Raw genomic sequence first — 43,565 nt, 5'->3', positions numbered from 1 at the left:
ATGAATACGGTTTAAGCGATGACTTAAATCGTTTTTTTGTTCAATCTAGTACAATTACAAAGGAATATTACCATGCTTACGGTTAGGTTTTACAACCGCTTTATTCTCCAACATAGTAAATGCTTTTATGAGTTTACGTCTCGTATTATGAGGTAAAATCACTTCGTCAATAAAACCACGCTCCGCAGCACTATAAGGATTAGCGAAAAGTTCAGCGTATTCAGCTTCTTTTTCCTTCCATTTCGCTTCTTTATCGTCTGCTGATGAAATTTCGCGTTTAAAAATAATTTCTGCAGCTCCTTTGGCTCCCATTACTGCAATTTCGGCATTTGGCCATGCAAAATTCATGTCTGCTCCAATGTGTTTAGAGTTCATAACATCGTAAGCACCTCCATAGGCTTTACGTGTAATCACCGTGACTCTTGGTACAGTCGCTTCACTAAAGGCATAAAGTAATTTTGCTCCATTGGTAATAATCGCATTCCATTCTTGGTCAGTTCCTGGTAAAAATCCTGGAACATCTTCTAAGACTAGCAATGGAATATTAAAACAATCACAAAAACGTACAAAACGAGCTGCTTTTGTAGAACTGTCAACGTCTAAAACACCAGCTAAAAACATAGGTTGGTTGGCAACAATACCAACAGATTTCCCACCTAAACGTGCAAAACCAACGATGATATTCTCAGCAAAGTCCTTATGGATCTCATAAAATGAGTCCTCATCTATAATCCCTTCAATCACCTGATGCATATCGTACGGTTTATTAGGGTTTTCAGGTACAATGGTATCTAAAACGTCTCTAATTTCTTCTTTAATTTCAAAAGGAATGTCTAATGCCTTTTCTTTATTGCTCTGTGGTAAATAACTTAATAGTTGTTTTACATCTTCTAAGCACTCTATATCATTAGATGAGGTTTTGTGTGCAACTCCTGACTTTGTGGAGTGAACACTAGCACCTCCAAGCTCTTCACTGGTGACTTCTTCATTGGTAACTGTTTTAACGACATTAGGTCCGGTTACAAACATGTAACTGGTATCTTGTACCATTAATGTAAAATCTGTCATAGCAGGAGAATACACAGCACCACCAGCACAAGGGCCCATAATCGCTGAAATTTGAGGAATCACACCAGAAGCTTGTACATTTCTATAAAAGATGTCGGCATAACCACCTAAAGAGCGCACGCCTTCCTGTATACGTGCTCCACCAGAATCGTTTAAACCAATCACAGGTGCACCAACATTAACCGCCATATCCATAATTTTACAGATTTTTTCAGCATGTGTTTCTGAGAGTGAACCACCAAAAACCGTGAAGTCTTGTGCGAAGATATAGATGAGCCTTCCATTTACAGTACCATAACCAGTAACTACACCATCTCCATAGAATTGTTGATCTGCCATCCCAAAATCTTTAGTTCTGTGCGTTACTAAAGCACCAATTTCTTCAAAAGACCCTTCATCTAAAAGATACATCACACGTTCTCTCGCTGTTAGCTTTTTCTTTTGGTGTTGTTTATCTATTCGGGCTTGTCCTCCTCCTAATTTGGCTAAGGCTAGTTTATCGTTAAGTGTTTTTATTTTGTTGTCCATACTTTTTTCTTTTCTCGCAAAGGCACAAAGGCGCAAAGCTGTATGTCTTATATTGTTTTCATTGGGTATTCTAACGGCTAAAACCTAATAGTTAACCTCTAGTTTGGTACTCGTAATAATTTTTGATCTTCTAAATAACGCTTCAAGGCAATCTTTGCTGCAATCTCAGCTTCTTTTTTATGTTGCGCTTCTAAAAGGCTAGGGGAGTAGTACTTCTTTACAAAATGTGTATCAAAATTACCACTTCTAAACGCTTCGTGTTCACAAACAAATCGTCCAAAGGCTAAAGTAGTTTGCACACCTTTTATATGATAGTTATCAATCGCTTTTATCATCATTTCAATAGCTTCCTCTCGAGTGTCTCCATAAGTAATGAGCTTTGATAGCATTGGGTCATAATAAATAGGAATATCCATGCCTTCTTCAAAACCATTATCTACTCTAATATTTTCTCCTTCGGGTAATTGATACACTTCAAGATTACCAACACTTGGTAAGAAGTCGTTCATTGGATCTTCGGCATACACACGAAGTTCTAAAGCATGACCGTTAATTTTTAAATCCTCTTGCTTAATTTTTAGTTCTTCACCTCGAGCCACTTTAATTTGCAATTCCACCAAATCCACACCAGTAATCCATTCAGATACGGGATGTTCAACTTGCAATCTTGTATTCATTTCTAGGAAATAAAAATTCAGATTTTCATCTAAAAGAAACTCTACTGTTCCTGCTCCAATGTAATCACACGAGCGTGCGACATTGATGGCAGCTTGTCCCATTTGTTCTCTTAATTCTGGAGTTAAAACTGCAGATGGTGCTTCTTCAACAACTTTTTGATGACGACGTTGCACAGAACATTCGCGCTCAAAAAAATGTAAATAATTGTTATGCATATCTGCCATGACCTGAATTTCGATATGACGTGGTGAAGCCACATATTTTTCTATAAAAACCGAACCATCACCAAAAGCATTTGTGGCTTCACTAATAGCTCTATCCATTTGAGATTCAAACTCTTCAGCATTTTCTACAATACGCATCCCTTTTCCGCCACCACCTGCTGATGCTTTGATTAGAATTGGAAACCCAATCTCATTCGCAATTTTTTTAGCTTCAGGAATATCAGTAATCGCTTCCTCAGTTCCTGGTACCATAGGAATGTCATAGGCTTTAACCGTTTCCTTCGCAGCTAATTTGCTTCCCATGACTTTTATAGCCTTAGAACGTGGTCCAATAAATATGATGTCATTCGCTTCACACAACTCTGCAAAGTCAGCATTCTCACTAAGAAATCCATAACCAGGATGGATACCATCTACGTTAAGTGATTTGGCAACCTCTATAATTTTATCTCCTCTTAAATAGGATTGATTTGATGGTGCAGGACCAATGCAAACAGCTTCATCTGCAAATTTTACGTGTGGCGAATTTCGATCTGCCTCAGAAAACACAGCAACCGTCTTAATTCCCATTTTCTTTGCGGTTCGCATCACACGGATGGCGATTTCTCCTCTATTGGCAACAAGTATTTTTTTCATGAAAAATTTTTAATTTTTCGTTCCCATGAAAATGGGAACCTCATTTTTATATTTTTTATGGTCACTTCGAGTGAAATTCCTTTTTTTAGAATTTTGTATCGAGAAGCAATTATTGTACAAGTGGTTCTCGATACATTTTGCTCATTCTTCACAAAACACTCGAACTGACGTAGTTTTTTTATTCAAACGTTATTAAAAGTGAATTCTTATCTACGGTTTCGCCTTGTTTAACGCTTATAGACTTAATAATGCCTTCTCTTGGTGAATTAATAACATTCTCCATTTTCATGGCTTCTAATATCAAAAGCGCATCGTTTTCTTTAACTTCATTACCTTCAGCAACATTAATTTCTAATATTAATCCTGGCATTGGTGCTTTAATCTCATTCACTTTTTTAGAAGATCCAATTTCAAAACCTAAGGCCTCAATCTGTTGGTCTAAGGCGTTGTTGATATCAATTTGGTAGGTGTTACTATTTACCTTTATGGTATATTGTTTTTTGTTGAAATCTGATTGTAAAATAGACGCTTTTATAGAGCTATTATTATGTAAAACGTGGTAGCTGTTAGGTGTTGTTTCTACAGCATCTAGAGTTTTAATATCTGTTTCTGAGACCTCAAAAACATGTGACGTATCCACTTTTATTTTGTACATATTCGCTTAAATATTAGAAGATTATCAAATAATCGTTATTATAAGTGCAAAATATGAAATTTTAAGCTTTTAATTTACGGTTTTCACAAAGTTTTAAAGTTTGAATTCTCTTGATGTTTTTTAATGGCTTTTCGAGATAAATAGATCGCTAAGGCAAGTGAGATAAACGCTCCGATTGAAATACCAGGAATAAAGTTAATAAACAAGAAAAAGTCATAAGCTCCATGAAAGAGTACAGCTAAGAATAAGCCTGCCATATTGAGTTTTAATCTATTTTCTGAAAATTTTGCTTTACCCATATAATAGCCCATTAAAATCCCAAAAGTCGCATGAGCAGGAACAGCAGTAAAAGCTCTGAGGATGGCAGTTGTATAACCACCTTCTAAGACATACATTATGTTTTCTGTACAAGCAAATCCCATGGACACCATTACAGCGTAGATGATACCATCATAAGGTTCGTTAAAGGCCTTTTTTGGCTGATTAAAATACTTTACAATGACGTATTTACTAAACTCTTCAGATAAGGCTACCACAACAAAGGCCTGTATAAATTGTTGCCAAACACTAAATTCATCCGTTATGGGTATAAATCTACCAGTAAACATATACAGTATGGTAACAATGACTATGCTCACTATACTACCAAGCAGAAAACTTCCTAAAAGTAAGCCAATGGGCTCTTTTTCATACTTATCTTGAAAATAGATGTAGATAATAATGACCATTATAGGTGCTACTGCCAAGAGTAATAAATTCATAGGTCTAACTTGTTTTTAATGGCACTTAAAACAAAGATATAGTAAGATGCATTAGAGGGAATAAAATGTTGATTGGTTTTACTTTCATTTAATAAGGCTTCAAATTGCATAAAAGAAACTAGTTTAAGAGCTTCAACTTCATCTTCTTGAGGTGTAAGTTTATTTAGGTATGTATTTAATTCTGCTATAAAGACATGATGAAACTCATTGTCTTGTATAGTTCCGTAATTGGTTTGGTGCGGAAATATGCCAATCTTTTCAAGGTCTTTTGCTTTTAATTGAAAACCAATTTCTTCGTTTGTTTCTCTTAGCGCTGCCTCTATAAAGGTTTCGCCAGCATCTATATGGCCCGCGGCAGAAACGTCCCAAAGCAAAGGATGTATACTTTTTTTATGAGAACGTTGCTGTAGTAAAATTTCTCCGTCTTTTGTGTACAACCATACGTGAATAGTGTTATGGTACCAACCGTTTTTATGCGCATCGGACTTTAAAGCTGTTTTACCAGTGGGTTTTCCATTAGAGGTTACGATGTCTATATATTCGTCCATGTATAAAAAAGTAGACTGTCTGAAAAAGTCAATTAAACAACAGTCTGTCTGGTTGAGCCAATGGTTGAAAACACAGTATACTTTAATTGTAAGCACACTGCGAAGCAGTCGAAATGCTTTAATAAGCAAGATTTAGATATCTCAACTACGCTCAAAATGACAGAAAAATTTCTTTTCAGACGGTCAATTATTATTTAAAGTAACTAAAAGTTTCTCCGTCTTCAATTTTTAAGAGCGTTTCATAAATTAGTTTAATCACATTCTCTACATCGTCTTTATGTACCATTTCTACGGTGGTGTGCATATAGCGCAATGGTAAAGAAATTAATGCAGAAGCTACACCACCATTGCTGTATGCAAAGGCATCTGTATCTGTACCTGTTGCTCTAGATAAAGCGGCACGCTGAAAAGGAATTTTCTTTTCTTCTGCAGTGTCTGTTATTAAATCTCTAAGTTTTTGTTGTACCGCTGGTGCGTAAGCAACAACAGGGCCATCGCCAATTTTTGCTAAACCTTGTTTTTTAGGGTCTATCATTGGTGTTGTGGTGTCGTGAGTTACATCGGTTACAATGGCCACATTTGGCTGTATGGTTTCGGTAATCATTTGCGCACCACGTAGTCCTATTTCTTCTTGTACAGAATTTGTTATGTATAGGCCAAAAGGTAGTTTCTTTTTGTTTTCGTGAAGTAAGCGCGCTACTTCGGCAATCATGAAACCTCCCATTCTGTTATCTAAGGCGCGGCAAACAAATTTATCTTTATTAAGAATATGAAACTCATCTGGGTAAGTGATGACACAACCTACATGAACTCCCATTTTTTCGACCTCTTTTTTATCTTTTGCACCGATATCAATACAGATATTATCTGGTTTTGGCGGTTCTTCTTTAGAGCGGTTTCTTGTATGTATGGCTGGCCAGCCAAAAACACCTTTAACAATACCGTTTTTAGTATGAATATTTACCACCTTACTTGGAGCAATCTGGTGATCGCTACCACCATTTCTTATGACATAAAGCAAACCTTTATCTGAAATATAATTAACATACCATGAGATTTCATCAGCATGGCCTTCAATAACTACTTTATATTTTGCTTTAGGATTAATGACAGCTACGGCTGTACCATAAGTGTCTGTTATAAATTCATCTACGTACGGCTTAAGGTAATTCATCCAAATTTTTTGACCTTCCCATTCGTAACCAGTAGGTGAGGCGTTGTTTAAATATTTTTCTAAAAAGTCCATTGACTTTTTTGTAAGTAATTGCTTTTTTGCCATTGGTAAAATTTTCTTTAAAAATAATAATATTAATAGTATTTTAAGGGTAATGCCTATATTAATTCTTAATTTTGAACACGCTAATAATTCTTTTTTTGGTACGATTTTGGAGTTACACTACATATGAAATATTTTACATACATAGCATTATTATTTTCGGTGATTGTTTTTGCCCAAGAAAGGCCTAAAGAACAAGAAGAATCTAAAGAAGTTCAGTACATGATTATTGAAGGAGATTCTACCTTAATTACTGAAATTGAGTTAGACGAAGTTTTAATGTTACCTAACCTTAAATTTAATGATAGGGATGCTAGAATACGTTACATCATTTTAAGACGAAAAACACTTAAAGTTTATCCTTATGCAAAACTAGCCTCGGAACGTTTAGAAGCTTTAAAAAAACGTCTATCAACATTAAAAAGAAAGCGTGACAGAAAGCGCTACGCCAGAGTGATAAATAAATATATTGAAGATGAATTCTCTGCGGAATTAAAAAAACTGACTAAAACCGAAGGGCAGATACTAATTAAATTGATTCATCGGCAAACTGGCAAAACCGCTTTTGATCTCATTAAAGAATTACGTAGTGGTTGGAAGGCTTTTTGGTATAATAATACGGCAAGCTTATTTGATATTTCCTTAAAAAAAGAGTTTACACCTATTGCTGAAGAGGAAGATTATTTAATTGAGGATATTCTACAGCGTGCTTTTCAGAATCAACTATTGGAGCGTCAGAAACCTGCTTTTGATATAGACTTTTATGCGGCTGTTGCAAAATGGTCCAAAACAAAAAATAAATAATCTAAGTTTTTTTAATGAGAGTTCAAACCAAACTCGAAGAGCAATTAAATACATGGTCGCATGGTATTGGTGCTATATTAGGTGTCGTTGCTCTTATTTTACTCATAATGGTTTCGGTTACCACTACGAAACTTTATAGTCTTTTTAGTGTCCTTGTTTATGGTACATCTATTATTACGTTGTTTTTAGCTTCAACGCTTTATCATGCCGTAAAAGAGCAGCGGAGAAAACACTATTTTAGAATTGCAGATCACATTAGTATTTACCTTTTAATTGCAGGAACGTACACACCTGTATTATTAATATCATTGCGCGATAGCCTAGGATGGCCATTGTTTTTTATTGTTTGGAGTATAGCTGCTTTTGGTGTAGTATTGAAACTGTTTTTTACAGGAAAATACGAGATATTTTCAACCTTACTCTATTTAGTTATGGGTTGGTTAATTGTGTTTGATTATAGCAATGTAGCCAGAGTCCTAGGCGCAGATGGCGTGTTTTGGCTCTTTGCAGGTGGTCTGTTTTATACGGTAGGCATCATCTTTTATATTATTGAAAGAATACCATACAACCATGTGATATGGCACTTATTTGTACTAGCAGGTGCCATTTGCCATTTCTTTATGATTTTTTGGTATGTTATTTAGGGTAATGTAGTGCTTTTAATAGCTGTTTTACTCCATGGTATGGTAAACGTTTTGCACATCATCATCCTCTTCTAATTTTTCAATTAGTTTTTCTACATCTTGAACTTGATCCTCATTTAATTTTTTAGTGACTTGTGGAATACGCTCAAAACCAGAAGATATAATTTCGATGTTGTTTTCTTCTAAATACGATTGAATATTTCCGAAACTCTCAAATGGTGCATAGATCATAACACTTGTCTGTTCGTTGCCATCAGCGTCTTCGTCCGTGTCTTCAAAAATTTCTTCGACACCAAAGTCAATCAATTCCAGTTCTAACTCTTCTAAATCTAAGTCGGCACCATCAATTTTAAAATTACAAGTATGATCAAACATAAAAACAACAGAGCCTTGAGTGCCTAAACTGCCATCGCACTTATTAAAATATGAGCGTACGTTAGCCACTGTACGTGTGTTATTGTCTGTAGCTGTTTCTATGAGTACGGCAATACCATGCTGCGCATACCCTTCGAATATAACTTCTTTATAATCTCCTTGGTTTTTATCTGAGGCACGCTTTATAGCACGTTCTATATTGTCTTTTGGCATATTCACCGACTTGGCATTTTGTATCACTGCTCTAAGTCGCGAATTACTATCTGGGTCTGGGCCACCTTCCTTAACAGCCATTACAATATCTTTACCAATACGCGTAAAGGCCTTGCTCATAGCTGACCAACGTTTCATTTTTCTTGCTTTTCTAAATTCAAAAGCTCTTCCCATTAAAAATTATATTTTTATTTCCGTGCAAACGGAAACTTTGTTAAACTAATTGTATCGTTAATTTCAAAGATAATTCTTTTAAAAAATTTTACAAGAAGAATTATTCCTCAACCTCTACTATGGCTTCAATCGCTTCTGCAAGCTTAAAGTCTTTATTGGTAACATCTCCAGCATCGTGCGTTGACAATGTTATTTTTAGAACGTTATATACATTACTCCAGTCTGGATGATGATTTTGAGCCTCGCACTCAAAAGCAATACGGCTCATAGCACTAAAGCAATCTTTAAAATTATCAAATTCAAACTCTGCATGTATTGCATTGTCATAATAGTCCCAATCTGGGAAATGAAGTAGTTTCTTTTCTATTGTTGCTTGATCTAATGTCATACGTTTTATTTGTAAGTTTTTTAAAATTAATAAAAATCATTGATGCGTACAAGGCTAACATCATCTGGTTTAAGCTTAGCTTTATTGTATTGATTTAAAATGAATATTAACACTAAATACGGATCTTTTGTAAACTACTTAGCGAGCTCTTCTAAAACCTTATCACTCGTTATTTGAAGATGTTTAGGCAGTTTGTTAAACTTAGGTAATACGGCTAAATACCGATCTTCATTTGTAGTGTAAACATGTTTTAGTAGTACTTTTTTATCTGTGATTGTTGTTAAAATTTCCTTTACAAATTCGTCATGATGAATTAAATCTGTACTTCCGAGATGAAAAATACCGTGTTTGTTTCTGTTGATAATGTAATGTATTTGTTGTGTTACTTTTTTATCTAAAGTAACATTCATTATTAGATTTGGAAAGATTTCAACTTTTTCGTTCTCTGTGATTAGAGATTTCATTTCTTGTATTCTAGGGCAATTATGACCAAAAACCATTGGCAACCTTATAATAGCAACTTGCTTTTTTGGTAAGCGCAAAAACATATTCTCTATTTTAATCTTAAAATGGCCATAAATACTATGACTTAAGGTCTTGTCTAACTCGTAACTTGGGTATTTGCTGTAGGCATCAAATGCATTGGCAGAGGATAAGAAAATAATTTTAATACCGTTTGCTAAAGCATATTCAGCTATGTGTTGATGGGCTATAGTTTGGGCATGAAAATCACCTCGCAGCGCAGAGATAATAATGGTTGGCTTGGTAACTTCCAAAATTTCGTAAACATCATCCTCTTCAATATTATACTGAAAGAATTGTTTGTTAGTTTCAAAGTCTCGTTTTGGAGTTCGGTATGTACCGTATGTTCTATAGTAAGGGCCTATTTCTTTATAAATACCATTACCTAGATAACCGCTTGCTCCTAATATCAGTACACGATGTTTGTTTACATTCTCCTTCATTAATCAATCTGAAGCATTATGTTATGCTTTGTAAAAAGGCAATTTAACGACGGTTGCGGGAATTGCCTTTTTGCGCACCTGTATATTAATTTTACTATCTACCTTAGCAAAAATTTTAGGAACATACCCTAAGCCAATACCATAACCCAAACTTGGACTCATAGTACCAGACGTAACATTGCCAATAGTAGTGCCATTGCCGTCTACAATATCATAACCATGACGAGGAATACCACGTTCTTCCATTTTAAACGCTACTAATTTGTGCTCTGGAGTCCTCTCTTTTTCAGCCTTTAGTGCCTCACTATTGGTAAAGTCTTTGTTGAATTTACAAACCCAGCCTAAACCAGCTTCAATAGGAGAGGTGGTGTCATCAATATCGTTGCCGTATAAGCAGTAGCCCATTTCTAATCTTAAAGTGTCTCTTGCCGCTAAGCCAATAGGTTTAATACCAAAATCCGCACCAGCTTGTAATACCTTGTCCCAGATTTGTTTTACTTCTGAGTTTTTACAATAAATTTCAAATCCACCACTACCAGTATAACCTGTTGCAGAAATAATAACGTTTGCTACGCCTGCAAAGTCTCCAACTTCAAAGTTGTAAAATTTAATAGCAGATAAATCATGGCTTGTTAAGGATTGCATAGCTTCTACAGCCTTTGGCCCTTGTATAGCTAGTAGAGAATAATCTTCGCTCAAATCTCGCATATTAGCACCTACATCGTTTTTAGACGCTATCCAGTTCCAGTCTTTTTCTATATTACTAGCATTAACGACCAATAAGTAACTTTCATCTTTAATTTTATAAATAATTAAATCATCTACAATACCACCATCATCATTTGGTAAGCAACTGTATTGTGCTTTGCCAATTTGGAGTTTAGAAGCGTCGTTACTCGATACTTGTTGAATCAATTCTAAAGCCTTAGGCCCCTCAATTAAAAACTCACCCATATGAGACACATCAAAAACACCTACAGCACTACGAACGGTCTCGTGCTCTATGGTAACACCTTCGTATTGCACAGGCATATTATAACCAGCAAATGGTACCATTTTGGCGCCTAATGCTTCGTGAGTAGTTGTTAATGCTGTATTTTTCATTGACTATGTTTTTTAATTAAGTTGCGCAAAATTAAGCAATTTTAGGCTGTAAATTTCAATATACAGGCATAAAAAAAGCTGTCTAAAAAACTCAAATACATAGGTCTGAATTTGTTTTCAGAACATCTAAACTGTCGCGTTTTACACAGCTTCTGATTATAAGGTCTATTTTGGTTTAGAATTGGTATCTAACTCCTAAAGCTATATCAAAACCTAAATCATCATTAAAATCTCCAAAACCTAGTTCTGGCCTAAAATCTAAAGATAGTAATAGTGGGATATCAAAATTATATTCAATACCAATATCGCCAGCAATAAAGGCAAACGTGTCGTTATCAGCATTATCAATATTAAATGATCCCAATCCACCACCAGCACCAGCGTACCAATTAAAATCACCATCTAATTGCCAAACCCATTGGTATAGTCCTGTGAGCTTAAACCCATCAAAGTTATTGCCACTTCGCCAGCCTAAGTCAACTTCTAATCTATTGTTACTGCCCAGAGCACGTTGGTAAGATATTTCAGCACCAAAGGCATCACTATCTCCTAAGCGTAAACCAATGGCGTTTTCAGCTATCTCTTGTGCGTTAGATGTTAATGTAAAAGCTATAAATAAGACACCTATAAAAGCTATTTTTTTCATAAAATTAAAGTTTAAATTCAGATTGTTGTATTAGATTCAAGCGTAAAATTATATTAAATTTGACAGTGAAATTGATCCTTAAAGATAATTTTAAAACTCTTTTATTATCATTTTATTTTAATACTTCTAAATGAAAAAACTTTTAAGTGCGTTAAAATTAAAGCTTCATGGTGAGCTGTGTTTTGACGATTTAATGTTAAAGCTCTATGCAACGGATGCCTCGGTTTATAGAATGATGCCCTTGGCAGTAGCGCTACCAAAGACCGTTGATGACATTAAAGAACTTATTCGTTTTGCAAACACAAATAACACATCCTTAATACCTAGAACAGCAGGAACTTCTTTAGCAGGCCAAGTTGTAGGTAACGGTATTGTAGTTGATGTGTCTAAATATTTTACCAAGATTTTAAATGTAAATGAAAATGCACGTACTGTAACTGTACAACCAGGAGTGGTAAGGGATGAGCTAAATAATTATTTGAAGCCTTTTGGGTTGTTTTTTGGGCCAAATACTTCAACATCTAACCGATGTATGATTGGTGGCATGGTAGGTAATAATTCTTCTGGCACTACATCCATACGGTTTGGTGTTACAAGGGATAAGGTGTTAAGCATGAAGGTTTTGTTGAGCGATGGTTCTCTGGTTGAATTTTCAAATTTATCCTCTAGCCAATTTAAAGATAAGCTAAAGTTAAACACACAAGAAGGTCACATTTATAAAACAATCTATGAGGCCTTAGAGCCAGACGCTGTTAAAAAAGAAATAGAAGCGCAATTCCCAAAACCTGAAATTCATAGAAGAAATACAGGTTACGCTATAGATGAGTTAATTAAGTCTAAGGTTTTTACACAATCATTAGCTTTAGAAGGTGAAAGTATTACTAATGCATTTAATATGTGTAAGTTATTAACAGGTAGCGAGGGTACTTTGGCTTTTACTACAGAAATAACCTTACAGTTAGATGAATTACCGCCAGAACAAAGTGCTATGGTGGCCTTACACTTTAGTAGTATTGGTAACTGCATGAAGGCGGTAAAACCACTTATGCAGCATAATTTATACACCTGTGAGATGATGGATGATACCATTCTTAATCTTACAAAACACAATAAAAGACAACAAACAAACAGATCTTTTATAGAAGGTGAACCGGTAGCCATTTTAATGTGCGAATTAAAAGCAGATACCCAAAAAGCACTCCAACAGCAAATAGATGAATTGCTGGTAACAATTAATACGCTTAATTTAAGTTATGCGTCGCCTGTATTAAAAGGTAATGCCATTATTAAGGCTTTTGAATTGCGCAAAGCAGGTTTAGGCTTGCTAGGTAATATCATTGGCGATAAAAAAACAGTAGCTTGTATTGAAGATACTGCCGTAGCATTAGATGATCTTAACGATTATATTTCTGACTTTACCGCGTTAATGAAATCGCATAACCAAAATGCGGTGTACTATGCACATGCTGGTGCAGGTGAGTTGCATCTAAGACCAATATTAAACCTCAAAAATGCCGACGATGTTAGTGAGTTTAGAGCTATTACCACAAATGTTGCAAAACTTGTAAAAACCTATAAAGGTGCTATGTCTGGTGAGCATGGAGATGGTATTGTACGTTCAGAATTTATACCCATGATGATTGGTGATGCCAATTATCAAATTTTAAAACGTATTCAATCTGCGTTTGATCCAAATTGTATTTTTAATCCTGGTAAAATTGTTAATGCCTTGCCGATGGATCAAAATCTTCGCTATGGCGCTGATAAGGAAGAACCAGCAATAGAAACAATTCTAGATTTTTCAAAATCTAAAGGTATTTTAAGGGAAGCGGAGAAGTGCAATGGGTCTGGTGATTGTAGAAAGTTACCTGAGTTTGGTGGTACTATGTGCCCTAGTTACAGAGCTACAAAGAATGAAAAAGATACCACAAGAGCAAGAGCTAATGCGCTTAGAGAATTTTTAACCCATTCGGAAAAGGAGAATAAATTTAATCACAAAGAATTAAAAGGTGTTTTTGATTTATGTCTTAGTTGTAAAGCCTGTGCCAGCGAATGTCCAAGTAGTGTGGACGTAGCGAGTTTAAAAGCAGAATTCCTATACCATTATCAAGAAGCAAACGGCTATAAATTTAAAGATCGTTTTTTTGCAAATGCGACTAAGTATAACAAAATAACTTCAAAAGCTCCAAGCTTTTACAATGCATTATTTAAGACTAAATTTGTATCGAGTTTTATGAAATTAGCTTTAGGAATCCATCCTAAACGTAGCTTTCCTGAGGTATCCAAATCTTACACAAATATTCATAGTAAAACTGAAAGTTTAGACTCAATTTTAGCTTTTAAAAACCCCATTAAAACTGTAGTTTTATTCGTAGATGAGTTTACAAATTACTTAGAATCTTCAATAGCAATAGATTCTAAATTTCTACTTGAATCATTAGGTTATAATGTATTGCCAATTAGTCGTTTAGAAAGTGGTAGAACCTATTTGTCTAAAGGATTTTTAAAAGAAGTAAAGGCTATTGCAAATGAAAATGTAAATTTCTTTAAAGGCCATGTCAATGATGATTTTTATTTATTAGGAATTGAACCTTCAGCAATACTTACTTTTAAGGACGAATATCCAAAATTAGCTGATGATAAAGCTGCGGCAAAAGCTATAGCAAATAGGACATTTTTAATTGAACAATTTATTCAACAAGAGATTCAATTAGGGCATATAAAGTCTAATCAGTTTATTAATGAAGCAAAGGCTATTAAGTTCCATGGACATTGTCATCAAAAAGCTTTAGCTAACCAAAAATCGAGCTTTGATATATTGAATTTACCTCAAAACTATTCAGTTACGATTATACCTAGTGGATGCTGCGGTATGGCTGGTAGTTTTGGTTATGAAAAACAGCATTATGACGTGAGTATGCAAATCGGCGAGCAAACACTCTTTCCTGCGATACGAAAAGCGAAATCAGATATTATTATTGCGGCTAATGGTACGAGTTGCAGGCATCAAATTAAAGATGGTACAGGCAGATTAGCTAAGCATCCTGTTACCATTTTAAAAGAAGCATTGATTTGATGTTTCAGCTATGGCTATTTAACAAGGGTTAAAGCCGCAATAAAATCGTTCTCATTAATTTCTTTTATAACTTCATTACTAATTAAAGTTGACAGTTTGTTTTCCTTGTAATTATAAATTTTCCAACGTTTAAACTGATACTCTAAGGCCGTAAAATGTTCTGTCCATGCCCCAGAATTTAGGTAAGTTACCTTACCATATTTGTTTTCTTTAATTTCAATTTTAGGTCTACCTAAGTGTCCACAAAGTACATAATCACAGTTATTTTTAATGGCTAAATCTACTACAACCTTTTCAGTGTCTAACGGAAATTGTTCTACGTTTTTTATACCCTTTATATTTAAAAAAGTCGCACATCGGTTTTTTCTTAGCTTTTCTAAACTGTAAGCTGCAAATTGATTAAACCTAAGCGTAATTCTGTAAAGAAAAGGGCAGCGTTTAGCAAACCAAATTAAAATTTGAATTAGAGCACCAAAATTATCACCATTAAAAATCCAAACTCTTTTACCGTCAACATTTAGTAGTGTTTGATTGGTTATAATAAGGTTTACATGTTTAGATTTAACAAATGCACTCAAAGCTTTTATGGTATTACTCGTAATACATTTTACTTCTGTGCCTTTGGTCGCAAAATCCATTATTTTTTTAATGATCTTTAGATGATGCTCAGAAAGGTTGGGCTTTTCACATGGGTTAGCGTCAAAAATATCGCCAGTTAAAATTAATAGTTTAGGCTCAATACTATTTAGATACGCAAGTAGACGTTCGTCTTCACCATTAAGGCTACCGAGACGAGTATTAGAAATAATTGCAATTTCAACTTTACGTTTAATTTTCAAAACAACTTTAACTTTTGCACAAAGAACAACAACTCATATTAACAAGATGTAAAGCCTTGATTAATAAAGTATAAGTAAATTGTTAAGCGAATGTTATTCGATTTATATAAAGTTAATATTTGATCTACTTTATACCGAAATATCAACAGTGATTTTTGTTTCTGTAATAATACATTTACATTAGCGCAAAATATTTATTAATGGCAGGAAATTCCTTTGGAAAATTATTTAGACTTACCACGTTTGGCGAGTCTCATGGTATTGCGATTGGTGGAATTATAGATGGCTGTCCATCTGGTTTAAAATTAGATTTTGAAGCCATTCAGTATGAGTTAGATCGTCGTAAGCCAGGACAATCAAAAATTGTAACACAACGAAAAGAACCAGATACTGTAGAGTTTTTATCTGGTATCTTTGAAGGTATAACCACAGGAACACCAATTGGTTTTATCATTAAAAATACAAATCAAAAATCTAAAGATTATTCTCATATAAAGGATGTGTATCGTCCAAGTCATGCGGACTATACTTATGATAAAAAGTATGGAGTAAGAGATTATAGAGGTGGTGGACGAAGTTCAGCAAGGGAAACCGCAAGTAGAGTTGTAGCTGGTGCTATTGCAAAGCAATTTCTAAATTCTGTTGCTATTAATGCATTCACTTCTTCTGTTGGTGATATTTTCTTAGAAAAACCTTATAAAGACTTAGATTTTTCTAAGATAGATTCTAATGTTATTCGTTGCCCAAATGAAGCTATTGCAGAAAAAATGATAGCAAAAGTACAAGAGGTAAAAAAAGAGGGTGATACCATAGGAGGTACGATTACTTGTGTGCTTCAAAATGTTCCTGTAGGATTAGGAGAGCCTGTATTTGATAAATTACATGCAGAACTCGGAAAAGCAATGCTATCTATAAATGCCGTAAAAGGCTTTGAGTATGGTAGTGGTTTTTGTGGAGCAAGAATGAAAGGTAGCAATCATAACGATAAATTTAATGAAGACGGAAGTACACAAACTAATTTATCTGGTGGCGTACAAGGTGGCATAAGTAACGGAATGGATATCTATTTTAGAGTTGCTTTTAAACCTGTAGCAACTACACTTCAAAAACAAGATACTATTAATAGTGCTGGTGAAACTGTAGAGATGCAAGGTAAAGGCAGACACGATCCTTGTGTGGTGCCAAGAGCAGTACCAATTGTTGAGGCTATGGCTGCATTGGTATTGGCAGATTACGTACTCTTGCGTAGACAAGAATCTCGCGATTGGTAATAACCTTATATTTAAGCAGTTATCTATCTTAGCTATACGCATAAAACCGCTAAGCGGAAATTTAATATATAGAAAAATTCCTTCCTAAAGCGAAGGTTAGTATGGGCTTATGAAAAAACTAGCATTACACTGGAAGATTATTATCGGAATGGTACTTGGTATTATTTGGGCCTTAATATCGAGTTCAATGGGCTGGAGTGAATTTACTATTAATTGGATTGATCCTTTTGGGACTATATTTATAAATCTTCTAAAATTAATTGCAGTGCCTTTAGTATTATTTTCTATAATAGGAGGCGTTGCCAATATTGGTGATCCCTCTAGCTTAGGTAGAATGGGTGGTAAAACTTTAGGTATTTATTTGTTAACGACAGTATCTGCTATTGCCTTAGGTTTACTTTTAGTAAACGTCATTAGCCCAGGTAAATTAATTGATGAAGAGAGTAGAGTAGACAACAGAATAAGTTATGAAATATGGGCTGATGCTGAAGGTTATGAAATTAAAGACGGTATTAACTATCTTAAAGACCCAAAGTTTTTTAAACGTGCACAAGAGATTTCAGAATTGTCTAAAAATGAATTGCAAAATGCTGCAGTGGCAGACAAAATGAAAGCGGTTAAAAGTAAAAAAGAAACCTCGCCATTACAACCACTTGTAGATATCGTACCAAGCAACTTCTTCTATTCGTTATCTAACAATGGTCTAATGCTTCAGATCATTTTCTTTGCTGTGTTTTTTGGAGTTTGTTTATTATTTATATCAAAAGATAAGTCGCAGCCTGTTCTTAATTTAGTAGATGGTATAAATGAGGTGTTTTTAAAGATGGTAGATCTTGTTATGCAAGCAGCACCATTTTTTGTATTTGCTTTACTAGCTGGTGTTGTAAGTAAAATGGCAGGTAACGATATTGGAAAAGTTGTAGAAATCTTTAAAGGGTTAAGTTGGTATTCACTTACTGTACTTATTGGCTTATTACTGATGATTTTTGTTATATATCCGCTTGTTTTAAAGATGTTTGTTCGTAAAATACCATACTCAGGATTCTTTAAATCTATGAGTCCTGCACAGACTTTAGCATTTTCTACATCGAGTAGCGCAGCAACATTACCTGTAACTATGGAATGTGTAGAGCAAAACCTTGGTGTTAATAAAAAGATAAGCAGTTTCGTTTTGCCTATTGGTGCTACGGTGAACATGGATGGTACAAGCTTGTATCAAGCCGTTGCAGTTATATTTTTAGCTCAAATGCACATGATAGATCTAACCATTGGTCAACAAGTTACAGTAGTTTTAACGGCAACTTTAGCCTCTATAGGTTCTGCTGCAGTACCTAGCGCTGGTTTAGTAATGCTTATTATAGTACTAAGTTCAGTAGGCTTAAACCCAGCTTGGATTGCTATAATCTTTCCTGTAGATAGAATCTTAGATATGTTTAGGACTGTAGTCAATGTAACAGGTGATGCCACGGTCTGTTCGATTATTGCTGATGGCGAAAATATGTTAGATTATATAGACCCAGAAAACCCTACAGAGACTTTTGATTTAGATTCATAATTTCATTTTTCATTAAATCTCCTTAACTTTAAAGAGTTAAGATTAACCAAAAATATAAATGAATGAATGTTTGCTTCATAATGTATCCTTGGGAAACTATAGATCCTGAAAATGATACCAGTTTAGCTTTAATAAAAGAATGTGCTAAAAGAGGCCACGGAGTAGCTATATGTACTCCTGCTAACCTAACGATTAGAGATAGTGTTACCAATGCGTTTTGTAATGTTATTGGGCGTATGGAAAAAGTACCCTCATCGCTAAAATCGTTTTATAACAAAGCTAAATTACGAGAGGAAATGTTGCCTTTAGCTGGTTTTGATGCTATTTTCTTTAGGGCTAATCCACCATTAGACCCAATAATGCTTAACTTTCTCGATTCTGTAAAGGATGATGTTTTTATTGTTAATTCTTTACAAGGCATGCGCGAAGCCAACAATAAGCTTTATACTGCTGCTTTTGGTGACGCACATAGCAATATTATACCAAACACCCACGTATCAAAAAACAAAAATTATTTAATAAAGCAAATTAAAGAGTCTAAAGCTGATAAAATGATTTTAAAACCATTAAATGGCTTTGGTGGTTCGGGTGTTATTCTTATTGAAAAGTCGGCTATGAACAATATTAATTCGCTGCTGGATTTTTATATTTCTACTGGTGATGATGAGTCTAATTATGTAATCCTTCAAGATTACATTGAAGGTGCAGATCAAGGTGATGTAAGAATTTTATTGTTGAATGGGGAACCCGTAGGGGCAATGAAACGTGTACCAGGATCGGATGATCATCGTTCTAATGTGTCTGCAGGTGGGAGTGTACAAAAACATTCACTTACCAAAGCGGAAAAGGCTTTATGCAAACAAATAGGCCCAAAATTAGTTAAGGATGGGTTATATTTTGTTGGTATTGATGTTATTGGTGGTAAGCTTGTAGAGGTCAACGTAATGTCACCAGGTGGCATTACTTATATCAACAAGGTTTATAAAAATAAACATAAAGTAGAGGAAAAGGTAATTGACTTTTTAGAGAGTAAAGTTTTAGACAAGTTACAAGCCTTTGATAGAAGAACAAGACTGCGCAAAACGGTTGAAGAAGCCTAATTATTTCTATTTTAATTAATCTCAGATTTTATAATTGAATGAAAACAATAGATTGGACAAGAGATGAGCTTGTTGCCTACATATTACTGTTTGCTGCACACTCTGATTTTAAGGAAGATAATAAGGAACGTAATGTCATTATCTCTAAAGTAGATATGCAAACCTTTCAGGAAATTCATGACGAGTTTAGTAATGATAACGACTATCAAAGTATTAAGAAAATAATGATAAGCTTAGATCAGCATAACTATGACAAGGAGGATATTGATATGCTACTCTCTGATATTAAAGTGTTGTTCTTCGCTGATGGCGACTTCAATGTATTAGAACAAAATATGTTGCGGTTTTTAGAAAAACTATTAAAGCCTTAGCCATGCAAAAATTGCCCTTAAACACAATCATCTCTAAAATTAAATCAGAAGAAACCTTTCATGCAGTAGCAGAGGACTATTCCTTTACTATAAAGATTGATGAGTATGTACCCTATGTCTGTGGTGCTGTGCATGATGGACATCAATTTAGAAAAAGTCTTTGGGATAATTGTTTACACACCGAATATGAGCGTTGGTACGAAGAAGATCCTGAAACTAAGAACATGGTTTTATCTCACCCAATTGTTATAGCAGGTTGCGACTCTAGATTTGAATACGATCTTAATAGAGATCCAGAACATGCCGTTTTTGATACCGCTTGGGGAAAACAACTTTGGAAAAATCCCTTACCAGAAGTTGAAAAAGAAAAGAGCTTAGAAAAACACGCTAATTTTTATAAAGTTGTCCATGCTTTAATTGAAACAATAGAAACTAAGTTTGGATCCTGCATCGTTTATGATATGCATAGCTATAATTGGCAACGATGGGATAGGGAAGTGCCAACTTGGAATTTGGGTACTTCTAACATAGATACGGAACGTTTTGGTGAATTTGTTGAAACTTGGCGACAAGCATTAGCAAGCATTGACTTGCCAAATGGTATAAAACAAACTGCCAAAATTAACGACACTTTTCAAGGAAATGGTTATTTTTTAAAATACATCACAAATAACTTTAAGGATACCTTAGTTTTGGCGACTGAAATCGCCAAGGTGTATTGCGATGAATATAAACAGATTAATTACCCAGAAGTTGCAGCAGCTGTCGAAATTCAGTTAAGACATCTTATCCCACAGCACGCTAACACATTTTATAAACAGCTTTAAAAATAATGCCCCAAATAAAGACTACAGAAGAGTTTCAAGATTTATTTGATATTGATGCCAACCTTAATAGATTGGTTAAAAATATTGAATTACTTAACTACATAAATCCACTTAACATTGCATCCGAGAAGAAGAAATTCTTTGCTTCAAAATATAATTATGAACCAGAGTTTAAGTATCGTAAAGTTAGGTTTAACGGCTATAAATTACACCGTTTATTTTTCTCTCAACGACTAGAGCGGATCGGAGATGATGATATAAGGCAACTCTATGAAGATGTTATTTACGAATATTCGAGCTTAATTGAATGCATTGAGACTATTGGGCAAGGTCGTAAATTTTATTTTAATAGTCTTAAGAGTTTTGGAACGCCAACAGAGAATGATATTGAAAATGCCAAATTCATTTTACGTTTTGATGATTCTGAATTTAATGAGGAAATGCTTCCTATTTATAATGCGGATGAGGCTAAGGCTTATTTTGAAAAATTTTCTAAACGGTATGATTTTTCATACAATGTAAAAATTTCAAGTCATCTTTCTGCTGCGGCAATGGTGCTTAACAATACACAAACTTTAGTGCTTAAAAAAGGTTATAAATATAGCCTCAATCAATTAAAAGTTTTGAGCAACCACGAAATAGGCGTGCATTTGGTTACCACGTTTAACGGTTTAGATCAACCCTTAAAGGTATTTTCTAATGGTTTGCCCAATAATGTAGAGACGCAGGAAGGACTTGCTGTATATGCAGAATACATGAGTAATTGTCTTACTATTGAGCGTTTGAAAGAACTGTCCTTTAGAGTTTTGGCTGTGAATAGTTTAAATAAGGGTTATGATTTTTCAGATACATTTCATTTGTTACACAATCATTATAAACTAAATAGAGATAAAGCTTTTGCTATTACCTTAAGAGTTCATAGAGGTGGCGGATTTACAAAAGACCATTTATATTTAAGGGGTCTGCGTAAGATTTATCAATATGCCAAAGCAGGTAACGATTTATCCATTCTGCTTTTAGGTAAGGTGAGTCAACATTATATACCTACAATGGAGAAGTTGCTACAGTATGGTCTTGCGGCAAAACCCAAGTATTTTACGGATGCTTATGTTACTAATGACAATGCTAATCCTAATTTAGATTTTATACTACGAAGTTTAAAATAAGCCTCAAAGCTTCAAATTTTTGGTGAATATCTTGGCATTGAGACTTGTAAATATATTTAAAAATCATCTTTAAAACACCTTAGAGGTTAATACGTTTACCTTTTGGGTATTTTATAGAATAAGAATGCTCTACTTTATCGACCGCACCAGAGCTTAAGTTAATTACCCATTTTAGAATACCTTTATCTTTGTCGTATTGCGAAGTTCCAGTATCAATATCATCGAGTTTTATGGACTTATTCTGTGTTATTGGAATTCTATCTAGTAGTGTTAATTGGATATTAGACTGTTTATTATTTCTTACTTCAATTTCAAAAGCTTTGTATACTACCTTGTTATTTCCTATAAATGTTGTTTTCTTAAAATCATTTCGCTGTGTACGTTTTACAATTATATTAGGATTTACACCAAGAGAAATGGTTAAGCTATCTGAGGTTGCACCTGGGTTAATATTGGTCTTACCGGAGTAGCTTCCTTCAAAATAAACATTAGCTTCTGCTGGTAACAAATTATATTGCTCCCAGTTGCCGATTTTTGCAGTAAGAAATACATTTTCGTTTAATACTGGTGCCGAAAAATAAGTGTATTTAGCTGGGACATTAAATTTATCAATTTCTATCACTGTGACGTCTCCGTCTGAAGGTATAGAATAGGCTTTGTCAATTTCAAAACGTGTGTTTGTTATGCCAGTTTCTATGGTGACTCCGAGTTCATTCTTATTCGGTCTAAATCCATTTTTGGTCTTTATTACAATAACACCATTGTTACCTCTATTACCGTAAATAGCTGTTGCTTTTGCATCTTTTAATACATCAATTGAAGCTATATCATTTTCATTTAAAGAGCGAAAATTACTTTCATTTACAAGGTAACCATCAATTATAAATAAAGGCTCTACATTACCATGAAAGGAAGAAACTCCTCTTAATTGGACAAGAGAATTACCTCCTGGTTGCCCAGAACTCTTTGTAATATTTAGTCCAGCGACTTGCCCAGATAAAGCTTTAACAAAGCTATTATTGGGTCTATTCTCATATCCAGTTACAACTACTTCATCTAAAAGAGACGCATCTTCATTGAGTGCCACATTCATAATGCTAGAGTGTATTGGTAGTTCTTCGGTTTTCATGCCTACATAAGAATAAACTATAGCGTTGCCTCCAGATGTTTTAAGCGCATAATTACCATCAAAATCAGACTGTACTCCGTTAGAGGTTCCTTTCTCAATAATAGTAACACCTGGCAAAGGCAAGCCATCACTAGAAGATGTTACCACACCAGAAACCGTTTTAACCAGTGGATTATACTTGTAATTATAAGATCTTGTGGCACGCTGAGATTGATAATTGCTGTAGGGATTAACAAAATTTAAATACTTTGGATTTACAATTGGTTTTTCGTTATTGGTGTTTGGATCGCTTGTAGACAGCACTAAATCTACATTGGTCCAATCACAACCTGAATTTTGAAACACATGTGCTTTATATTCTAAATTTATTGGGCTATTGATTTTATCGGCTTTGAGATCGTAAATAGGGAACCAACCAGCATTTTTAATATTGTAAGCTATTTTTAGGTCTAATTCAATGGGTTTTTCAGAATTTAACTTTAAGGTTATTTCGCCAGTTTGTATTTTTTCGTCACTATTAAATTCTAAGAGCTGTTTATTAATAGTCTGCTTTTGATTAGTTAGTTTATCTACAGTTTTGTTAGAGGTGTTAATTGCACTTTTTAGCTCTGTTATTCTGGTTCTGTAATACGTTGCAAATTTCTTTAATTCTTCTAAACTTACCACTTCAGACTCGTTACCCAATCGTTTATTACTTTGAATTAAGCTTATTTCTTCATTATACCCAGAAATTAAATCATATTCATATTGAATAGAACCTTCAATAGCCTCTAAATCGGCTTTTAATGCTGTAATAGAATCATTTTGCTTTTGTTTAGAAAGGTAGTTAATTCCGTAGTTTATAGATAGTATAGAGGCTGTTTTTAATCCGGATATTTGAATACTACTTTCTTGTATATGTGGAGACAATTTATTGAAGGTAAACTCAGTAGTACCAGATTTTAATTTAACGGGTGCTTGGCGATTAATCTCTGCACCATCTAGGTAAACAGTTACACTTCTAATTTTGCTTTTGGTCTGCGCTTGTACTTGTATAACGAAGCAAATAAGTAAGCTACTTAGGATGTTTTTTTTCATAATTTAGATTTTAATGTGTTAAAACTACTAAGTACAGTTTGGCACCAAAATCTAAAATGAGTAAACCTTACGTTTACAAAAGTTAAAGCTTTATATTAATGAGTGATCATTATTGGTGCAGTTTAAAGATGTTATTTGCACGTTATAAATTTTAATCAAACATAAATGGTTTTATAACGAGTAATTTTAGTCTCCATTATAAGATGTTATATTTTCGAAGTAACAAAATAAGTGCTATTAACCAATAATTACTTTCCCTCAAAGTAAAATTGAAATTTTGTTAAGATTAAATTAGTTTTAAGTAAGTTGTTAATTCATAAAAACCTTTTAGAGTGGATGCTAAAAGGTTTTTTTATGCAATAAATTTAGCCTTTAGATTTGGTGTAGGCAGCATACATTGCGTTTTTTTACCAAACCATTTATAACGGTTTTTAGCGATGTAATTGTACACCCAATTTCTTATAAAAGTGGGGATTATAAAAAAAATAGCCAATAATTTAGTTGGGAAGTCTAGTTGTTTAGCCACTTTAAGCGCAGCCGTAGATTTATGGTAAATTCTTCTTTCACTTGGATTATAAAGTAAAATTGAATCCGTTTTAATAATGTCTATATTAAACTCACGTATCAATGATTGACCAATGTTGCTTTGCAACGGTGCAAACAAAAACTTATTTGCCGTATCACGTTTTATAACAAATAAAACACTCGTATTACAGAGGTTACATACACCGTCAAATAAAATTAGTTGTTTGTTTTTAGGAATAGTCTCTATCACGCTACAAAGATACAACCTCATTAAAAGGTGTAACGGTCAATTAACAGGAAATTAGAACTTATCGCTTTTTAGTTTCCACCAATTCTAACAAATCTAAACTAACATTAGTTGTAAAAAGACCGTAATTAACCGTAGCTTTTCCTTTTTCTATTGCGTCTATGGTGCCTACAGCTTTACCATCATGCATTCTAACACGGTCATCAATTTTTAATACAGGCTTGGGCGTTTCTACAACAATGGCTTTCTTTTTAGCTGCTTTTTTCTTTTTACGGATAACTTCAACCTTTTTTTCAGCCTCTTGTTTTACTTGTTGTTCTTTGGCTTTTTCTGCGCGCTTTTGCTTGGCAGATACTTTTTTGCGTTTAGAGTTTTCTATTTGAACTAAACGAAAAAGCTCAGACATAAGTTCGCGCTTTCTTTTATTATTCTGAAATTTTTCTGCCAAATCATTTACCTTTTGTCCTAAGTAAATTAAACGTTGATTACTATCGTAGAGCTCTTGAAAACTTTCTAGTTTCTTTTGAATTTTAGTGTTGGTTTGCTCTAATTTTTCTGCTTCAGATAGTTTCTTCTTTTCATTGGCTTTTAAAGATTGTTCTGTCTTTTCTAAACGACTCCGTTGTTTTTGAAGTTTAGCTATAGTGGCATCAAAACGGACTTTACCGCGCTCAATTTTCTTTTTAGACTTATTTATTAAACTGTATGGGATGCCGTTTTTTTGTGCGACTTCAAATGTAAATGAACTACCTGCCTGCCCTATAACCAACTTGTACATTGGTTCTAAACTACGCTCATTAAATAGCATGTTTGCGTTTTGCATATATGGTAACTCATTAGCTAATAACTTTAAGTTGGAGTAGTGGGTGGTTATAATACCAAAGGCTTTTCTGTCATAAAAGACCTCTAAGAACGTTTCGGCTAATGCGCCACCTAACTCAGGATCACTTCCGGTACCAAATTCATCTATTAAAAAGAGTGTTTTGGAGTTACACTTCTTTAGAAAATAATTCATTTGCTTCAATCTATAACTATAGGTGCTTAAATGATTTTCTATGGACTGGTTATCGCCTATATCAGATAAAATTCTTTCAAACAAACACATGGTACTACGCTCATGTACTGGCACCAACATACCTGTTTGTAGCATAACCTGAAGTAAACCAACAGTTTTAAGAGTAATACTTTTTCCACCTGCATTAGGCCCAGAAATAACTATAATTCTATTTTCATTCGTTAATGTTATGGTTTGCGGAAACGTTTTCTCCCCTTTTTCTTTATTAGCTAAATAAAGTAAGGGATGATATGCATCTTTTAAATGTAATTGCCTGTTAGTGCTAATTTCTGGTAATATAGCGTCTATACGTTTTGCATATTTTGCTTTAGCCGCGATAACGTCTATTCGGGTTAAAAAACTTTGATAATCATTTAGAAGCGGTAAAAAAAGCCTGATGTAATCTGTAAGTTCTTTAAGAATTTTAATGACTTCTTCTTTTTCTTCATACTCAAGATTATTCAACTCGCGGGTGTATTGAAGTGTGGTTTCTGGCTCTATATAGACAATGCTTCCGGTTTTACTACCTCCCATTATAGCACCTTTAACTTTGCGTCTATACATAGCCTTAACGGCAAGTACACGCTTATTGTCTACAACCGATTCTCTGATGGCATCTAAATAATCTAAACCATGGTATCGGTTTAATGCCGAAGAAAAACTACTGTTTATTTTCCCTTTAAGCTTACCGATTTCCTGTCTTAATTGTGCTAATTGTTGAGATGCGTCATCCTTAATATCTCCAAAACGATCAACAACTAAGTCTACTTGATCTATGATTGCAGTAGTCACTTCTATATGATTACTATACTTCTCTAGTTTAGGGTAATACTCTTTAAATTTGTTTAAAAATTTAAGAATACTGTTTACGGTTAGCGAAATACTAACTAACTTCTGAAAACTTGTAACCTCTAAATAAGTGTTATCTATATGAAGTAGTTTTAGTTCTTTATCTAAAGCATCAAACCCATGATTAGGAATACGATTATCGTTATCAAAAGAGGATAGGTATTCATTAACATAATCTAATTCTCGCATAAGCTGTGCTTCAACCTCCATAGGTCGTAAGGCCAAAACAGCCGCTTTACCTATGGCTGTAATAGTATGTGTGCTTATTTGATCTAACACTGTAAAAAACTCTAGGTCTTTAAGTGTTTTTTCATGAATTTGAATCATGACGGTATAACTTATTTTAGAATTGCAAATTTAGGTTAATTATGAAGATGTGCCTAATACCTTAGACTATTGTGCTTATTCTTATTTTTGAAAAAATAATTACAGTAATGAACGTAGACATACAAGCCAGTTGGAAACCTTATCTTAAAACAGAATTTGATAAACCGTATTTTAAAGATTTAACGGATTTTGTTAAATCAGAATACGATCTATATACCTGTTACCCTAAAGGTTCTGAGATATTCAATGCTTTTAATCATTGCCCTTTTAATGCGGTAAAGGTTGTTATTTTAGGGCAAGATCCCTACCATGGTATGGGTCAGGCCAATGGTTTATGTTTTTCTGTTAATGATGGTGTTGCTCATCCGCCTTCACTCAAAAATATTTTTAAAGAAATAGAGCAAGATTTAGGAATCCCTTATCCAAAAAGTGGTAATCTAATGCCTTGGGCAAAGCAAGGTGTTTTACTCCTTAATGCAACTTTAACTGTTAGAGCGCATAAAGCGGGTAGCCATCAAAATAAAGGATGGGAACAGTTTACAGATGCAGTTATACAATGTATAAGTAAAGAAAAACAAAGCGTAATTTTTTTACTTTGGGGAGGTTATGCAAAACAGAAAAAGAAACTTATAGATATAAACCGTCACTTGGTTTTAGAAACAGGCCATCCATCGCCTTTAAGCGCTAATAGAGGCTATTGGTTTGGTAATAAACATTTTAGTAAAACTAACTACCAGTTGGTGCAAGATGGCGCGAATGTAATTGAGTGGAAACTTGAGTAGTCTTTTGCGTGTTCTTAATAAAGGGCATGCTCGCTTCTTTAGAAGTCTTGTTGGTTTTATTACAACTAAAAAATAACAATAAAAAATTGACAACAACAAGAGAAACTAAAACCAATATAAATATTGAGATCGTAGACATTTATAGAAACTGATGATTGATTTAAACAAATATAATTAAAAAATTGAAATTCTGTGATTTACGAACTGAAAACACTATGATTTTTAGAACTTAAGCGAGAAACAAAATTGCTATTAATCGGTAATAGTTGCTGTTAATTTATAGTAATCAGTAACTTAAAAGGTTTATTTTTAGTCTTTTTAAATTATTTAAATTTTAGTTATTAGATCCGAATAATTCACTTTTTTAGGAATAATATCTAACTCTAGCAGTTGTTCTTGGACATTATTAATTGTTTTTTCATCAATAAGCTCTTGCGACCATTCTGTTAATGATAGCCATTCTTGTACATCCTCTAATTCTTGCTTGTAACGGTTGGCAATGGTTTTGTCTATACTAGGAATTAACTTAAATTCTGATGTGGTTTTATTAATAATGGTTAGTATGGTCTTTAAGTCTTTTTGGTTATGTTCTAAAAACTCTTCTCTAACAGCAATAACAAAGCATGGCCATGGAGAAGGGCACTCACCAATCCTTCTAAAAACACCATCATCCACTAAAGGCTTGGTTGTAAATTTTTCCCACATAAAGTAATCCGCAACCTCTTCTGTTAAACCTTTTACAGCACCATCTAGGTTTTTAATAACCTCAAAGTTTAAGTCTTTTTCTAAATTCCAGTCGTTATTTTTTGCATTAATGTATGCCATTAAATGTGAGCCAGAGCCATAGCGACTTATAGCAGCTTTAGTTCCATTTATATCATCTATAGTGTTAAATTTAGAATGCTCAGCTACATGTATTCCCCAAATTAATGGGGTTTCTACAAACGTTTGAACGATGCGAGAAGGATTACCAGCTATGATATCTTTAATAATACCTTCTGTAAGAATTACCGCGATGTCTATATCACCAGACCGTAAGCCTTTGCACATTTCACCTGTACCACCATAGTAGTCTTGCCATCTTAGATTAATACCTTCTGCTTTGTATGCGCCATCTTTTAAGGTGAGGTACCAAGCTAAATTAAAATGCTCTGGAACACCTCCTATATTTACTTTTCTCATTTATGATGAACTTGTTTCAGTATAATTTTAAATATTCACTATACGCTCTAAAGCGTATAAAATTAATTGTTCTACCGTTTTTTTAGGGTTTTTACTAAAATCACCAGTTGCTCTATTGGCAATAATAGCATTAAGAGATAAGGCCTCGTGGCCGAGTAGCTTTGATAGTCCATAAATCACAGAAGTTTCCATTTCAAAATTAGTAATTCTAAAGTCTTTATAATTAAAACTTTCTAGTTTTGAATTTAAACTTGCATCGTGCAGAGGGAGTCTTAATACACGTCCTTGCGGCCCATAAAATCCACCTGCTGTGCCTGTCATACCTTTAAAAATGGGAGCGCCTTCAAAATAACGCTCTAAGTACTTGCTGTTATTTATTATTATTGGTCTTGCTTTATTTTTATCCCAATTCGTATGGGCTATAAAAGCATCTTCAATTATAGGATTGCTAATACCTTGTATTTGATAAAAGTGCAACATACCATTAACATCTAAACCGTGCGTACTAATTAAAAACGAATCTACAGGGATGTCAGCTTGTAAAGATCCTGAAGTTCCTATTCTAATAATATTTAAACTTGTTAACTCGTTTTTAGGTTGACGTGTTTTTAAATCAATATTCACTAAAGCGTCTAATTCATTTAAAACAATATCGATATTATCTGGCCCAATACCTGTAGATATAACCGTAATCCTACGATCATTGTAATAGCCTGTTTGTGTTTTAAATTCTCGTTTTTGTGTGCTAAACTCAACACTATCAAAATATGTTGTGATTTTTTCTACACGATCTTGGTCACCAACAAAAATAATAGTGTCTGAAATATCCTCTGGTTTTAAATTAAGGTGATAAACACTGCCATCTGCATTTAATATTAATTCAGAATCTTTAATTGGCATCTAGTATTGTTTTTATAAGTTTATTCTGTTCTATACTAAATTGAAATTCTAAACGCTTTACACCACCATAAGCCATGTCGTTTTTTAATTCTGAAGCAAAATTTCGTTGTCTCAATAGGGCTTCGTGTCCTTTTCGGTTTAATGTAATTTTGTTTTCTGTAACTTCAAAAAAGATAGATAGTCTGTTAATTAAGCGTTTATGCTGTATATCTCCAAATCCGTAATAGCCTTGGTAATTTAGACTGTAGCCTAATAAATGATGTTTAGATTTTATAGTATGATCTCTAACTAATCGTAATATATTATCTTCTAAGACACTCAATCCACTGTCTTGGTGTGGAAAACGCTTTAGATGTGCTTTAAGGCAGTTGGTCATATACTTAAAGCTAGATTTTTTTACAATATAGGGTTTAAGGATATTGTGGTCTGATCCGCAATAGGTTCTCCAAAGCGCAATACAAAGCTCAATATCTTCTTTTGTTAACAAAACCTTATTTTTGTAATGCTTTTTAAGTTGCCCAGCGCTTAACTCCGCTAAACCTTTTAGATTTTTTTCACCCTCTACACGTCCACTGCATATAAGATAAAGTGGTTTGTCTATTTCTTTTTGATGTAGAAGATTGATAACTCCTAAGAGATTAATATGACAAAATAAATCATATTCAAACCAAAGATTTATTTCTGAGTATTTGTCTGTATCATCTAATTTAGATAGTTCTTTTTTTAATTCATAACTATCAACCTCAATATCATAGTAATCTAAAAGAAATTTACGACGAATATCAAAGAATTCATCAGAATCTATTTTTGGTATTGTTGGACCTTCAGATAACATTTCTTGCCAAGTTAAAATATCACCTGTAAAATTTAACTCTTTTAAATACTCTGTAAGAACACCTCCGTTGGTAATATGAAGTACTTGTTTCGCCATAAAATTAACCACCTGCACGTTTTACATTAAAACCTTTACCCTTAAGAATGGTCATTATTTTATCGCGGTAATCGCCTTGAATAATAATTTTATCATCCTTAAAACTTCCACCAACACTTAGTTTAGTTTTAAGCGCTTTGGTTAATTTTTTGAAATCGTCGTTAGCGCCATTATAACCTTCGAGAATAGTTATAGGCTTGCCTTTACGTTTTTCATATTTACAAATAATGGGCTCGTCTTGCAGCCAAATATCTGATTTTTCTTCATTGGCATTTTCTCCAGTCTCTGTTTCAATATGATCTGGAAATAAATTTTTTAACTGATCTTTTAAATCCATTCTTTTAGGTTTTCAGTCTTTATATTTATATCGGCAATAAGGTAAAAAGACTGCAACGTGTTACTACTTTTTAATAAGTCCAAGTTCAACTAAACGTTCGTTCAAAAATTCCCCTGCTGAAATATCTTCATATAGTTTTGGGTTTTTCTCATCTATGCAGCTGTCTAAAACATTTAATTTCATTTCGCTTATGGGGTGCATAAAGAAAGGAATAGAATAACGGGATGTTCCCCATAATTCGCGTGGTGGATTAACAACCCTATGTATCGTAGATTTTAACTTATTGTTGGTGTGCCTAGACAGCATATCGCCTACATTAATCATTAACTCGTCGGGTTCTGCAATAGCGTCTAGCCATTCACCATCGTGCCGTTGCACTTGTAAACCTCGGCCTTGTGCACCCATTAATAATGTTATTAAATTGATATCGCCATGGGCAGCAGCTCTTACTGCATTTTTAGGTTCTTGTACAATAGGAGGGTAATGAATGGGCCTTAAAATAGAATTGCCATTATGAATGTAATTATCAAAATACGTTTCTTCTAAATTTAGGTGTAGTGCAAGCGCACGTAGAACATACTTAGCCGTTTTTTCTAACATCTGATAGGTTTCTTTACCTACCTTATTAAACTGTGGTAATTCTTTTACTTCAATATTTTCTGGATATTCTTTGCGACGTTGGCTATCATCTTCTACATATTGTCCAAAATGCCAAAATTCTTTTAAATCTCCCTCTTTTTTTCCTTTGGCACTTTCTTTACCAAAAGATACGTACCCTCTTTGTCCACCAATACCTGGTATTTCATATCTTTCTTTAGTTTTTAATGGTAAGTTGAAAAATTTTTTAACCTCAGCATATAAACGATCCACTAATTCGTCATCTAAAAAATGACCTTTTAAGGCTACAAAGCCAATGTCTTGATAGGCTTTTCCTATCTCATCAATAAATTTTTGTTTTCTATTTGGGTCTTCTGAAAGGAAATCCTTTAAATCTACGCTAGGTATTCTATCCATTTGAAGTATAATTTTAAATTCTTTATCAATATACAAAACTAAGGTAAAGACCTCAATATTGATGCATTTTATTTACATTTGAAGTATAACATTAATGAACATATGCCTACCATTACCAAAAGTAATATAGATTATGACAAGCGTAATTTAAGTGATAAAGCACTGCTAAAACTCTATTACAATATGCTAAAGCCTCGCCTTATTGAAGAGAAAATGCTTATTCTTTTGCGACAAGGCAAAATTTCTAAATGGTTTTCTGGTATAGGACAAGAAGCAATATCTGTTGGTGTAACTATGGCACTTAAACCAAGTGAGTATATTTTACCAATGCATAGAAATCTTGGTGTTTTTACAACGCGGGAGATTTCATTGCATCGTTTATTTTGTCAGTGGCAGGGCAAAGCCAGTGGGTTTACAAAAGGTAGAGATCGCTCTTTCCATTTTGGTTCCCAAGAGCATAATATTATAGGAATGATATCTCATTTAGGACCTCAACTCGGTGTAGCAGATGGTATAGCTCTTGCAAATTTATTAAAAAACAACGGGCAAGTTACCGCTGTTTTTACAGGAGAAGGTGGCACGAGTGAAGGTGATTTTCATGAAGCTCTAAATGTGGCTTCCGTATGGCAATTGCCTGTTATCTTTTGTGTAGAAAATAACGGCTATGGACTCTCAACACCAACTAACGAACAATATCATTGCAAGCACATAGCAGATAGAGGTAAAGGTTACGGTATAGAGTCTTTTATTTTAGAGGGTAATAATGTTATAGAGACCTATTCTAAAGTTAAAAAACTAGCAGAAAGTATTAGAAAACGACCAAGACCAATTCTTATAGAGTTTAAAACCTTTAGGCGTCGAGGACATGAGGAAGCAAGTGGAACTAAGTATGTGCCCCAAGAATTGATGGATGCTTGGGAAGCCAAAGACCCAATTGAGAATTTTAGAAATTATCTATTAAGTAAAAAAATATTATCTACCGAATTAGATGAAACATATATAGCCGAAATTAAAACTGAAATTGATACTGCTTTAGAATCTGCCTATGCAGAAGAAGATATAATCCCAGACTTAACTACAGAATTAAATGATGTCTACAAAACCTTTGACTACAAAGCATTTACACCAAACAAAGACACCAAAGACATACGTTTTATAGACGCTATTTCCGAAAGTTTAAGACAATCTATGGAAAAGCATAAGGGTCTTGTTATTATGGGTCAGGACATTGCTGAATATGGGGGAGTATTTAAAATAACCGAAGGGTTTGTTGAACAATTTGGTAAAGAAAGAGTTAGAAATACTCCAATTTGTGAATCTGCTATTGTTGAAACCGGAATGGGATTATCTATTGCTGGCCTAAAAGCAGTTGTCGAAATGCAATTTTCAGATTTTGTAACCTCAGGTTTTAATCCAATAGTTAATTATTTAGCAAAATCTCATTACCGATGGGGACAACATGCTGATGTTGTTATAAGAATGCCTTGCGGAGCTGGTGTTGCAGCAGGGCCTTTTCATTCGCAAACAAATGAAGCTTGGTTTACTAAAACAGCTGGGTTAAAAGTTGTTTATCCTGCATTTCCTTACGATGCTAAAGGCTTGTTAGCTACTGCAATTAATGACCCAAATCCTGTTTTATATTTTGAGCATAAAGCCTTGTACAGAACTATTCGGCAAGATGTACCAAGCAATTATTACACGTTACCTTTTGGTGAAGCTGCAACGATAAAAGAAGGTAATTCAATATCCATAATTACCTACGGTGCAGGTGTGCACTGGGCTTTAAAAACGCTTCAAGATAATCCTCATATATCGGCAGACTTATTAGATTTAAGAACATTACAGCCCTTAGACGCAGAGAGTATACTAACATCTGTTAAAAAAACAGGAAAAGCAATTATTCTGCAGGAAGACTCCATGTTTGGAGGTGTGGCTAGCGATATTTCTGCTATGATAATGGAACAATGTTTTCAATATTTAGACGCACCAGTAAAGAGAGTTGCTAGTTTAGAAACACCTATACCTTTTGCTTCGCAATTAGAAGATCAATATTTGGCTATAAATAGGTTTGAAGACGCTCTAAATACTTTACTAAAATATTAATTTTATCGGATAAAGTAATTTTTAATCGATTATCAAAAAGATTGTTGTTGCTTATATTGTGCTAGTTTGAAAATAAAATCTTAGATTTAGAACCTATTAAAACTAAAATAAACGTTATGAAGTTTAAATTACTCTATTTGTTGACATTTATCACATTAGTATCATTTGGTCAAAAGATACCAGATGCTATAAAACCACCAAGTTGGTCTAATAACTCATTAAATGCTTTAAAACCATACAAACTCGCTAATTTTGATCTTAAGAAAATTCAAGAAGAGGACAAGATTAATGATAAAGACAAGTCTAAGCCTTGGAGATTTGGTCATGATATTTACGTAGATCATAACATCAATGATGTAGGTGAATGGACCACTTTAGCTAATGGTGATCGTCTTTGGCGAATGACCTATAAATCTGAAGGTGCGTACACATTAAATTTTATGTTTGATGTTTTTAAAATTCCGGAAGGTGCTCAACTGTACGTTTACAACAACGAAAAAACTGATTTATTACGACCATTTACACACCATAATAATAATCCTGAAGAAATTTTAGGTACGTGGATGGTTAACGGAGACCAAGCATGGATTGAATATTATCAGCCTGCTAACGTAGTTGGTACAGCAAAAATTACTGTAGGTTCAGTCATCCATGGATATAGAACAGCTGAAACCTATCAAAAAGGATTAAATGACTCTGGTGCTTGTAACCAAGATGTTGATTGCGATATAACTCCTTCTAATGATCTTTTTCAATTAAATTTAAGAAAAGAAGAAGTTAAGAAGGCAGCAGGAATGATTACAGTTAATGGTGGTACTGGCATATGCTCGGGTACTTTAATAAATAATACCAGTAATGATGGTACGCCATATTTTATGACTGCTAATCATTGTGGAGGTGGTGAAGCTGGATGGGCTTTTAGATTCAATTGGAGAAGTCCTAATCCTTCATGTAGCACAACAGCAAATAGCACTAATGGTTCATTCAATCAAACGGTTAGTGGATCAATAGTTAGGGCTGCGAGTTCTAGATCAGATATGGAGTTAGTTGAGATTACTGATATCAATTTTTTTAACAATAATCCAGATGTAGTTTGGTCTGGCTGGAATAGATCAACCACTCAGGTACCAGTTGTAAATTTTGGTATTCATCACCCAAGAGGTGACATTCAAAAAACATGTAGAGAAGATGATGGAGCTTATAGACAAGTTGTTTCATTTAATGGTGATGCAAATACACAAATGTGGTATATAGACGAATGGGAGCTAGGGGTAACAGAACCCGGTTCCTCGGGATCTGGGTTATTTAATGAATCCGGACATTTAATTGGCGTGCTTTCTGGAGGTGCTGCAGCGTGCAGTGGAACTAGTAATAATGCCGCCTTTGATTACTATGGTAGGTTTGGTGTTGCTTGGGATTTTGGAGGTACTCCATCTACCAGGCTAAGAGAATGGTTAGATCCAACAGATACAGGTTTAGAAGTTGCTGAAATTTATCCAACAGTACAAATCTTTGATAATGACGCCACTATTAATGCTGGTTCAGGGTTAAACGCCGAATTATGTGGATCTGATTTTAGCCCAGAAGTAACATTGATTAATCGTGGTAACTTAGATTTAACTTCAGCAGAAATTTCATATAGTTTGGACTCAGAGGCTGATATAACAGTAAGTTGGACCGGAAATTTAGCTTCAAATGCAAGTGAAATTGTGGCAACACCTACATATAACAATCTAGAGCCTGGCCCTCATGTTTTTAACGTTTCTGTAAATTTACCTAATGGTATAGCGGATGAAAATAACACCAATGATAATTTTAGTTTCAATTTTGATGTATCACCTAATGTACTGACTTCCAATGTTATATTTAATATTACTACAGATAACTTTGCTAGTGAAACCACTTGGCAAATCACCAACAGTAATAATACAGTTATAGAAAGCGGTCCAACAGGTTCTTACTTTAATAATACTACATACCAAGAGACCATTGCCATACCAACATTTGGAGATTGTTACACATTTACAATTTTTGATTCTTACGCAGACGGAATTTGTTGCGGTTTTGGTAATGGCAGTTATGATCTACAGGATGATAATGGAAATGTTATCATTTCTGGAGGTGATTTTGGTGGTTCTGAGTCAGTACTTTTTAGAGTACAAGATCCATTAAGCATTAATGAGTTTGAACTTAACGAGTTGATTAATTTATTCCCTAATCCAGTAACTAACCAATTAAATATTGATTTAGGAAATATTAATGAAGATGCAACCTACCAAATGTTTAATACTATAGGACAGCTTGTAGGTAATGGCAAATTAAATAGTAATAGTACTACTACAATTAATATGTCTCAACAAGAAAGCGGTATATATTTTATTCAAATAAATACGAAATCAAATAGTATTACCAAGAAAGTTGTTAGAAAATAAACTTTAAATAGTAATTAAAAAGAGGTAGTTATTTTAGTATAACTACCTCTTTTTTTTTAGCTAATCATTTTTAATAATGCGCAAAATTTGAAGCTAATTGCGTTTAACAGCGACTTCAGAAACTTTAAATGGATACGCTTTCTTTACTAATTTAAACTCATCTTTATTAATGTCACTTGGTACTTTGCCAAACGTGTCTTTAATGTAATGTGCCCTTAAGCTAAAATATGCTTTTGATATTTCATCCTGTACCGAAATAAACATATGATATTTTGTTAAGGCATCATGGCTTAAGGAAATTACCGCCTCATTTGGGTGATCAGACAAATCATTTAATTTGTAGCCTTCACAGTAGTCACAACTACCGCTGCCATTATTGTCCACAAAGGATTTTACAATGTCTTGTACATCGTTAAGTTGTACAATTTTATCCTCTATAAAAATAGTGTTCTCACTGTTTAAACTTATTCTTAAAATATTCCGCTCATTAATGGGAGAGGAGCAGTCCTTAGTAGGACAATCATTGGCTGGTAATTGCCGTAATATGCCTTTATCAGCAGAAATGGTTGTGGTTACCAAAAAGAAAATAAGTAATAAAAAGGCAATGTCTGCCATGGAGCCTGCGTTGACCGTCGCAGAACGTCTTCGAAATGATTTCATAATGTAAATATTTAAAATGTTAATATTTTCTTAAACACAATAACAGTACCAATCTTGTAAAAGGTTATTAACAATTCATTCTATAAACAGATGTAATAGTCTATTTTTGCAAAATTAACGTCCTATGAAATTATAATATGTCAACAGACATTTTAAAAGACACAGTAACAGAGAAACGACTTTACGATTACCAAATCAAGGATTTGAATCGCATTTTTGATGTAATGCAAGATGAAGCCGAAGATTTTAATCTATTATATCAATTACCAACTGGTGGTGGTAAAACTGTAATTTTTTCAGAAATAGTAAGACGTTACATAGAAGCGCACCAGAAAAAAGTAGTGATACTTACGCATAGAATTGAGCTATGCAAGCAAACCTCAAATGTACTTTCTGGTTTTAAGGTTAAAAACAAAATCATAAACAGCAAGGTAAAGACCTTACCAGACCAAGACGAATACCAATGCTTTGTAGCTATGGTAGAAACTTTAAATAATCGCCTGTCTGATAAAGATTTTGAGCTTAAAAATATAGGTCTAATTATTATAGATGAAGCGCATTATAATTCATTCAGAAAATTATTTAAGTTTTTTAATCATTGTTTTATTCTTGGCGTTACAGCAACACCTTTAAGTAGTAACATAAAACTGCCCATGAAGGATAACTATGATAAGCTTATCGTAGGTGACGACATCTCTACATTAATTAAAAACGGATTTTTAGCAAATGCAGATGTGTATCATTACGATGTGGGACTAACCACATTAAAGATAGGAATCAATGGTGATTACACAGTAAAATCATCAGAGACTTTATATACAAATAGCGTAATGCAGACTAAGCTACTTGGTGCTTATGAGGAGTTAGCTAAAGGCAAAAAAACGCTTATCTTTAATAATGGTATTTACACATCAAAAGAAGTGTATTACACGTTTAAAAAGGCAGGTTATGATGTGCGTCATTTAGACAATACAGCTGGCAAACAAGAGCGTAAAGATATATTGCACTGGTTTAAACATACGCCAGAGGCAGTATTATCATCTGTAAGCATACTTACCACTGGGTTTGATGAGCCTTCGGTAGAAACCATAATACTCAATAGAGCTACACGCTCATTAACACTCTACTTTCAAATGATTGGTAGAGGAAGTCGTATTTATAAGGATAGATCTTCATTTCAAGTTATTGATTTAGGTAACAATGAAGCTAGATTTGGCCTTTGGAACCAACCTGTAGATTGGCAACATATTTTTAAGTATCCAGATTTATATCTCGAAAATATTGCCGATGACGAATCCATTGAGCGCGATTTTATATATGTAATGCCACAAACTTTAAAAGAAAAATTTAAAAAATCACAGATTTTAGATTTTGATATAAAATCCGCTTATAAAGAGGCATTAAACTCAGGAAAAAAATCATTTACAGTTATAGAACAATCTATTGCGCAACATTCTAAAATCTGTATAGATAATAGTGAAGACGTTTATGATGCTAGGGATCTAACAAAACTATTACAAGATGAAATTGCCTATCGCATTAAGCAATACTGTTATTGTATAATGAACAGTACCCAAAGTTACAAAGACTGGCTTTTTGAAGAATATAATCGTAAACTGCGTATTAGTTTTAATGGTAAGTTTTAACGTTTTTTTTAATGCTTTTATGTTTATATACTTTTATTTTGATTTAGGTATAGTTTTTGTAACTGTAATTAAATATTAAATTATACGTCTAAAATTAAGTGAAGTATTTAAAATTTATAGCACTCTTTGTATCCTTATCCTTTTCAAGTCTTTTGTATTCTCAAGTAAAAGATAAGGAGAACAAATCTATTCGTATACCAGCGGAACCTTCAAAAAACCAAAAAGAGTCCTTTCCTGTAAAAATTAAAGTAGCACCAAAATTAGATAATAAAGAGGACAAGTCTAATGGTGATACCTCTCGCGAAAAAAAGAAATTTGTAATAAAAGAATCTAAAAAACCGTTTTCAATGATTGAAGAAGATGGTTTAAAAAGTCCTAGTGAAATTTTTGAAAAACGTTGGAACAAAGATTTAGAAAAAGGAGGGGTTATTAGAACTATGTCAGATCAGTTTCTTGGGCGTCACAATGTGGATACTAAGTTTGTAAATATCATTTGTAGAGATCATCAATACCCAGACGGAGACAGGGTAAGTATATCTGTTAATGGCCATATTGTTAAACCAAACCTATTATTAAGAAGTTCTTATAGGCGAGTAGAAATAAATTTAGCACAAGGAAGGAACAAAATAGAAATTGAGGCCCTAAACCAAGGCGAATCTGGACCTAATACAGCAGAATTTGTAGTCTATGATGACAAAGAAAATTTAATTTCATCTAAAGAATGGAACTTGCTTACAGGTGTTAAGGCCATTATTATTTTTGAAAACGAAAAAGTAATCATTAAAGAAAAATCTCCAGAAGAAAGGGAAACTGACCAAGCGTCTAATAATGAATAGCTTCAATGTCCTTTGGTTTTAATTTTTCTAGCTTATAATTCCCTATTCTAACGCGTACAAGTCTTAATGTTGGATAACCAATAGCAGCTGTCATTTTTCGTACTTGTCTATATTTACCCTCCGTTAATGTTATAGATAACCAAGAGGTTGGCCCATGTTTAATATCCCTAACAAAACGCTTAATAATGTGAGAGGTGTCTGGCAGTAATTTTGCTTCGCATGGTTTTGTAACATACGCATTTCCATTTACAGAGATTTTAACACCCTTTGTAAGTGCGCTAATTTTATCGGTAGTTATGATGCCATCTACCATGACATGATATTCTTTTTCAATATTTTGGCTCGTCATATAATTACTAAACATTCCGTCTGTAGTTAAAAGCAGCAAACCTTCTGACTTTTCGTCTAATCTACCAACGGCCATAATTGCTTTAGGTAAATTAAACAACTCGCTCAAAAGACGCTTATTTTTACGCTTATGTTGATTGTTAATAAACTGACTTAAATAGCCATAAGGCTTATAAATTTTATAATATAAATGTTCTTCTTTAATAAGTTGTTACTATGCATTTATTTGTTGTTGTTATATACAACATAAAATTTTATCCTTAAATTAAATCTTAATTAATTTCTTAACGATGCGATTTCTTAATTTATTCTTCACTTCAACTATAAGAAGTTTTGATTGGATTGTGCTAATATCAAAAGTATAGAAATAATTTCTGTAATTAATTGATAGCGATTTTAGAAGTTTCCCATTTATATCATACACACTAAGTGTTGTTTCTGGCAATAATTCCCCATTAACAACTAGTAATTGGTTATCACTATTAATAGATACTTTAATTTTATCAAAATTTCGTGCTTCAACAGTTAGAGCATTACTCTCAAAACGTAAATAAAATCTACCAATACCTGAGATGGCTTCATCAGTATAGAAATTAAATTCATCAGTATTTAGGAGCGTAGACGTGTTGTTTGCGGCATCATCTAAATATACATTTATAGTATCAGGAAGATCACTTTCAAAAATACTAATTTCAATATTTTGACCTTGTATGGCATGAAGCCCAATAGAAACAACTACATTGTTAACATCATTGTCATTTAAAGCCTGAACACCAAATGGAATAACTGTGTTAGCATCGACCAAATGAGAATATAACGAAAATTCAGGTATTATACCTCCGTACAAAGCAGAGTCAAAGCCAACATCTAAACCTGCTGTGGCATTACTATTAAAGTAAAATTCTGTACTCGATGCATCGTTATTAGAACTTGCGATAAGCTTTAAATATCCAAAATGGGATTTAGATATGGGTGAAACATTTTGATTAAAATTTGATGTTGGTTTAAATGCGTTACTCAATAAGAATGATAAGCATAAAGCTATGAAAAGTAAAAGTCTACGATTGTATGGTTTCATAATAAAATGGTTGATAGCAGTTTTAAAAGTAATAGAGAATGATTCACTTTTACAGATTTTCCGATAAGCTTTAATAATTTTCCGATAAAAAATAGATTTATGTCTATTTTATGGTTTATAAGACAAAAGACATATAAACATTTGATTTTATGATTTGTATATAAATTATTAACACTTTGTTTTTAAAATTCAATTTATTATTTAAGTATCTTTAAAACATGAGAACATGTTTTTTATCTTTTTTAATTTTACTATTCGTTTTTAATTGTAGTACACCTAAAAGTTCTACATCACCTATGGCTAACTCTGAAGCTATGGAAGCGATTAAATCTTTGGTTGAAAATGGTGCTTTTAAATTTAAAGCAGATGTTATGTATCCTATGCAGACAGCTGATGCTACCAGGATAGCAAATCAATTACTTATGAATACAGGTAATCTCGGTGCACGGGTAAACCTAGATAACGGCTATGGTATTATCTTTAAAAACGATTCCGCAAAAGCGAATCTTCCTTATATAGGTGAGGTTAGAATTAGTCGATCTTATTTAAATAGTAGTGATGCTGGTATGAGCTTTAATTCTAGGATAGAAAACCCAAATTTAGAAAATGGTAAGCAGTACCTATTAAAATTTAGTGTTAATGACAAGACTGAAAACTACCAAATCATAATGCGCTTTTTTAATAATGGTACGACAGATGTTAGTATTTCGAGTTCTCATCGTACGGCAGTAAAATATAGAGGAAAAATTGTACCATTAGAGGACGATTCTTTATAACCTATAATAACTTTGGCTTGTTCCTCTTGTACAAGGGCAGTTGCTTGCACTTTGTAATAAATTAAGGCCAATGGTAACTACGTGTGTTCCAGAATTAAAACCGGATAAATCATTAAGCGTTAATTGGTAAGAATAGGCAAAGTAAAGTTTATTATGCAATATGCCAGCCATAGGCCCTACATTTAGTGGATTTAAGAATTGATCATTTAGAAACCGATAAGACGCACCAATCCAGTAATAATCGCCATTATGATTAAATTTTCTGTACTTAATGTTTATATCGGTAGCAGAACGTCTGTCACTATCAAAGAATTGGAAAAAGACAGAAGGCTCAAATTCAACATATTTGTTATGTTTTGGTGTAATAACGAATCCTGAATACAACTGATAATTTAGAAGTTTACTAGGCTCAAACGCTATAAAAGGATTGGTGTCTTTAGAGACTAAATTATTAGCGTTAAAGCTTAGGTAGAAATTATCCCAACGGTAAAGAAAGCCAGCGTCAAAGTTATTGTTATTTATAGCTCTATCTCCATTTATGGCAGGATCTAGAATTGGTATATCGTAGGTAGTATTAAAGTTTTCGATGTCTATTCTAAAGCTGTTAATATTGTAGGATAAACCTAGGGATAAGTACTGCTTAGATTTCCAATCTAGAATTAAATGATGAGCAAATGAAAATTTAACCCCTTTTTGTCTGGTATTACCGTTTTTGTCATTGTAGGCAGAAATACCAATACCAGATTTATTAGAAATCCTAAAGTCTGCATAAATCGATTGATTATCGGGTGCGTTTTTTATACCAACCCATTGTGTTAAGCCGTTAGCCCTTATCTTTAAATTATCACCTATACCTGCATAGGTTGGCGATATTACAAAATCATTATCAGCCAGGTACTGTGTCCAAACTGGTAGGTTAAGCTCTTGTCCGTAACTTAGCGTTATGGATAAGAGCACTGTTATATAGGTAATAATTTTTTTCATTAAAGTAGGTTTAATTCTATAGATTTGGGTTATCTATAAAGCGTAAAATGTCCAACAATCTCTTTATCAATAATAGGGTCATTTGTTTTAACAACAAACCAATAATCACCTGTAGGTAATTCTTTACCGTTGTAACGTCCATCCCAAACTTCACCAACCGTATAGGTTGCTACCATACGTCCATAACGATCAAAAATATCGAAGGTTAGATTTGGGAAATTTTGGGTACAACCTGGTGCCCATGTATCATATTCTCCGTCTCCATTAGGTGTAAACCAATTTGGAATACAAATATCTACGAATTCTAACTCTATTTGTGCTTCAGCAAAACAACCGTTGCTATCTGTAACCGTTATAGTATATAAACCAGATTCCGTTATAATGTAAGTATTTTGGCCGCCATAATCTTCGCCATTCATGGTAAAGGTGTAACTGCCAGTGCCGCCATTAGCATTA

At 33.7% G+C, this 43,565-nt stretch carries 40 protein-coding genes; 15 read left to right on the top strand and 25 right to left on the bottom strand.

All coding sequences use genetic code 11. The annotated features are described in order from the left end of the window. Positions 1-54: 54 nt before the first annotated feature. From Q0800_RS06270 to Q0800_RS06245, 6 genes are all read right to left on the bottom strand, one after another. Entirely contained in the window at positions 55-1,596 is a 1,542-nt protein-coding gene (locus Q0800_RS06270; protein WP_299128390.1) for an acyl-CoA carboxylase subunit beta, read from the bottom strand. Positions 1,597-1,694: 98 nt separating this feature from the next. Next, positions 1,695-3,134: an acetyl-CoA carboxylase biotin carboxylase subunit gene (gene accC / locus Q0800_RS06265; protein ID WP_299128389.1), complete on the bottom strand. Its 1,440-nt coding sequence runs from the start codon at positions 3,132-3,134 to the stop codon at positions 1,695-1,697. Between the two features lie 178 nt (positions 3,135-3,312). Continuing rightward, positions 3,313-3,789 carry an acetyl-CoA carboxylase biotin carboxyl carrier protein subunit gene (locus Q0800_RS06260; RefSeq protein WP_299128388.1) on the bottom strand — a complete coding sequence of 159 codons (477 nt, stop codon included), beginning with the start codon at positions 3,787-3,789 and terminating at the stop codon, positions 3,313-3,315. Positions 3,790-3,872: 83 nt separating this feature from the next. Continuing rightward, positions 3,873-4,550, bottom strand: coding sequence for a PrsW family glutamic-type intramembrane protease (locus Q0800_RS06255; RefSeq protein ID WP_299128387.1), 678 nt, complete (start codon positions 4,548-4,550; stop codon positions 3,873-3,875). Beyond that, a complete protein-coding gene (locus tag Q0800_RS06250; RefSeq protein ID WP_299128386.1) occupies positions 4,547-5,098 on the bottom strand; it encodes an NUDIX domain-containing protein in 552 nt (183 codons plus the stop codon). The genes Q0800_RS06255 and Q0800_RS06250 overlap by 4 nt, the downstream gene beginning before the upstream one ends. A 190-nt stretch (positions 5,099-5,288) precedes the next feature. Next, positions 5,289-6,377, bottom strand: a complete 1,089-nt coding sequence (locus Q0800_RS06245) for a M42 family metallopeptidase (protein ID WP_299128385.1) — start codon at positions 6,375-6,377, stop codon at positions 5,289-5,291. Between the two features lie 123 nt (positions 6,378-6,500). Here Q0800_RS06245 and Q0800_RS06240 point away from each other — a divergent pair, with 123 nt between their 5' ends. Together Q0800_RS06240 and Q0800_RS06235 are read left to right on the top strand one after the other, a co-directional pair. Continuing rightward, positions 6,501-7,178, top strand: coding sequence for a DUF4294 domain-containing protein (locus Q0800_RS06240; RefSeq protein WP_299128384.1), 678 nt, complete (start codon positions 6,501-6,503; stop codon positions 7,176-7,178). A 14-nt stretch (positions 7,179-7,192) separates the two neighbouring features. Next, positions 7,193-7,822 (top strand): hemolysin III family protein, encoded by a 630-nt coding sequence (locus Q0800_RS06235; RefSeq protein WP_299128383.1) that lies wholly within the window; start codon positions 7,193-7,195, stop codon positions 7,820-7,822. Between the two features lie 27 nt (positions 7,823-7,849). Here the strand turns inward: Q0800_RS06235 and Q0800_RS06230 are convergent, their stop codons facing one another. The 5 genes from Q0800_RS06230 to Q0800_RS06210 all read right to left on the bottom strand — a co-directional run bounded on the left by Q0800_RS06230 (position 7,850) and on the right by Q0800_RS06210 (position 11,687). After that, entirely contained in the window at positions 7,850-8,584 is a 735-nt protein-coding gene (locus tag Q0800_RS06230; protein WP_299128382.1) for a YebC/PmpR family DNA-binding transcriptional regulator, read from the bottom strand. Between the two features lie 100 nt (positions 8,585-8,684). Further along, positions 8,685-8,972 (bottom strand): 4a-hydroxytetrahydrobiopterin dehydratase, encoded by a 288-nt coding sequence (locus Q0800_RS06225; protein WP_299128381.1) that lies wholly within the window; start codon positions 8,970-8,972, stop codon positions 8,685-8,687. A 134-nt stretch (positions 8,973-9,106) separates the two neighbouring features. Beyond that, positions 9,107-9,937 carry a sugar nucleotide-binding protein gene (locus tag Q0800_RS06220; protein WP_299128380.1) on the bottom strand — a complete coding sequence of 277 codons (831 nt, stop codon included), beginning with the start codon at positions 9,935-9,937 and terminating at the stop codon, positions 9,107-9,109. Between the two features lie 21 nt (positions 9,938-9,958). Next, a complete protein-coding gene (gene gcvT, locus Q0800_RS06215; RefSeq protein ID WP_299128379.1) occupies positions 9,959-11,041 on the bottom strand; it encodes a glycine cleavage system aminomethyltransferase GcvT in 1,083 nt (360 codons plus the stop codon). Between the two features lie 175 nt (positions 11,042-11,216). Next, positions 11,217-11,687 carry a hypothetical protein gene (locus Q0800_RS06210; protein WP_299128378.1) on the bottom strand — a complete coding sequence of 157 codons (471 nt, stop codon included), beginning with the start codon at positions 11,685-11,687 and terminating at the stop codon, positions 11,217-11,219. A 130-nt stretch (positions 11,688-11,817) separates the two neighbouring features. Here Q0800_RS06210 and Q0800_RS06205 point away from each other — a divergent pair, with 130 nt between their 5' ends. After that, positions 11,818-14,763: an FAD-binding and (Fe-S)-binding domain-containing protein gene (locus tag Q0800_RS06205; RefSeq protein ID WP_299128376.1), complete on the top strand. Its 2,946-nt coding sequence runs from the start codon at positions 11,818-11,820 to the stop codon at positions 14,761-14,763. A gap of 14 nt (positions 14,764-14,777) precedes the next feature. Here the strand turns inward: Q0800_RS06205 and Q0800_RS06200 are convergent, their stop codons facing one another. Continuing rightward, positions 14,778-15,602: a UDP-2,3-diacylglucosamine diphosphatase gene (locus Q0800_RS06200; RefSeq protein WP_299128373.1), complete on the bottom strand. Its 825-nt coding sequence runs from the start codon at positions 15,600-15,602 to the stop codon at positions 14,778-14,780. A gap of 200 nt (positions 15,603-15,802) precedes the next feature. Between Q0800_RS06200 and aroC the strand changes: the two genes are divergently transcribed. From aroC to Q0800_RS06170, 6 genes are all read left to right on the top strand, one after another. After that, on the top strand, positions 15,803-16,873 hold the full coding sequence (gene aroC, locus Q0800_RS06195) for a chorismate synthase (protein WP_299128371.1): 1,071 nt from the start codon (positions 15,803-15,805) through the stop codon (positions 16,871-16,873). 109 nt (positions 16,874-16,982) lie between these two features. Further along, entirely contained in the window at positions 16,983-18,428 is a 1,446-nt protein-coding gene (locus Q0800_RS06190) for a dicarboxylate/amino acid:cation symporter (protein WP_299128369.1), read from the top strand. A 62-nt stretch (positions 18,429-18,490) separates the two neighbouring features. Further along, complete coding sequence (gene gshB / locus Q0800_RS06185; protein WP_299128368.1) at positions 18,491-19,528, top strand: glutathione synthase; 1,038 nt, start codon at positions 18,491-18,493, stop codon at positions 19,526-19,528. A 38-nt stretch (positions 19,529-19,566) separates the two neighbouring features. Then, positions 19,567-19,899 carry a hypothetical protein gene (locus Q0800_RS06180; RefSeq protein WP_299128367.1) on the top strand — a complete coding sequence of 111 codons (333 nt, stop codon included), beginning with the start codon at positions 19,567-19,569 and terminating at the stop codon, positions 19,897-19,899. Positions 19,900-19,901: 2 nt separating this feature from the next. Continuing rightward, entirely contained in the window at positions 19,902-20,726 is an 825-nt protein-coding gene (locus Q0800_RS06175) for an N-formylglutamate amidohydrolase (protein WP_299128364.1), read from the top strand. Between the two features lie 5 nt (positions 20,727-20,731). After that, positions 20,732-21,892 carry a flavohemoglobin expression-modulating QEGLA motif protein gene (locus Q0800_RS06170; protein WP_299128363.1) on the top strand — a complete coding sequence of 387 codons (1,161 nt, stop codon included), beginning with the start codon at positions 20,732-20,734 and terminating at the stop codon, positions 21,890-21,892. Between the two features lie 79 nt (positions 21,893-21,971). Here Q0800_RS06170 and Q0800_RS06165 read toward each other — a convergent pair whose 3' ends face one another. From Q0800_RS06165 to Q0800_RS06155, 3 genes are all read right to left on the bottom strand, one after another. Next, on the bottom strand, positions 21,972-24,098 hold the full coding sequence (locus Q0800_RS06165) for a mucoidy inhibitor MuiA family protein (protein ID WP_299128362.1): 2,127 nt from the start codon (positions 24,096-24,098) through the stop codon (positions 21,972-21,974). A gap of 352 nt (positions 24,099-24,450) precedes the next feature. Beyond that, positions 24,451-24,873, bottom strand: a complete 423-nt coding sequence (locus tag Q0800_RS06160; protein WP_299128360.1) for a DCC1-like thiol-disulfide oxidoreductase family protein — start codon at positions 24,871-24,873, stop codon at positions 24,451-24,453. Positions 24,874-24,931: 58 nt separating this feature from the next. Further along, positions 24,932-27,100, bottom strand: coding sequence for a DNA mismatch repair protein MutS (locus Q0800_RS06155; protein WP_299128358.1), 2,169 nt, complete (start codon positions 27,098-27,100; stop codon positions 24,932-24,934). Positions 27,101-27,207: 107 nt separating this feature from the next. Between Q0800_RS06155 and Q0800_RS06150 the strand changes: the two genes are divergently transcribed. Further along, positions 27,208-27,882 (top strand): uracil-DNA glycosylase, encoded by a 675-nt coding sequence (locus Q0800_RS06150; protein WP_299128357.1) that lies wholly within the window; start codon positions 27,208-27,210, stop codon positions 27,880-27,882. Between the two features lie 327 nt (positions 27,883-28,209). Here the strand turns inward: Q0800_RS06150 and Q0800_RS06145 are convergent, their stop codons facing one another. From Q0800_RS06145 to Q0800_RS06125, 5 genes are all read right to left on the bottom strand, one after another. Further along, positions 28,210-29,064, bottom strand: a complete 855-nt coding sequence (locus Q0800_RS06145; protein ID WP_299128356.1) for a substrate-binding domain-containing protein — start codon at positions 29,062-29,064, stop codon at positions 28,210-28,212. 27 nt (positions 29,065-29,091) lie between these two features. After that, a complete protein-coding gene (locus Q0800_RS06140; protein WP_299128355.1) occupies positions 29,092-29,964 on the bottom strand; it encodes a nucleoside phosphorylase in 873 nt (290 codons plus the stop codon). Beyond that, positions 29,954-30,895 (bottom strand): DUF1835 domain-containing protein, encoded by a 942-nt coding sequence (locus Q0800_RS06135; RefSeq protein ID WP_299128354.1) that lies wholly within the window; start codon positions 30,893-30,895, stop codon positions 29,954-29,956. The genes Q0800_RS06140 and Q0800_RS06135 overlap by 11 nt, the downstream gene beginning before the upstream one ends. A gap of 4 nt (positions 30,896-30,899) precedes the next feature. After that, positions 30,900-31,232: a translation initiation factor gene (locus Q0800_RS06130; RefSeq protein WP_299128353.1), complete on the bottom strand. Its 333-nt coding sequence runs from the start codon at positions 31,230-31,232 to the stop codon at positions 30,900-30,902. Between the two features lie 63 nt (positions 31,233-31,295). Next, positions 31,296-32,246: a 2-oxoglutarate and iron-dependent oxygenase domain-containing protein gene (locus tag Q0800_RS06125; RefSeq protein ID WP_299128352.1), complete on the bottom strand. Its 951-nt coding sequence runs from the start codon at positions 32,244-32,246 to the stop codon at positions 31,296-31,298. 102 nt (positions 32,247-32,348) lie between these two features. On the opposite strand from Q0800_RS06125, the gene Q0800_RS06120 reads away from it, so the two are divergent. Beyond that, entirely contained in the window at positions 32,349-34,349 is a 2,001-nt protein-coding gene (locus Q0800_RS06120) for a dehydrogenase E1 component subunit alpha/beta (RefSeq protein WP_299128351.1), read from the top strand. 116 nt (positions 34,350-34,465) lie between these two features. After that, a complete protein-coding gene (locus Q0800_RS06115; RefSeq protein WP_299128350.1) occupies positions 34,466-36,781 on the top strand; it encodes a T9SS type A sorting domain-containing protein in 2,316 nt (771 codons plus the stop codon). A gap of 93 nt (positions 36,782-36,874) precedes the next feature. On the opposite strand, the gene Q0800_RS06110 is transcribed toward Q0800_RS06115, so the two are convergent. Then, complete coding sequence (locus Q0800_RS06110) at positions 36,875-37,441, bottom strand: biopolymer transporter ExbD (RefSeq protein WP_299128349.1); 567 nt, start codon at positions 37,439-37,441, stop codon at positions 36,875-36,877. A 137-nt stretch (positions 37,442-37,578) separates the two neighbouring features. Here Q0800_RS06110 and Q0800_RS06105 point away from each other — a divergent pair, with 137 nt between their 5' ends. Next, the gene (locus Q0800_RS06105) at positions 37,579-39,087 is read left to right on the top strand and encodes a DEAD/DEAH box helicase family protein (RefSeq protein ID WP_299128348.1); all 1,509 of its coding nucleotides are present in this window, start codon (positions 37,579-37,581) and stop codon (positions 39,085-39,087) included. Between the two features lie 98 nt (positions 39,088-39,185). Next, positions 39,186-39,923 (top strand): hypothetical protein, encoded by a 738-nt coding sequence (locus Q0800_RS06100; protein ID WP_299128347.1) that lies wholly within the window; start codon positions 39,186-39,188, stop codon positions 39,921-39,923. Here the strand turns inward: Q0800_RS06100 and Q0800_RS06095 are convergent. Then, the gene (locus Q0800_RS06095) at positions 39,910-40,476 is read right to left on the bottom strand and encodes a pseudouridine synthase (RefSeq protein ID WP_299128391.1); all 567 of its coding nucleotides are present in this window, start codon (positions 40,474-40,476) and stop codon (positions 39,910-39,912) included. The two genes, Q0800_RS06100 and Q0800_RS06095, sit on opposite strands and share 14 nt — an antisense overlap. 60 nt (positions 40,477-40,536) lie before the next feature. Next, entirely contained in the window at positions 40,537-41,349 is an 813-nt protein-coding gene (locus tag Q0800_RS06090; RefSeq protein WP_299128346.1) for a hypothetical protein, read from the bottom strand. 296 nt (positions 41,350-41,645) lie between these two features. On the opposite strand from Q0800_RS06090, the gene Q0800_RS06085 reads away from it, so the two are divergent. Then, a complete protein-coding gene (locus Q0800_RS06085) occupies positions 41,646-42,125 on the top strand; it encodes a DUF4251 domain-containing protein (RefSeq protein WP_299128345.1) in 480 nt (159 codons plus the stop codon). Here the strand turns inward: Q0800_RS06085 and Q0800_RS06080 are convergent. Further along, positions 42,120-43,109, bottom strand: a complete 990-nt coding sequence (locus tag Q0800_RS06080) for a type IX secretion system membrane protein PorP/SprF (RefSeq protein WP_299128344.1) — start codon at positions 43,107-43,109, stop codon at positions 42,120-42,122. The genes Q0800_RS06085 and Q0800_RS06080 overlap by 6 nt on opposite strands. A gap of 29 nt (positions 43,110-43,138) precedes the next feature. Further along, the coding region (locus Q0800_RS06075; RefSeq protein WP_299128343.1) for a T9SS type B sorting domain-containing protein at positions 43,139-43,565 on the bottom strand (427 nt) is incomplete at its 5' end.

It is taken from the genome of uncultured Winogradskyella sp., from assembly GCF_937958655.1.
Classification (GTDB): domain Bacteria; phylum Bacteroidota; class Bacteroidia; order Flavobacteriales; family Flavobacteriaceae; genus Winogradskyella.
This window is presented reverse-complemented; position numbering and strand designations above follow the sequence as displayed.

Bases quoted from the DNA above. Each gene is read 5' to 3' on its own strand.
- Q0800_RS06125 (WP_299128352.1), bottom strand. From the start codon at position 32,246: ATGGATAGAATACCTAGCGTAGATTTAAAGGATTTCCTTTCAGAAGAC.
- Q0800_RS06260 (WP_299128388.1), bottom strand. From the start codon at position 3,789: ATGTACAAAATAAAAGTGGATACGTCACATGTTTTTGAGGTCTCAGAA.
- aroC (WP_299128371.1), top strand. From the start codon at position 15,803: ATGGCAGGAAATTCCTTTGGAAAATTATTTAGACTTACCACGTTTGGC.
- Q0800_RS06140 (WP_299128355.1), bottom strand. From the start codon at position 29,964: ATGCCAATTAAAGATTCTGAATTAATATTAAATGCAGATGGCAGTGTT.
- Q0800_RS06110 (WP_299128349.1), bottom strand. From the start codon at position 37,441: ATGAAATCATTTCGAAGACGTTCTGCGACGGTCAACGCAGGCTCCATG.
- gshB (WP_299128368.1), top strand. From the start codon at position 18,491: ATGAATGTTTGCTTCATAATGTATCCTTGGGAAACTATAGATCCTGAA.
- Q0800_RS06220 (WP_299128380.1), bottom strand. From the start codon at position 9,937: ATGAAGGAGAATGTAAACAAACATCGTGTACTGATATTAGGAGCAAGC.
- Q0800_RS06130 (WP_299128353.1), bottom strand. From the start codon at position 31,232: ATGGATTTAAAAGATCAGTTAAAAAATTTATTTCCAGATCATATTGAA.
- Q0800_RS06210 (WP_299128378.1), bottom strand. From the start codon at position 11,687: ATGAAAAAAATAGCTTTTATAGGTGTCTTATTTATAGCTTTTACATTA.
- Q0800_RS06105 (WP_299128348.1), top strand. From the start codon at position 37,579: ATGTCAACAGACATTTTAAAAGACACAGTAACAGAGAAACGACTTTAC.
- Q0800_RS06270 (WP_299128390.1), bottom strand. From the start codon at position 1,596: ATGGACAACAAAATAAAAACACTTAACGATAAACTAGCCTTAGCCAAA.
- Q0800_RS06180 (WP_299128367.1), top strand. From the start codon at position 19,567: ATGAAAACAATAGATTGGACAAGAGATGAGCTTGTTGCCTACATATTA.
- gcvT (WP_299128379.1), bottom strand. From the start codon at position 11,041: ATGAAAAATACAGCATTAACAACTACTCACGAAGCATTAGGCGCCAAA.
- Q0800_RS06120 (WP_299128351.1), top strand. From the start codon at position 32,349: ATGCCTACCATTACCAAAAGTAATATAGATTATGACAAGCGTAATTTA.
- Q0800_RS06090 (WP_299128346.1), bottom strand. From the start codon at position 41,349: ATGAAACCATACAATCGTAGACTTTTACTTTTCATAGCTTTATGCTTA.
- Q0800_RS06225 (WP_299128381.1), bottom strand. From the start codon at position 8,972: ATGACATTAGATCAAGCAACAATAGAAAAGAAACTACTTCATTTCCCA.
- Q0800_RS06145 (WP_299128356.1), bottom strand. From the start codon at position 29,064: ATGAGAAAAGTAAATATAGGAGGTGTTCCAGAGCATTTTAATTTAGCT.
- Q0800_RS06135 (WP_299128354.1), bottom strand. From the start codon at position 30,895: ATGGCGAAACAAGTACTTCATATTACCAACGGAGGTGTTCTTACAGAG.
- Q0800_RS06115 (WP_299128350.1), top strand. From the start codon at position 34,466: ATGAAGTTTAAATTACTCTATTTGTTGACATTTATCACATTAGTATCA.
- Q0800_RS06245 (WP_299128385.1), bottom strand. From the start codon at position 6,377: ATGGCAAAAAAGCAATTACTTACAAAAAAGTCAATGGACTTTTTAGAA.
- Q0800_RS06155 (WP_299128358.1), bottom strand. From the start codon at position 27,100: ATGATTCAAATTCATGAAAAAACACTTAAAGACCTAGAGTTTTTTACA.
- Q0800_RS06190 (WP_299128369.1), top strand. From the start codon at position 16,983: ATGAAAAAACTAGCATTACACTGGAAGATTATTATCGGAATGGTACTT.
- Q0800_RS06230 (WP_299128382.1), bottom strand. From the start codon at position 8,584: ATGGGAAGAGCTTTTGAATTTAGAAAAGCAAGAAAAATGAAACGTTGG.
- Q0800_RS06175 (WP_299128364.1), top strand. From the start codon at position 19,902: ATGCAAAAATTGCCCTTAAACACAATCATCTCTAAAATTAAATCAGAA.
- Q0800_RS06080 (WP_299128344.1), bottom strand. From the start codon at position 43,109: ATGAAAAAAATTATTACCTATATAACAGTGCTCTTATCCATAACGCTA.
- Q0800_RS06165 (WP_299128362.1), bottom strand. From the start codon at position 24,098: ATGAAAAAAAACATCCTAAGTAGCTTACTTATTTGCTTCGTTATACAA.
- Q0800_RS06085 (WP_299128345.1), top strand. From the start codon at position 41,646: ATGGCTAACTCTGAAGCTATGGAAGCGATTAAATCTTTGGTTGAAAAT.
- Q0800_RS06235 (WP_299128383.1), top strand. From the start codon at position 7,193: ATGAGAGTTCAAACCAAACTCGAAGAGCAATTAAATACATGGTCGCAT.
- Q0800_RS06250 (WP_299128386.1), bottom strand. From the start codon at position 5,098: ATGGACGAATATATAGACATCGTAACCTCTAATGGAAAACCCACTGGT.
- Q0800_RS06170 (WP_299128363.1), top strand. From the start codon at position 20,732: ATGCCCCAAATAAAGACTACAGAAGAGTTTCAAGATTTATTTGATATT.
- accC (WP_299128389.1), bottom strand. From the start codon at position 3,134: ATGAAAAAAATACTTGTTGCCAATAGAGGAGAAATCGCCATCCGTGTG.
- Q0800_RS06255 (WP_299128387.1), bottom strand. From the start codon at position 4,550: ATGAATTTATTACTCTTGGCAGTAGCACCTATAATGGTCATTATTATC.
- Q0800_RS06150 (WP_299128357.1), top strand. From the start codon at position 27,208: ATGAACGTAGACATACAAGCCAGTTGGAAACCTTATCTTAAAACAGAA.
- Q0800_RS06205 (WP_299128376.1), top strand. From the start codon at position 11,818: ATGAAAAAACTTTTAAGTGCGTTAAAATTAAAGCTTCATGGTGAGCTG.
- Q0800_RS06240 (WP_299128384.1), top strand. From the start codon at position 6,501: ATGAAATATTTTACATACATAGCATTATTATTTTCGGTGATTGTTTTT.